Raw genomic sequence first — 54898 nt, forward strand, 5'->3', positions numbered from 1 at the left:
TGCGGTTCTGCTCCAGTAGCTGCTTGGCGGCATTGAACACTTGCAGGCACTGGCCGCAACGCACCACGCCACGGGCCACGCTCAACTGGTGGTGGGTGACACGAAAGCTGGTCTGGCAATGCGGGCACTGGGTGACGAAACTGTCGGTCATGCGGCAATCCGGAGGCTGTGCTGAGGGCTATTCTAGGTTCGACTAGCGGCGGCGACCACTGATTCGCACCCAGCCATCGCGAACGACGATAGGGTCCAGGTCGAAATCGGCAGCGTAGGCGGCGGCCACTTCTTCGCCTTGTTCAGCGAGAATGCCCGACAACGCCAGCAGACCGCCCGGGCGGACCAGGCCGCTGAGCTGCGGTGCCAGCGACACCAGTGGCCCGGCCAGGATGTTGGCCACCAGCACGTCGGCCTGCATGGCAGGCATGTGCTCGGGCAGGTACAGCGCGAACAGCTCGTCGGCAATGCCGTTGCGTTGGGCATTGTCGCGAGAGGCTTCGATCGCCTGCACGTCGATGTCCGTGCCTACCGCTTCGCGCGCGCCCAGCAACAGTGCAGCGATCGCCAGAATGCCCGAGCCACAGCCAAAGTCCAGCACCTGGGTGCCCTGCAACTGCTGACCGTCGAGCCACTCAAGGCACAGCGCCGTGGTGGGGTGCGTGCCCGTGCCGAACGCCAGCCCAGGATCGAGCAACAGGTTCACGGCGTCCTTTTCCGGAGCATCGTGCCAGCTCGGCACGATCCACAGCCGGCGGCCGAAACGCATCGGCTGGAAATTGTCCATCCAGCTGCGTTCCCAGTCCTGGTCTTCGATCACTTCGGCCTGGTGCTGGGGCAGCTCGACGCCCGTCAGCAGGCGCAGGTGCGCGAACACCTGTTCAGGGTTGGTGTCAGCCTCGAACAGGGCCAGCAGGTGGGTGTGCGACCACAGCGGCGTGGTATTGAGGTCTGGCTCGAAGATGGGTTGATCTTCGGCGTCCATGAAGGTGACCGATACCGCGCCGACTTCCAGCAGCGCGTCTTCGTAGGTTTCGGCTTGTTCCGGGCTGATGGCCAGACGTACTTGCAGCCAGGGCATGGCGTGTACCTTTGATAGATCCAGAAGGGCAGCCCAAGGCTGCGCGGAGCCTGGCAGTTTACGCGAGTGCGTAGGGTTTGTAGAGACGCCTGCGCCTGTCAGGTGCCGGTGCCTAGACAAAGCACAGGGACAGGGATTCAGCCCGGTAGGCGGGCTTGTCCTCGTCTTTTATCTCCAGCGTGGCGATGGCCTTGAGCAACCATTGGCCGGGGCGCTTCTGCTGCACATCGGCCAGCTCGACATGCAGGCGCACCTGGCTGTCGACCTTCACCGGCTGAATGAAGCGCACGCTGTCCAGGCCGTAGTTGACGACCATCTTCAGCCCCTGCGGCAAGACCAGGATGTCCTCGATCAGCGTAGGAATCAGGGACAGGGTCAGAAAGCCATGGGCGATGGTGCCGCCGAACGCGGTTTGCGCAGCTCGCTGCGGGTCAACGTGGATGAACTGATGATCGCCAGTCGCCTCGGCGAAACGATCGATACGCTGCTGGTCGATGGTCAGCCAGGCCGAGTGGCCGAGGGACTTGCCGACGTATTGGGTAAGCGCGGTGGCCGGCACTAGCGGCATGGTAATCCTCCTGGGTATGAAATGGCACGCGCGTGCAAGATCAGCATGCTTGGCCAGGCCGGTCAAGTTGCGCTCGGCGCGGGCAGCCTGCGCATGCTTATAATGAGCCGCACGCCTGAAGGAGAACGTTATGCTGTTGCGGGGTTTGACCTGGCTGGTGCTGTTCCAGCTGTTGGGGACGGCAGTCAATCATCTGTTGGTTCCCGTCCTGCCGGGGCCGATCATCGGCCTGTTGCTATTGCTGGGTTTTCTGATGGTGCGCGGCGAGGTGGGTGCGCCCCTCAACGAAGCTGCCGGCAGCCTGCTGCGCTACTTGCCGCTGTTGCTGGTGCCTCCGGCCGTGGGGGTGATGGTGTATGCCCGTGACATCGCCGCCGACTTCTGGGCCATCGTCGGTGCGCTGTTGATTTCCTGCCTGCTGACGCTGGTGGTGGTGGGCGTGCTGATGCAGAAACTCATTCATCGTCAGGCCCGGCGCGAGGACCAGCCATGATGCTCGACTGGCAAGGCGCATTGGATGCAGTGGTCCATCACCCGTTGTTCGGCATTGGCGTGACCCTGGGGGCCTACCAGCTGGTGCTGGCCGGGTATGAGAAGACCCGCTGGATCTTCCTGCAGCCGGTGCTGGTGTCGATGGCCCTGGTGATCGGCGTGCTGCTGCTGTGCGGCATCGACTACGCCGAATACCGCAAGAGCACCGAAATCATGAACATCCTGCTGGGCCCTGCCACCGTGGCCTTGGCGGTGCCGCTGTTCCTGAACCTGCGGCGCATTCGCCAGTTGTTCTGGCCGACCTTGACTACGCTGGTACTCGGAGGCCTGTTCGCCACGGTGTGCTGCCTGTTGCTAGGGTGGTGGTTTGGCGCCGAGCACATGATCCTGATGACCATGGCGCCCAAGTCCGTCACCTCGCCCATCGCGATGCTGGTAGCCGAGCAGATCGGTGGCGTGGCGGCGCTGGCTGCGGTCTTCGTGCTGATTACCGGGGTGATCGGGGCCATTTTCGGGCCTGCCTTGTTGAGCCGCTGCGGTGTGCTCAGCCCCGAAGCGCGGGGCATGTCCCTGGGCATCACGGCCCACGCGGTCGGCACCTCGGTGGCCTTGCAGGAAAGTGACGAATGCGGCGCCTTCGCCGCGCTGGCGATGAGCCTGATGGGCGTGGCAACGGCAGTGTTCCTGCCGCTGGCCGTCAGCCTGGTGGCTTGAGGAGTGATGATGATGCTACCGCTGTTTCCCCTCGACACCGTGCTGTTCCCAGGGTGTTTTCTCGACCTGCAGATTTTCGAAGCCCGCTACCTGGACATGATCGGGCGTTGCATGAAACAAGGCGAAGGCTTTGGCGTGGTCTGCATCGTGGAGGGCGAGCAGGTCGGCAAGGCGCCGCCTGTGGTGGCGTCCATTGGCTGCGAAGCGGTGATCCGCGATTTCGTCCAGCAGGACAATGGCCTGTTGGGTATTCGCGTCGAAGGGGTGCGGCGTTTCGATCTGCAGGCCACCGAAGTGCAAAAGGATCAACTGCTGGTGGGGCAGGTACAGTGGCTGCCTGAGCTTGACGACAGCCCCTTGGAGGAAGCGGACGACGACTTGCTGGCCCTGCTGCTGGCCTTGGGCGAGCACCCGATGGTCGAGGCGCTCGACATGCCCCGGCCTGTGGACGGGCGTCAGGCGCTGGCCAACCAACTGGCCTACCTGCTGCCCTTCACCGAGCAAGACAAGCTGGACTTGCTGGCCCAGGACTCGCCTGAGCAGCGGCTGGGCGAGATCCACAGGTTGCTCGAGCGCATCCAGGGTGAGCTGTTTGCCTGAATAGCGCCTGGCGTCAGTACTGGTACCTGAGCAGGGCGTGGGGCAGGGCGTGGGTGGCAAAGAAGGCCAGCAAGGCGATGCAGGCCGGCAATACCAGCCACCAGACCTTCAGGGGCAGGGCCGGCAGGGTCTGACGGTACTGGGACAACGTCAGGCTGATCGCGCAGACGCAGCAGGCCAGCAGGGCGCCGGCCAGGATGTCGGTGGGCCAGTGTGCACCCAGGTATACCCGCGACAGGGCAATGGCCAATGCCGGAATGCAACCCAGCATGATCCAGGTCAGGCGCATGCGCGGTGGCTGGCCGCGGCCGGCGAGCACCGCCAGCACCAGAAAGAACGCAAACGACGCCGAACTGTGGCCGCTGGGCATACTGTAGCTGGTCAGCGGGTCGGTCAGCACTTCCGGCCGAGCCCGGGCGAACAGCCACTTGAGCGTGCCATTGGCGATGGCGGTGCCCATCAGCGCCCCAGCTGCGAAGAAAGCGTGCCGCCACTGGCGTACCACCAGCAGCAAGCCTGTCAGCAGCCCGCCGAGGAAGAACTGGGTGCGAAAATCCCCGAGCCGCGTCACCACCACCACAGCGCCGTCGATGGCCTGGCTGCGATGCTCCTGGACCAGCGTCATCACCCCGTCGTCGAAGGCGTGCAGGTAGGGCCAGCCAAGAAATACCCCGGCCAAGGCCAGCAGGCACAGGGCACCAATCAGCCGTGTGCCGTGGCGACGGTCGCGGATGCTGGTGCTCAGGCTAAGACCGATGATCACCGCCAGCGTGCCGAAAATGATCCCGGCCTGGGGCCAGAAGCCTTCGGGCAGGGGCAGGCGCATGGCCGCACCGGTGGCCCAACCGGGCAGCAGGTAGGCGATCGACCACCCTGCGGCTGCCACCAGGCTCACTGCGATGAACCGCAGCAGCGGCATGTCGAACATGCCGGCGACCATTGGCAGCATGGGCCGCAACGGGCCGATGAAACGGCCTACGAGCAGGCTGGCGATGCCATAGCGCTTGAAGTAGGTTTCGGCGCTGCCGATCCATTCCGGGTGGTGCCGCAACACCGGCAGGCGGCGAATGTTCTGGTGGAAATGCTTGCCGATCATGTAGGACAGCGCGTCACCCAGTAACCCGCCCAAAAAGCCCAGCAGCAAGGTTTCGCCAAGGCCCAGCACACCGCTACCTGCCAGCACGGCTACCGCAAACAGCAGCACCGTGCCTGGAACGATGATGCCGGCGATGGCCAGGCATTCGATGCACGCGACCAGGAAGATTGCGACGCCAAGCCACTGTGGGTTGGCACCCAGCCAACCGGTCAGGCCGTCGAGCCATTGTTCCATGGTTCAGCTCTCTTGTTCGATGATGGAGAAGTCACGGCCTTCGACCTGGCCGCGCCGCAATGGGTTGCGTGTGCAGAACCGGGCGTATGCGGCGTCGACGAAGCGGTACGGCAGGTGCTCGTCACGCCCGTGGGGAATGCCCAGACGGGCTGCCTGGATCACCCGCGGCACCGGGTTGGCGCAGTCGTCCACATACAGCCGCTGCGGGTCGAAGCGCTGCGCATCCCAATGTGGCACCTTGAGGCCCAGCGCCCGGCACAACAGCGTCTGCCCCGCGCACAGGCGCTCGACGGAGCGCAGGTTGCCGCTGGCGTCGGGGTTGTTCAGGTGCATCTGCGCCAGGCTGTCGGGCCCTGAGAGGGCGTCCTGCCACGGGTAGGCGGACTTGATGAGCACCGCATTGCCGGGGCCCTGGGCGCTGAAGTTCAGGGAGTCGCCGCCGCGGGCGTAGTACATATAGATGTGTCCGCCATCGAGAAACAGCGCCTTGCGCTTCTCGGTGTAGCCCAGCGACGCATGGCTACCCTTGTCGGTGAGGTAATAGGCCTCGGTCTCGATGATGCGGGCGGCAAGCCACAAGTTGCCCTGGCGGTGGCGAATGACCTTGCCCAGCAGGGCTTTGGCCAAGGTTTGGGCGTCGCGGTCGAAAAAGCTGTCTGGCAGTGCTGGCATGCAAGGGCTTCGCAGGCTAAAGGCATGAGGGTAACAGGCGCCACCTTAACCGAATCTGAAACCTTCGAACATGTGACGGCGCAGGGCAGAGATTTCCACAGAGTTCTGCTTCCTTATGGATAAGACCGGTTACATCTTTCCTACAGATTTGCCACAGCTTTTTCTACCATCCGCCACCCACCGCTGGGCGTACACCTGCGCGACAGTTATAATCAGCCGTTTCCCCACCGCCAAGACACCGAGCCCATGACTGAGTCCGTTCTTGACTACATGACCCGCCTGGGTCGCGCAGCCCGTGAAGCCTCCCGGGTAATCGGCCGTGCCAGCACCGCGCAGAAGAACCGTGCCCTGCACGCTGCCGCCGACGCGCTGGATGCAGGCCGTGACGCGCTGATCGCAGCCAACGAGCAGGACTTGGCCCATGGCCGTGCCTCTGGGCTGGAAGCCGCGTTGCTCGACCGCCTGGCCCTGACCCCGGCGCGCATCGACGGCATGATCACCGGCCTGCGGCAGGTCGCCAGCCTGCCGGACCCGGTCGGCGCCATTCGCGACATGAGCTACCGCCCATCGGGTATCCAGGTCGGCAAGATGCGCACGCCGCTGGGCGTCATCGGCATCATTTACGAATCACGCCCGAACGTCACCATCGACGCAGCCAGCCTGTGCCTGAAGTCAGGCAATGCCACGATTCTGCGCGGCGGCTCCGAAGCCATCCACTCCAACCGCGCGATTGCCGCCTGTATCCAGCGCGGCCTGGCGGCGGCGGGCTTGCCCGCCGCCGTGGTTCAGGTGGTGGAAACCACCGACCGCGAGGCGGTGGGCGCGCTGATCAGCATGCCCGAGTTCGTCGATGTCATCGTACCGCGCGGTGGCCGGGGCCTGATCGAGCGCATCAGCCGCGACGCACGGGTACCGGTCATCAAGCACCTCGACGGTATCTGCCATGTCCATGTCAGCCAGCATGCCGACCTGGACAAGGCCTGGCGCGTGGCGTTCAACGCCAAGACCTACCGCTACGGTATCTGCGGGGCGATGGAAACGCTGCTGGTGGACCAGCTGGTCGCCGAGCGCTTCCTGCCCGAAATGGCGCGCCGTTTCCAGGAGAAAGGCGTTGAGCTGCGCGGTTGCGAGCGTACCTGTGCGCTGATCGACGCGCACGCGGCCAGCGAGGACGACTGGCACACCGAGTACCTCGATGCCGTACTGTCCATCCGTGTGGTGGACAGCCTGGATCAGGCCATCGAGCACATCAACCATTATGGTTCGCATCACACCGACTCGATCATCACCGAGCATCAGGGGGAGGCGCGCCAGTTCATGGCTGAAGTGGACTCGGCCTCCGTCATGCTCAACACCCCGACGTGCTTCGCCGACGGGTTCGAATATGGCCTGGGTGCCGAGATCGGCATTTCCACCGACAAGCTTCACGCCCGTGGCCCGGTCGGCCTCGAAGGCCTGACGTGCGAGAAATACGTGGTGATCGGCGACGGTCAACTGCGCGGCCAGGAGTCCTGCTGAGTTGAGTCAGGCCCAGGCAGTTCGCCGCGTCGGCATTCTTGGCGGCACCTTCGACCCGGTCCACATCGGCCACCTGCGCAGTGCGCTCGAAGTCGCCGAGTTCATGGCCCTGGACGAGCTGCGCCTGTTGCCCAATGCTCGCCCGCCGCACCGAGACACGCCGCAAGTGGCCGCGCACGATCGCCTGGCCATGGTGCAGGGCGCCGTCGCGGGCGTTGCAGGCCTGAGCGTGGACGCGCGTGAACTGGCACGGGACAAGCCGTCGTACACCATCGATACGCTGGAGTCGATCCGTGCCGAGCTTGCCGCTGACGACCAGTTGTTTCTGGTGCTGGGCTGGGACGCCTTCTGCGGACTGCCCGGCTGGCACCGCTGGGAAGAACTGCTGCAACACTGCCACATCCTGGTGCTGCAACGCCCGGATGCGGATGTAGACCCCCCCGACGAACTGCGCAACCTGCTGGCTGCCCGTTCGCAGAGCGATCCCACCGCCATGTCCGGCCCGGCGGGAAACATTTCGTTCGTCTGGCAGACACCGCTTGCGGTGTCAGCTACACAGATCCGACAGCTGCTGGCCAGCGGCAGGTCGGTGAGGTTCCTGGTGCCGGACGCCGTACTGGCCTACATCGAGGCGCACGAACTGTATCGTGCGCCCAACTGACGGTGCCCCTGGCACCTCATCCTACGAGTTGAACGAGTTTTATATGACCAAGCAGAAAATTTACGGCGACGAACTGGTCGCAGTGACCACGGCAGCGCTTGAAGACGTCAAGGCCCAGGATATCCAGGTCATCGACGTGCGTGACAAGCACAGCCTGACCGATTACATGATCATCGCCACCGGTACCTCCAACCGTCAGATCAACGCCATGGCCGAGAAGGTCCGCGAGGCAGTCAAGGCCAAGGGCGCCCAGCCTCTGGGTGAGGAAGGCAAGGGCGACAGCGACTGGGTGCTGCTGGACCTCAACGATGTCATCGTGCACATGATGACTGCGGCTGCACGCCAGTTCTACGACCTCGAACGCCTGTGGCAGGGCGCCGAGCAGAGCCGCGCCGCCGATGGCAAGCACCACAGCCCGGACCATGTCCACGAGTACTCCGACAAGCTCAAAGATCGCGAATAAGGAAAGCGCCGTGCGTCTGCGCCTGATCGCGGTTGGCTCGCGCATGCCGAAGTGGGTCGAGGAGGGCTGGCATGAGTATGTCAAGCGCCTGCCGGCCGAACTATCGCTCGAGCTGGTGGAAATACCGCTGAACACCCGCGGCAAGAATGCCGACGTCGCCCGCCTGATTCGCCAGGAGGGCGAAGCCATGCTCAGCAAGGTGCAACCCGGGGAGCGCGTCGTAACCCTGGAGGTCCATGGCAAGCCGTGGAGCACCGAACAGCTGGCAGGTGAACTGGACCGCTGGCGCCTGGATGCGCGCACGGTGAATCTGATGGTGGGTGGGCCCGAAGGGCTTGCGCCGCAAGTGTGCGCCCGCGCCGATCAGCGCTGGTCCCTGTCGCCGCTGACCTTGCCGCACCCGCTGGTCAGGATACTCATCGGCGAGCAGGTCTATCGGGCCTGGACGGTGTTGTCCGGGCATCCCTACCACAAATGAGCCTGTAAGCAGCCCGATGTCGCAGCCGATCCGCCTCAAGGACCACGAAAAAGACGCCCGTCTGGTGCGCAACCGCGTCGTGGTCGGCGCCGTGGCGGTCATGCTGCTCATCTGCGTGCTGATTGCGCGGCTGTATTACCTGCAGATCATCCAGTACGACTACCACTCCACGCTGTCTGAGAACAACCGGGTGCACGTGCAGCCGATTCCGCCGACACGCGGGCTGATCTTCGACCGCAACGGGGTAGTGATCGCCGACAACCGGCCCAGCTTCAGCCTGTCCATGACCCGTGAGCGTGCGGGAGACTGGCAGCAAGTGCTGGACAGCATCGTCGAGATACTGGAACTCACTCCAGACGACCGCGCACTGTTCGAAAAGCGCATGCGCCAGGGACGCAGGCCGTTCGAGCCGGTACCCATCCTGTTCGAACTCAACGAGGAACAGATCGCCCGTGTGGCGGTGAACCAGTTCCGCTTGCCAGGGGTGGAGGTGGTCGCCCAACTGGTGCGTCACTATCCACAAGGGGCGCATTTCGCGCATTCGGTGGGCTACGTCGGGCGTATCAACGAGAAAGAGCTCAAAACCCTGGACCCTGTGAACTACAGCGGCACGCACCACATCGGCAAGACTGGTATCGAGCGGTTCTACGAGGCCACACTACACGGCCAGGTCGGCTACGAAGAAGTCGAGACCAACGCCCGCGGCCGTGTGCTCAGGGTGCTCAAGCGTACCGACCCCAAGCCTGGCAAGGACATCGTGCTGAGCCTGGACATCAGGTTGCAGGAAGCGGCCGAAGCCGCCCTGGCCGGGCGCCGTGGTGCGGTGGTGGCGCTCGACCCACGTACCGGCGAAGTGCTCGCCATGGTGAGCCAGCCCAGCTTCGACCCCAACCTGTTCGTCACCGGCATCAGCTTCAAGGCCTATGCCGAACTGCGTGATTCGATCGACAGGCCGCTGTTCAACCGCATCTTGCGCGGCCTTTATCCGCCCGGTTCGACGATCAAGCCAGCCGTGGCCATCGCCGGCCTGGACAGCGGCGCGGTGACCCCGAGCAGCCGTGTGTTCGACCCTGGGTACTACCAGCTGCCCAACTACGATCACAAATACCGTAACTGGAACCGCTCGGGTGACGGCTGGGTGGACCTGGACACCGCCATCATGCGTTCCAACGACACCTACTTCTACGACCTGGCCCACAAGATGGGCATCGACCGGTTGTCCAGCTACATGAACAAGTTCGGCATCGGTCAGCGGGTGTCGCTGGACATGTTCGAAGAGTCCGCAGGGTTGATGCCGTCGCGGGAATGGAAGCGGGCTACGCGCCGGCAGGCCTGGTTCCCGGGCGAAACCCTGATCCTGGGTATCGGCCAGGGCTACATGCAGGCCACGCCTCTGCAATTGGCCCAGGCGACGGCGCTGATTGCCAACAAGGGTGTATGGAACCGGCCGCACCTGGCCAAGACCATCGAAGGGGAACCACCGGTGGATGAAAACCCGATGCCGGACATCGTGCTGCGCGACAAGGCCGATTGGGCGCGTGTGACCCACGGCATGGAGCAGGTGATGCACGGCGCGCGCGGTACCGCCCGCAAGGCTGCCATCGGTGCCCAGTACCGCATCGCCGGCAAAAGTGGTACCGCACAGGTGGTGGCCATCAAGCAGGGCGAGAAGTACGACCGCAACAAACTTCAGGAACGTCACCGCGACCACGCCTTGTTCGTGGCCTTCGCACCGGCAGAAGACCCCAAGATCGTGGTGTCGGTCATGGTCGAGAACGGCGAGTCGGGCTCTGGGGTGGCTGCGCCTGTGGTGCGCCAGATCATGGATGCCTGGCTGCTGGACGAAAACGGCCGGCTCAAGCCTGAGCTTGCGCCGGTTACCGCTACTCAGGAGTCGCCGCTGTGATGAACAATTTCGATCGCATGCTCTCCAGCGAGGATGTGATGCGTCGGCGCGCCAGCTTCCTGCAGCGCATCCACGTCGATGGTCCCCTGCTGATCATCCTCCTGACCCTGGCCGCGGGCAGCCTGTTCGTGCTGTATTCGGCCAGCGGCAAGAACTGGGACCTGTTGCTCAAGCAGGCCACCTCGTTTGGCATCGGCCTGGTATCGATGTTCGTCATCGCCCAGCTCGAGCCACGGTTCATGGCGCGCTGGGTGCCACTGGCGTACCTGACCGGGGTATTGCTGCTGGTGATGGTGGACGTCATGGGCCACAACGCCATGGGTGCAACGCGCTGGATCAACATACCCGGGGTGATACGCTTCCAGCCCTCCGAGTTCATGAAGATCATCATGCCGGCGACCATCGCCTGGTACCTGTCCAAGCGCACCCTGCCGCCGCACCTCAAGCATGTGGCCATCAGCCTGGTACTGATTGGCGTGCCTTTCATTCTGATCGTGCGCCAACCGGACCTGGGGACGGCGTTGCTGATTCTGGCCTCCGGTGCTTTCGTCCTGTTCATGGGCGGCCTGCGCTGGCGCTGGATTCTCAGCGTGCTGGCGGCAACGGTGCCGGTGGCGGTGGCCATGTGGTTTTTCGTGATGCACGACTACCAGAAGCAGCGGGTGCTGACCTTCCTCGACCCGGAGAGCGACCCGCTGGGCACGGGCTGGAACATCATCCAGTCCAAGGCGGCGATTGGGTCTGGCGGCGTATTTGGCAAGGGGTGGCTGCTGGGCACGCAGTCGCACCTGGACTTTCTGCCTGAAAGCCACACCGACTTCATCATCGCCGTGCTGGGCGAGGAGTTCGGTCTGGTGGGCATTTGCCTGTTGCTGATCGTGTACCTGCTGCTGATCGGGCGTGGCCTGATGATCACGGCGCAGGCACAGACATTGTTCGGCAAGCTGCTCGCTGGCAGCTTGACCATGACATTCTTCGTATACGTATTCGTCAATATCGGGATGGTAAGTGGCCTTCTGCCCGTCGTCGGCGTGCCCTTGCCCTTCATTAGCTATGGCGGAACTTCATTGGTGACGCTGCTGTCAGCGTTTGGCGTTCTGATGTCGATCCACACGCATCGAAAGTGGATCGCACAGGTTTGAATAAGGTGAACAATTACATGCAAGCAGTGCGTAACTGGGCTACCCGTTGTGCGCCGTGGTTTGGTGCGGTGAGCCTGTTTGGCGCTGTACAGCTGGCCGAGGCCGGCGACTACGACAACTCGCCCCAGGTGGCCGAATTCGTTGGCCAGATGAGCCGCGACCATGGTTTTGCCCCAGAACAACTGATGGGCGTGTTCCGTGAAGTGCAGCGCAAGCAGTCGATCCTCGATGCGATTTCGCGGCCAGCCGAACGGGTCAAACCCTGGAAGGAATACCGCCCGATGTTCCTCACCGACGCGCGCATTGCGCGGGGCGTGGACTTCTGGCGCCAGCACGAAGCCGTGCTGGCAAGGGCCGAGCAGGAATATGGGGTGCCGGCACAATACATCGTGTCGATCATTGGCGTTGAAACCTTCTTCGGGCGCAACACGGGCAACTTCCGAGTGCTCGACGCGTTGTCCACCCTGGGCTTCGATTATCCCCCACGCGCCGAATTCTTCCGCAAGGAACTGCGTGAGTTCCTGCTGCTGGCCCGTGAAGAACAACTCGATCCCCTGACCCTCAAGGGCTCCTATGCCGGGGCCATGGGGCTGCCGCAGTTCATGCCCAGCAGCTTTCGCAACTACGCCGTGGACTTCGACGGTGATGGGCACATCAACATCTGGACCAACCCCGATGATGCCATCGGCAGCGTGGCGAACTACTTCAACCGCCATGGCTGGATGGCCGGGCAGGGCGTCGTCAGCCGCGCCACCGTGCAGGGCGAGCGCGCCGATCAAGGCCTGACCACCGGTATCGAGCCGGCCAGCACGGTCGGGGAGTTGCGTGCCCTTGGCTGGTCGGTTCATGATTCGCTGCGCGATGATCTGCCCGTCACGGCCTTCCGCCTGGAGGGTGAGAACGGCCCCGAGTACTGGGTGGGCTTGAAGAATTTCTACGCGATCACTCGCTACAACCGCAGCGTGATGTATGCCATGGCGGTGCATCAGCTTGCGCAACAGCTGGTCCAAGCACGGGGCGTCAACTAATGCGCGCAATTTTCTCTACCACCTCCTTCAAGCTGGTCACCTGCGCCGCCATCGGCCTGGCGTTGGTCAGTTGCTCCTCCAGCCGCCCGGCGCCCAAGAGTTCCAGCGGCGCGAGCGTGGTGCGCAGCCAGCCCGGCCTGGACATCAACCGTGCCCACAAGGACGGTGCGCCGTGGTGGGATGTGGACGTCAACAAGATCCCCGATGCCACGCCCACCCTGCACACCGGCAACTACAAGGCCAACCCCTACACCGTCCTGGGCAAGACCTACTACCCGATGCAGGATGCGCGCAACTACCGCGCCGAGGGCACGGCGTCGTGGTATGGCACCAAGTTCCATGGTCAGAACACCGCCAACGGCGAGCTGTACGACCTGTACGGCATGAGTGCCGCGCACAAGACGCTGCCATTGCCCGCCTATGTAAAGGTGACCAACCTGGCCAACGGTCGCAGCGTCATCCTGCGGGTGAACGATCGCGGCCCGTTCTATTCCGATCGCATCATCGACCTGTCGTATGCGGCGGCGAAGAAGCTGGGCTACGCCGAGATCGGTACTGCCCATGTGCGCGTCGAAGGCATCGACCCCCAGCAATGGTGGGCTCAACGCGGCCAGACGCCGCCCATGGTGCTCAAGGAGCCCCAGGTGGCCCAGACCCAGGCGATCCCGGCCAGCTCCGGTCGGGTAGAGCAGTGGACGCCACCGCCGCAGCAGCATGCGGCGCCGGTGGTGCCGGTGCAGGTCGGTGGCAACAACGTGCCTGCCGGCACTGGCGGCAGCTTCCTGCAGGTCGGCGCATTCGCCAACCCCGATGCGGCCGAGCTGCTGCGCGCCAAGCTCAGCAGCATGGTCAGCGCACCGGTGTTCATCAGCTCGATCGTACGCAACCAGCAGACGCTGCATCGCGTACGCCTGGGGCCGATCAACAGCGAGGGTGAAGTCCAGCAGGCGCAGAACAGCATCCGCCTGGCGAACCTGGGGCAGGCCAAGTTGGTCACAGCTGACTGACCAGGCGTCCCGACAGGGTGACTGACCCCTCGCGCACGCTATGAACAGCCTGCGGGTGGGGTCCACCTAGGGACAAGAGCGGTGCAAAGTGGCGGTTTTGTCATGAATTGACAGGCCCAGCCATGTACAATGCCGGTTTTGCCCGCAGCGGCACCCTGTCGCACGTTGCCGGGCCAGGCCCCAGGCCAATAACTAGACTGACCGGTGCTGGGCCGTGTGCTTGCCCAGAAAACATCTCCAGACCATTAGCGATTTTCGAGAGACGGATGAACATCACCAACCTTGCCAAACGACTTTGCTTGCCCGTATTGCTCCTGCTCACCCCGGTGGCCTTCGCGGCCGAGCAGATGACGCCCGCGCCGCCTCAACTGGCAGCCAAGTCCTACGTACTCATGGACGCGTCCAGCGGCAACGTGCTGGTCGAGAACAACGGTGACGAGCGTCTTCCGCCAGCCAGCCTGACCAAGCTGATGACCGCCTACATCGCCACGCTGGACATCCGCCGTGGCCAGATCGGCGAAAACGACCCGGTGACCGTCAGCGAAAACGCCTGGCGCACCGGCGGTTCGCGCATGTTCATCAAGGTGGGCAGCCAGGTGACCGTCAGCGACCTGCTGCACGGCATCATCATCCAGTCCGGCAACGATGCTTCCGTCGCCCTGTCCGAGCACATCGCCGGCAGCGAAGACGCTTTCGCCGACATGATGAACAAGACCGCTGCCGACCTGGGCATGACCAACAGTCACTTCATGAACCCCACTGGCCTGCCGAACCCGGAGCATTATTCCTCTGCTCACGACATGGCGATCCTGGCCCGTGCGATCATCAACGTCGACCCGGCTCACTACGCCATCTATTCGCAGAAAGAGTTCTTCTGGAACAACATCAAGCAGCCTAACCGCAACCTGCTGCTGTGGCGTGACAAGACCGTGGACGGTCTGAAGACCGGCCACACCGAAGAGGCTGGCTACTGCATGGTGGCATCGGCGGTACGTGACGGCCAGCGCCTGATCGCCGTGGTGTTCGGTACCAACAGCGAGCAGTCCCGCGCTGCCGAAACCCAGAAGCTGCTGACCTACGGCTTCCGCTTCTTCGAAACCCAGACCTTCTATCAGAAGGGCACCGAGCTGACCAAGGCTCCTGTGTGGAAAGGCGCCACCAGCGAAGTCAAGGCCGGCCTTGCCGAAGACCTGACCATGACCATGCCCAAGGGCCAGCTCAAGCGCCTGCAGGCTTCGATGACCATGAACCCGCAACTGACCGCCCCCATCGCCAAGGGTGACGTGATCGGCAAGGTTGAAGTCAAACTGGACGACAAAGTGGTTCACAGCGCCGACCTGATCGCCCTCGATGGCGTCGAGGAAGGTGGTTTCTTCCGCCGTATGTGGGATAGCATCCGTCTATTCTTCTACGGGTTGTTCAACTGACACGTGACCTGCACGCCCCCGCGTGATCGCGGGGGTGTTGTTGTTGCCACGGCTTGCGAGGCCGTTTCCGCCATGAGCGAACCAGACGTCAAGTCTCACAAAATCGAATTTCCCTGTGCCGATTATCCGATCAAGGTCATCGGTGACACCGGTGTCGGCTTCAAGGACACCGTGATCGAAGTGCTCAGCAAACACGCCAAGGTCGATCTTTCCACGCTGGCCGAACGCCAGAGCAAGGAAGGCAAGTACACCACTGTGCAATTGCACATCGTGGCCGAAAGCGAAAATCAGCTCCACGATATCAACAGCGCCCTGCGTGCCACCGGCATCGTGAAAATGGTGCTCTGATGCCCGGCTGCCTCGGTGTCCGCGAACTTGGCCTGCAGCCCTATGAACCGGTGCTCGAGGCCATGCGGCGTTTCACTGAGCAGCGCACTGCCGATACCCAGGATGAAGTCTGGCTGGTCGAACACCCGCCGGTCTTCACGCAAGGGCAGGCTGGCAAGGCCGAGCACCTGCTGGTGACGGGCGATATTCCCGTGGTGCAGACCGACCGGGGTGGCCAGGTGACCTATCATGGGCCAGGCCAGCTGGTGGCCTATCTGCTGCTGGATGTACGCCGCCTGGGCTTCGGCGTACGCGACCTGGTCAGCCGCATCGAGCGCAGCCTGATCGCCCTGCTCGATGGCTACGCGGTGCAGGCCGCTGCCAAGCCCGATGCACCGGGTGTGTATGTAGACGGCGCGAAGATCGCTTCGCTCGGCCTGCGTATCCGCAACGGCCGCTCCTTTCATGGCCTAGCCTTGAACGTGGACATGGACCTGGCGCCCTTTTGCCGAATCAACCCCTGCGGTTATGCGGGGCTGGCGATGACCCAGCTGCGTGACCTGGCAGGCCCGATCGAACTCGACGAGGTCAGGACAAGGCTGCGCGAACAGCTGGTCAAGCACCTCGACTACGCAGAGCAGACGACCCTCACGGGCGGAATCGACTGAATATGACTACTGTGCAAGAAGCCGTGCCGAACCTGATCCCAACCCAGGACGCTACTGCGCGTTCCGCCCCCAAAAAGGTCGAAGCCGGGGTCAAGCTGCGAGGCGCCGACAAGGTCGCGCGCATCCCGGTCAAGATCATCCCCACCGACGAGCTGCCCAAGAAGCCTGACTGGATCCGCGTGCGTATCCCGGTCTCGCCCGAGGTAGACCGCATCAAGCAACTGCTGCGCAAGCACAAGCTGCACAGCGTCTGCGAAGAAGCCTCCTGCCCGAACCTGGGCGAGTGCTTCTCGGGCGGCACCGCCACCTTCATGATCATGGGCGACATCTGCACCCGCCGCTGCCCGTTCTGCGACGTGGGGCATGGCCGTCCCAAGCCGTTGGACCTGGACGAGCCGAAGAACCTTGCGGTGGCCATTGCCGACCTGCGCCTGAAGTACGTGGTCATCACCTCGGTTGACCGTGATGATCTGCGCGATGGCGGCGCCCAGCACTTTGCCGACTGCATCCGCGAAATCCGCGCCTTGTCCCCAGGCGTGCAGCTCGAAACCCTGGTTCCGGACTACCGGGGCCGTATGGACGTGGCGCTGGCGATCACGGCCCAGGAGCCGCCGGATGTGTTCAACCACAACCTTGAAACCGTGCCGCGCCTGTACAAGGCCGCTCGCCCGGGTTCGGACTACGACTGGTCGTTGGACCTGCTGCAGAAGTTCAAGCAGCTGGTACCGCATGTGCCCACCAAGTCCGGCCTGATGCTCGGGTTGGGCGAAACCGACGAAGAAGTGATCGAGGTCATGCACCGCATGCGCGAACACGACATCGACATGCTCACCCTGGGTCAATACTTGCAGCCATCGCGCAGCCACTTGCCAGTGCAGCGCTTCGTGCACCCCGACACCTTTGCCTGGTTCGCCGAGGAAGGCTATCGCATGGGCTTCAAGAACGTCGCTTCCGGCCCGCTGGTGCGCTCGTCCTACCACGCCGACCAGCAAGCGCACGAAGCCAAGATCAAGCTCTGATCTGACCGTGAATAGAGAAATGCCGATGCGCCGCAAGGCCGCATCGGCATTTTTTTTTCTGCCAGCCAACCCGTAAGCTGTCCGGGACAAGCCGTATGGAGTTGCCCGATGAAGTGCGTTGAACCTTCTGCCTTGCCACTGCGCAAGGCCATTGCGCCCGATGCCTGTTTTGCCGTGGTTGCCCCGGCAGGCCCCGCGCGTCTGGATGTGCACAAGGCGACCCGGTGGTTCGCCGAGCGCGGCTACCGCTGCCGGGTCTATCCGGGTGCGACCCAGGCCGAGGGCTACCTGGCAGGCGCCGATGCGCAGCGACTACAGGACCTGCACGACGCCTTCCGGGACCCGTCCATCGACGCGGTCCTTTGCATGCGTGGCGGCTACGGCAGTATGCGCCTGCTGGACAGGCTCGATTTCGAGCTGTTGCAAAACCACCCCAAGCCCTTGATCGGCTACAGCGATATCACCGCCTTGCATGCGGCGCTCTACCGCCATACAGGGATGATCAGCTTCCACGGGGCCATGCTCAACGCCGACCTGTTGGGTGGCAAGCAGGCACCGACCGAATCGTCGCTGTTGGCGCAGCTGAGCGGGCACCTGGCAGCCGGTGACCCGATCACACACCCGGCGCAGTTCCCCTTGAACACCGTCATCCCCGGCCTTGCCAGTGGCCCGCTGCTGGGGGGGAACCTGTCGATGCTGGGTGCGACCCTGGGGACCTTGGCAGAGCTGGATACCCAGGGCTGCATCCTGTTCATCGAAGATGTGAACGAGCCGTTGTACCGGGTCGATCGTCTGCTGACGCAGTTACGGCTGGCCGGCAAGCTGGAAGGTATCAAGGGTGTGCTGGTAGGGGACTTCGCTGGCATTACCGCGGCGGCGCTGGCACCGCTGCTGCGCGACACGTTCGGCCCCTTGGGCGTACCAGTACTGGCCGGGTGGCGCAGTGGACACTGTGAGCCCAATATCTGCCTGCCGCTGGGTGCCCGAGTGACGCTGGACAGCGAACGGCAGCGCCTGGTGCTTGAGCAGGCGCTGTTCCAGGCGTGAGCCTGGCGCCAAGGCCACCCCAGGCAGACGATTACCGTTGCTGGGGTAGCTGACCCGTACCATCGCCAGTAAGCGTAAGCCTACGGCTACCGTAGGCTCTCCAGGAGCTTGTGCGTCGGATAACCATCGGCTGGCCAGCCCAGGCCCTGTTGGGCGTTACGGATGGCCTTGCGGGTGTTGGCGCCAATGATCCCGTCGGCGTTACCCGCATCAAAACCCTTGGCATTGAGCAAGTTCTGCAACTCCATGCGCTCGCTGCGGCTCAGGGGCGTGTCGTCCTTGGGCCAGCTGCCAGCGATGAAGCCCCAGCCGGTGAAGCGATCGCTCAGGAGGCTGACGGCCAGCGCGTAGGCCGATGAGTTGTTGTACTTGAGAATGGCGCGGAAGTTGTCGAGAACCAGAAATGCTGGGCCTCGCGCACCAGCGGGCAGCAACAGGGCGGCTGGCAGCTCATTGCTACCGGCTGGCAACTGCGTACCGGCAGGCAGTGTCAGGCCCATGGCCAACCATTCGGCGATAGGCTTGCGCGAGGTCCCGTCAGCTTGCCAATAATCGAAGCCTGCCGGTACCTGCACCTCGAACCCCCAGGGTTGGCCACGCTTCCAGCCTGAGCTTTGCAGGTAATGTGCGGTGGAGGCCAAGGCATCGGGCGTGCTGTTCCAGATATCGCGGCGGCCATCGCCGTCGAAATCCACGGCATGGGTGTTGTAGGTGGTCGGGATGAATTGGGTCTGGCCCATGGCGCCGGCCCAGGAGCCGCGCATCGCGTCGGCTTGGATATCGCCGTGCTGGATGATCTGCAGGGCGGCAATCAGCTGGTCCTGCGCAAACTGTGGACGTCGCCCTTCATAGGCCAGGGTGGCCAGGGAGCGGATCACTGACTTGCTGCCCTGGAACTGGCCGAAGTTGCTTTCCATGCCCCATACCGCGACCAGGATCTGGCGATCGACGCCATAGCGCTGTTCCAGACGGGTCAGCAGCTCGGCGTTCTGCTCCAGCAGCCTTTTGCCGTTGCGTACGCGCAGGGGCGACAAGGCACCTTCCAGGTATTCCCAGACTGGCCGGGTGAATTCTGGCTGGCTTCGGTCAGCCTTGATCACGTCCATGTCGGGGGTAACGTCGAGAAACGCCTTGTCGAAGACGTCGGGGGCAATGCCCGCTTGCAGGGCCTGCTGGCGGAAACCTGCTTGCCACTGGGCGAAGGTTTGGGACGGCTGGATATCTGGGTTGCTGTCTGGCGCCTTGCCAGGTGCATTTACGACGGGGGCCGGCTGCGCCTGGGCGAGGGGCAATGCATCGGCTGCCGTGGGTTTTTCCGCACAGGCAACGAGCAGGATGAAGCTGGAGGCCGCAACGAGCTGGCGGGTTTCCCAGCGAGGAAAAAGACGGTAGAGCATGCACAGGTCCAGGTCTGCAGGTCAGGTGATGACCATATCATGCCTGCGCTACGGATGCCTTCATGCCGCCAAAAAGTAAGAAGCCTCCCAATCTCTCGATTGGAAGGCTTCGCGGCGGTAGCTGCCCTTGCCTTTCTCCGGTCGTTCCTGACGGCAACGGAACAGGGGCTGGGCGACGATGGACTTGGCCTTGTTGTGGCCTTGCTTGTTCGGCTTTTTGCTCATGAAGGCGGTTCCTGTGTTCGGACATTGCAGGCTGCATTGTGCAGGGTTGGCCGGGGTCAGGCCAATTGATTGTTTATAGGGTGAGCGTGATCTGGCCGTTTCATGAGGTGGCGTGCCGGCGGTGGCCAACAAGCGCGTGCGCTACAGGCAGGGCACCGGCTATTGGGCAGGCAGTGCCAGGCGCTGGCCGGCCATCAGCAGCGCCAGGCGCGCCAGGCCCGTCCAGGGTGAACCCTGTGCCTGGCCCTTGATCTGGGCGTCGATACGCTGAGCGTCCTGCAGCAGCTGTGGCCAGCGTTGCGCAGGTAACCGCTGCAGGGCCTTGCTGACCAGGGGGCGGCGTTTGTCCCAGATCGGCGGGCGTGCCTGGCTGAAGGCCTTGTCCAGGGGAACGCCTTGACTGAACAGTTGGGCCAGGCCCGCCAGTTGCCGCAGTTCACGGGCCAGGGCCCACAGAATCACCGGCGGCTCCACCCCTTCGCCGCGCAGGCCTTCGAGCATGCGCAAGGCATGGGCGGCTTCACCCTTGAGAATGGCGTCGACCAGCCCGAAGACGTCAAAGCGCGCGCTGTCCGCCACCGCAGCCTGGACGGTTTCCAGGGTGATGACGTTGCCCTCGGCCAGCAGCTTGAGCTTTTCGATTTCCTGCGCGGCAGCGAGCAAGTTGCCCTCAACGCGCGCAGCAATCAGGTCCACGGCATCACGCTGGGCGCTCAGGCCTGCCTGTTGCAGCCGCTGATTGATCCACTGAGGCAGCTGATGCGCGTCCACGGGCCATATCTGGATGAACTGGCAGTGATCACCCTCGACCAGTGCCTTGCCCCATTTGGTCTTCTGCGCGCTGGCATCGAGCTTTGGCAAGCTGATCAGCAGCAGCGTGTCTTCGGCAGGGTGGGCGCAGTATTCCAGCAATGCAGCCGCACCCTTGTCACCCGGCTTGCCCGAGGGCAGGCGCAGTTCCAGCAGGCGTCGCTGGGCGAAGAGCGACAGGCTCGCACCCGCTTGCAGCAGGGTGCCCCAATCGAAGTTGGCATCGGCACTGAACACCTGGCGCTCGTCGAAGCCTTGCTGGCGGGCGGCGCTGCGGATCGCGTCGGCCGCTTCCTGGCACAGCAACGGATCATCGCCGCTGACCACGTAGACGGGCGCGAGCGAGCCTTGCAGGTGTTTGGTGAGTTGAGCGGGGGCGAGTTTCATGGCATTGGGGGGCAGGGCGCCTGGCGGCGCCCTGCACGGGCTCAGTTGCCCGGCACTTCCAGTGGCGACTGCTGAGGTGTCTCGGCCTGCTGGCGACGCGCAGCTTCAAGCGCATCCGCTTCGGCCTTGGCACGCTCATCGGCCTTGCGCTGCAGCTCATCGAGCTGGGCAGGGGTGAGGTTCTGCAGGCGCACGATCATGGCATTGACCAGGTCGCGGCGCATCTCGTCACGGGCGCGCTTGGCATCCTGCTCGGAGCCGGTGATATTCGAGGCGTCGCGCACATAGATCTTGCGCACTTCGACCTTGTCGCTGGTCAGCTCCAGGTTGTTCAGGCCCTGAATGCTATAGTCCAGCTCGGTGGTCAGCTCGAATTCTGCCGTGCGGTTGCCGCTGTTGTAGGTAACGGCGCGCTGGCGCTCCTGTTCGTTGGTCAGCACCAGGCGGTACGGTGCGCCTGCGTGAACGTTCACGCCGCTGCGCTCGAGCACTTCGCGCAGTTGAACCACGGTCGGGCCGTAGGCATTGCGTGCGCTGACGTCCATCTCCTTGACGCTCAGTTCGCTGGTGCCCGTGCCGCGCAGCTGGAACCCGCAGGCGCTGAGCATGACCGCCAGGCCGACTACCAGCAGATTGCGTTTGATCATGTTGTTGCTCCCTCGTGAGCCTGTTCCGCCCGTGCGCAGAGCCTGCGAACGGGCGTTGCCATCAGTTGGCGACGATATTGACCAGTTTGCCCGGCACCACGATGACCTTGCGGATGGCCAGGCCATCGATGAAGCGCAGGACATTCTCGTTGCTGCGCGCGGCGGCTTCGACTTCTTCACGGCTGGCTGCGGCCGGCATCTCGATCTGGCCACGCAGCTTGCCATTGACTTGCACCACCAGGGTCACGGTGTCCTGTACCAGCGCAGTTTTATCCACTGCAGGCCAGGCGGCATCAATGACGGCCTGGTCATGGCCCAGTTGCTTCCACAGCTCGTGGGAGATGTGCGGCGTGATCGGAGCCAGCAGCAGGGTGACGGCTTCGAGGCCTTCGTGCAGCAGGGCACGGTCTTGCGCAGTGGCCTGCGGCGCTTTTTCCAGCACGTTCATCACGGTCATCACCTGGGCGATGGCGGTGTTGAACTTGTGGTACTGGCCTACATCGGTACTGGCTTGCTTGATGGCAGTGTGGATGGCGCGGCGGATCACTTTCTGCGCGTCATCCAGGGTCGCAACCTCCAGCTTGCCAGGCAGGCCTTGGGCGACGTGGGCCTGGGCCAGGCGCCAGACGCGGCGCAGGAAGCGGCTGGCGCCCTCTACGCCGGAGTCGGACCACTCCAGGCTCATGTCGGGCGGCGAGGCGAACATCATGAACAGGCGGCAGGTATCGGCGCCGTACTGCTCGATCATCGACTGGGGATCGACGCCGTTGTTCTTGGACTTGGACATCTTCTCGGTGCCGCCGATTTCAACCGGCAGGCCATCGGTCTTCAGGCGTGCGCCGACGATCTTGGCCTTGGCGTCGCGCTCGACTTCGACATCGGCGGGGTTGAACCAGTCCTTGCCGCCGTTGCTGGCGACCCGGTAGTAGGTTTCGGCCACGACCATGCCCTGGGTCAGCAGGTTCTTGAACGGTTCGTTCGAAGTGACCAGGCCTTCGTCACGCATCAGCTTGTGGAAGAAACGCGCATACAGCAGGTGCAGGATGGCGTGTTCGATGCCGCCGATGTACTGGTCGACCGGCAGCCAGTGGTTGGCCGCTTTGGGGTCTACCATGCCGCCTTCGTAGTTGGGCGAGGCATAGCGCGCGAAGTACCACGAGGACTCGACGAAGGTGTCCATCGTGTCGGTTTCGCGTTTGGCCGCAGTGCCGCACTTGGGGCAGCTGCATTCGTAGAATTCGGGCATGCGTGCCAGCGGCGAGCCTGCACCGTCCGGCACCACGTTTTCAGGCAGGGTAACCGGCAGTTGGTCTTCCGGCACCGGCACATCGCCGCAGGACGGGCAGTGGATGATCGGAATCGGGCAGCCCCAGTAACGCTGACGGCTGATGCCCCAGTCGCGCAGGCGGAACTGGGTGCGGGACTTGCCCAGGTCTTTGCGCACCAGCGCCGCTTCGATGGCGTCGAAGGCGCCGGCGAAATCCAGGCCGTCGAACTCGCCGGAGTTGATCAGCTGGCCATGCTCGCCATAGGCGGCCTGCCACTCTGCGCCCACTTCGTCACCTGCACTGGTACGCACCACGGCCTTGATCGGCAGGTCGTACTTGCGGGCGAACTCGAAATCGCGTTCGTCGTGGGCTGGCACGGCCATGACGGCACCGTCGCCGTAGTGCATCAGCACGTAGTTGGCGACCCAGACCGGCAGTTTCTCACCGGTGAGCGGGTGCTCGACCAGCAAGGACGTGGCCATGCCTTTCTTTTCCTGGGTGGCCATGTCCGCTTCGGCCACGCTGCCGCCCTTGCACTCGTCGATGAAGGCCTGCAGCGCCGGGTTGCCCTGGGCCGCCTGGGTGGCCAGCGGGTGCTCGGCGGCGACCGCCACGTAGGTGGCGCCCATCAACGTGTCCGGGCGAGTGGTGAAGACTTTCAGCGTGCCGGTGTGGCCAATGCTGGCCTGATCGTACGGGAACTGCACTTCCATGCCGCGGGACTTGCCGATCCAGTTGCGCTGCATGGTCTTGACCTGTTCAGGCCAGCCCGGCAGCTCGTCGAGGCTTTCCAGCAGCTCATCGGCATAGTCGGTGATGCGGAAGTAGTACATCGGGATTTCGCGCTTTTCAATCAGCGCGCCGGAGCGCCAGCCGCGCCCGTCGATGACCTGTTCGTTGGCCAGCACGGTCTGGTCAGCCGGGTCCCAGTTAACGGTGCCGTTCTTGCGATAGATGATGCCCTTCTCGAACAGGCGGGTGAACAGCCACTGCTCCCAACGGTAGTAGTCGGGCTTGCAGGTGGTGACCTCGCGGGCCCAGTCGATGGCAAGGCCCAGGCTCTTGAGCTGGGTCTTCATGTAGTCGATGTTTTCGTAGGTCCACTTGGCCGGGGCGACGTTGTTCTTCATCGCCGCGTTTTCGGCGGGCATGCCGAAGGCATCCCAGCCCATCGGCTGCAGGACGTTCTTGCCCAGCATGCGCTGATAGCGGGCAATCACGTCGCCGATGGTGTAGTTGCGCACGTGGCCCATGTGTAGCTTGCCGCTCGGGTACGGGAACATCGACAGGCAGTAGTACGTGTCCTTGCCTGGCTGTTCGGTAACAGCGAACGATTGTTGCTCGTCCCAGAACGTCTGGGCGGCGGCTTCGATATCACGGGGCGTGTATTGTTCGTGCATGGCTACTTTTGGCTGAGAGAGAGGAGACCTTTCCAGGCAGCGAACCTCGCTGCGTCCGGCACTCCGGTGTCATCGGGAGTGAACGCCGTAGCATACAGCAGCGCCGCGCATCGTGGGAAACGTTCGTTGCGAATGGCCGCTGGTCGCAGCGCCGGGCTGCTTTTCGCAACGACGCTAAGCTCTGGGGTGGGGGAGATAATCGTTATCTTCAATGAGGTGAACGAATGGGAGAGTCGCAGCTACCCGCAGTAAAACCAGAACTCTATGAGCGCCTGATCGATAGGCTGGGCCTTGCCCTGGATACGGCCAGAACGTCCATGCGGCTTCGGGACGAGGCGCTGACCGAGTTGGAATTGCGTGGCTTGAGCCGCGCCGAGTTCGATGTGATCAAGGCGTATCTGGATACTTTCCAGAAGCGCGCTAACGAGGCGGCATGCCCTAGGCCGCAGGCTGAGCCTGCGTCGGCCAGGATCATCTGGCTCAAGGACATCAAGCGCACCGTGCGCACGCCACGCACACGCAAGGCCTCCCGCCGCTAGGGGTTGCGCGGCGCATGTCCAGGGTTTGCACATTTATCCGACCTTGATCGACGCCGGCCATGTTGTTGGCCGGCGCCGATGCTTTTAGTCTGCACACCTTCGAAGGAGGTGTGCATGCCCATCCGCTATTTCATCAAGCAATGGTTGTTACCCCCCGGTGTGCTGTTTCTGCTGCTGCTTGCAGCCTGGTGGTTGCGAAGGCGTCGCCCCCGGCTGGCCGCTGTGTGCTTTGTGGCAGGGCTGGGCGGGCTGTGGATGACCAGCTTGCCCGTGGCCGTGCAGTACCTGGCAGAAGCGCTGGAAACCGAGCCTGCGTTAGCCGGGCAGGACTGGGCTGGCCTCAAGCGTCGGGCCGATGCCATCGTCGTGCTGGGCGCAGGGCGTGAACGGGGCGACCCTGCCTGGGCGGGTGTCGACCAGCCGACGCCCACGGCCCTGGAACGGCTGCGCCTTGCCGCTCGCCTGGCCAAGGCGTCCGGGCTACCGGTGCTGACCAGCGGCGGGCTGCACTACGGCACACCGCCCAGCGAGGCGCAGCTGATGGCTGACAGCCTGCATGAGGACTTCGACGTTGAGGTGACGTGGTTGGAGCAGGCCAGCCGCACCACTTGGGAAAATGCCCAGTACTCGGCGAGCGTGCTTCAGCCGTTGGGGATACGCCGCGTCGTGGTAGTGACCCAGGCCTGGCACATGCAGCGCTCGCGCTGGAGCTTCGAGCAGGCAGGTTTCGAGGTGGTACCCGCGCCGGTCGGTTTCCTCGGCCGTGATCCCGCGCGGCCATTCGGAGGTTGGCTGCCGGAAAGCCGGGCGATGTGGCAGAGCGGGCAGTTGCTCAACGAGGTGGCAGGGCTGGTGGGGTATCGGTTGTTCTACTGAAGGGGGGCTGCGAAGCAGCCCCTTGCAACGTCAACTGCAAGGCCGCATCACACGGCCCTGGCCACACGCCCGGCCATCAACGCCCAGGCCAGCAGCAACCCACACAGGATCGCAAGCGGCCACGAACGCCATTGCAGATAAGGCGTCAGCTGCTGCATCGGCACGACCTCGCCGTACATCACCGCCTGCTGGAACTGAGGTACCTGGGTCGTGATGCGCCCGAACGGGTCGATCAAGGCCGTCACGCCATTGTTGGTGGCGCGGATCATCCAGCGACCGGCTTCAAGCGCACGCATCTGAGCCATCTGCAAGTGCTGCAGCGGGCCTATGGAAGTGCCGAACCAGGTATCGTTGCTGATGGTCAGCAGCAAGTCGCTGCGTGCTGCCAGGCCGGCGGCAAACTCGGGGTAGACCACCTCGTAGCAGATGTAAGGCGCGATCTGATAACCCTTGGCCTGGAGCAGCGGTTGGTCCTCAGGGCCCCGGGCGAAATCCGACATGGGCAGGTTGAAGAACTCGATCAGCCCTCGCAGCATGTCTTGCAGCGGGACATATTCGCCAAAGGGCACCAGCTTCTGCTTGAGGTAGGTGCCGTCCCCTTCGCCCGTGACGGTGATGCCGTTGAAGTAACGACGCTGACGGTGCACCACCTCGCGAACCGGCACGCCAGTGATCAGGGCTGAATGCCGCTCTGCGGCGAAGCGGCCCATGACGTCGATGTAGCCTTGGGCCTGGTCCTTGAGCACAGGTACCGCGGTTTCCGGCCAGATCAGCAAGTCGGCAGGCTTTGAACTGAAACTCAGGTCGCGGTACAGGGCCAGCTGGGCGTCGATATGCGCCGGGTCCCACTTCACGTCCTGTTCGACGTTGCCCTGAATGGCAGCGACCTTGAGCGGCTCGCCTGCGGGGGTGGTCCAGGCATGCCCTTTGAGCGCCAACCCCACTGCCCAGGGGGTGAGCAGCAGCACGCAGGCGATGGCAAGAAAGCCCGGGCGGGCACGCAAACGGTTGAGGTTGCACAGCAGCGCAGCCGTCAGGGCCAACGCAAACGACACCAGCCACACCCCACCCAGAGGCGCCAGGCCGGCCAGCGGGCCGTCCAGTTGGCTGTAGCCTGCGTACAACCACGGGAAGCCGGTGAGGAACCAGCCGCGGAACGCCTCTTGCGCCACCCATAGGGCAGCAAAGCCCAGCGCATCGGCCAGGGGCGCCTCGCTGCGCCGCAACCAGCGCGCCCACAACCAGGTGGGCAGCGCGAAGAACCAGGCCAGGGCCGCAAAGAACGCGACCAGCAGCGCAATGGCCAACAGCGGCGAGGCGCCGCCGTAGTTGGTCATGCTGACGTAGATCCACCAGGTGCCGGCGCCGTAAAGGCCAAAGCCGAACCACCAGCCACGCCACAGGGCCTGGCGCGGGCCAAGCTCGCGCAGGCCCAGGTAGAGCATGGCGATGGACAGCAGCGCCAGTGGCCACAGATCGAATGGCGCCAGGGCCAGGAGGGTAGAAGCGCCGGCTGCCAAGGCCAGCAGGTTACCGGGCCAGCCGGGGCGGGTGATCCAGCGCATGTCGTTCCTTAACGGTTGATCGGGGTCAGGCGCAGCAGGTGTATCCGGCGGCTGTCGGCGTTGAGCACGCGGAACTTGTACGCACCGATTTCGGTGGTTTCGTTGCGCTTGGGCAAATGGCCGAACGCACTCATCACCAAACCGCCGACGGTGTCGAACTCATCGTCGGAGAACGCGCTGTCGAAGGACTCGTTGAAGTGCTCGATCGGCGTCAGTGCCTTGACCAGGAAGTCGCCGTTAGGCAGCGGCTTGATATAGCTGTCCTCTTCGACGTCATGTTCGTCTTCGATATCGCCGACGATCTGTTCGAGCACATCCTCGATGGTCACCAGGCCAGCCACGCCGCCGTATTCATCGATGACGATGGCCATGTGGTTGTGGTTGGCGCGAAACTCGCGCAGCAGCACGTTCAGGCGCTTGGACTCGGGCACGAACGTGGCCGGGCGCAGCAGCGTCTTGATGTCGAAGTTGTCGCCGTTCTCCTTGAGAATCAGCGGCAGCAGGTCCTTGGCGAGCAGGACACCGAGCACATCGTCATGGCTTTCGCCGATTACCGGGTAGCGCGAGTGCGCTGCGTCGATCACCGCCGGCAGGAACTCGCGTGGTGACTGGCCGGCCTTGATGCTGTTCATCTGCGAGCGTGGCACCATGATGTCACGCACCTGAAGGTCCGCCACCTGGATGGCCCCTTCGACGATGGTCAGCGCCTCGCTGTCGAGCAGCTTGTTCTGATGTGCTTCGCGCAGCAGCTCCAGGAGCTCCTGGCGGTTTTTCGGCTCATGGGCAAAAGCCTGGGTCAGTTTACCCAGCCAGGACTTCTGCCCGTTGCTCGATCGATCTTCGCTCATGGCGGTTCTCGTGATCCTTGGTCTATCAGTGTGGGGTTGATTCGGTTTCGTCATCGGCGTATGGGTCCGGGTGACCCAGTTGCGCCAGCAATTCTCGTTCCAGGCTTTCCATTTCCTCGGCTTCCTCATCCTCGATGTGGTCGTAGCCAAGCAGATGCAGGCAGCCATGAATGACCAGATGTGCCCAGTGCGCCTCCAGCGACTTGCCTTGCTCGGCCGCCTCGCGTTCAACCACCGCGACGCAGATCACCAGGTCGCCCAGCAAGGGAATATCGAGCAGCTCATCTGGCACGTCGGCCGGGAAGGACAACACGTTGGTCGCGTAGTCCTTGTGCCGATACGTGTGATTGAGCTCGCGTGCTTCCGCTTCGTCGACAAGACGAATGGTCATCTCCGAGTCGGCCTTGCGTTGCTGCAAGGCCAGCTCGCACCAGCGGCGAAAGTCGGCATCAATCGGGGCGAGCGCCTGGGTCGCCCGTTGTATGTCCAGTTCAAGCATTTTTGCCGGGTGCCTCGGGGGTGGCTTGGCGGGCTTCGAAGCGGTCATAGGCCTCGACGATACGCTGCACCAAGGGGTGACGTACCACGTCCTTGGGCTGGAAGTGGGTGAAACTGATACCCGGCACGTCCCGTAGCACCTCGATCACATGCGCCAGACCCGACTTGGTGCCCCGGGGCAGGTCGACCTGGGTGATGTCGCCGGTGATCACCGCCGTGGAGCCAAAGCCGATGCGGGTGAGGAACATCTTCATCTGCTCGAGCGTGGTGTTCTGGCTTTCGTCGAGAATGATGAAGCTGTTGTTCAGGGTGCGACCGCGCATGTAGGCAAGCGGCGCAATTTCGATGACCTGGCGTTCGATCAGCTTGGCCACGTGCTCGAAACCCAGCATTTCATAAAGGGCGTCGTAAAGCGGGCGCAGATAAGGGTCGATCTTCTGAGCAAGGTCGCCCGGCAGGAACCCGAGCTTCTCGCCAGCTTCAACGGCCGGGCGCACCAGCAGGATACGGCGAACCTGTTCACGTTCCAGCGCGTCGACGGCACAGGCCACGGCCAGGTATGTCTTGCCGGTACCGGCCGGGCCGATGCCGAAGTTGATGTCGTTGGCCAGGATCTCCTTGACGTAGCGCTGCTGGTTGGCGCCCCGTGGTCGGATATTGCCCTTGCGCGTGCGCAGCGAGACGCTGACCTCGTTTACCGCCGGGTTGTCGATGTGCTCGACGGCCGATTCCTGAAGGTACAGGTGCACGGTTTCCGGCGACAGCTCGGTGGCCTGGGTCTCACGGTAGAGACGGCGCAGCAGTTGCTCGGCAGCATGGGTGGTCTTGGATTCGCCGATCAGTTCGAACTGATTGCCGCGGTTGCGGATCTCGATGGCCAGGCGCTGTTCGATCAAGCGCAGGTGCTCGTCGAATTGGCCACACAAGTTGGCGAAACGGTGGGCCTCGAAAGGTTCGAGGATGAAACGATGGGGTTCGATGGGTGCGTTCAAGGTCGTTTATAGCCGCCCGACGGCAATGAGTGTGAACTCAAGAATAACCCTTGAATGGCAGTGGCGAAAGTCCTGATGGGTTCAACGGCGTTATGCCCAGCAACGCCCAGGCTCTGCGTGAAAAGCCTTGATACTCGGTGATTGAAAACAGCCTGGAGCGCCAGCCCGGTCGGAATGCTCATTTACAACCCGTAAACACCGCTTCCTCGGCCGTTTTCGCCTTGTCTGACCTTCGTCTCAAGACTTTTCACACAGAGCCTAGGGCAGCGGGGAGAACGGCGAGCGTCCCTCGGCGTTCTGCAGCTCCAGCAGGTACTTGCGGAAGATCTGGCCGAGCACCTGCGTCGCATGCTCCAGGTCGTCCCTGGGCATCTGCTCTGTCACTTCATCTGCCATGTCCAGAGCATCTTCAGCGCCGTTGACTGCCGCCATCTTCAAGAGAATGTAGGCCTGCACGTTGTTGGCCTTGACCCCTTCGCCGCGGAAAAACATCGACCCTAGGCGGTACTGGGCCTCGGCGTGGCCTTGCAGGGACGCTTTCTGGTACCAGTCCAGTGCCTTGTTGAGGTTCTTTGGCGCTTGCGCATAGAAGTACTCGCCCAGCTCGAACTGTGCCTGGGCATCGCCGGCATCGGCCACCTGTTCACAGCTCTTGAGTGCGCTTGCCAGGTCCTGCGGCTGCACGTTCAAGGTGCAGCGACCCGTCGTCGGGATGAGCAACGAGTTACCGCCCTCCGCCAGGGCCAGCAGGGGCTGGAGAAGCAACAGGCAGCCCAGGGTGAGGGCGCGGCCGGTGCGGTTCATGGGGATCGACTTACCTCTGCAAAGCTGCGGCCAATGTCTCTGGTGGCACATTATGGGATAAGCAGCGCCAACCTTACAAAGTTTTACTCGAATTTATGTCGGCGTGGCGAAACAGGCTGATGGCAAGAGTCCTTCGTTAGCCGTATGGCCTCATCGAACGTGCGCCCGTTCACACGGCGTACGCCCCTGGCGATGGCCGGTACAACCACCGTGATAGCGGGTTCTACCGGCGATCACGGTGGGTAAGCGCCGGGTTACTTCAGGGCTGCGAAGGCCTTTTCAGCGGCATCCAGGGTGATCTGCAGCTCGTTGTCGCCATGAGCGATCGAGGTGAAGCCAGCTTCGAACGCGCTCGGCGCCAGGTACACGCCACCGTCGAGCATCAGGTGGAAGAACTGCTTGAAGCGACTGGCGTCACTGGCCATTACGTCATCGAAGGTGACGATGTCGTCGGCCCCGCTGAAGTACAGGCCGAACATACCGCCAGCCTGCGTGGTCACGAACGGCACGCCGGCAGCGTCGGCGCGCTGTTGCAGGCCGTCGAGCATGCGGCTGGTGTAGTCGGTCAGCTCGGCGTGGAAGCCTGGACGACTGATCAGCTTGAGCGTGGTCAGGCCGGCGGCCATGGCCAGCGGGTTGCCCGACAGCGTACCCGCCTGGTAGACCGGACCCAGCGGGGCGATGCAGCCCATGATTTCGCGCTTGCCGCCAAAGCAGCCGACCGGCATGCCGCCGCCGACGATCTTGCCGAAGGTGGACAAGTCGGGGATGATGCCGTAGTGCGCCTGCGCGCCGCCCAGCGAAACCCGGAAACCGGTCATCACCTCATCGAAGATCAACACCACGCCATGCTTGTCGCACTGCTCGCGCAGGCCTTCAAGGAAGCCCGGCGCCGGCGGTACGCAGTTCATGTTGCCGGCAACCGGCTCGACGATGATGCAGGCCACGGTCTGGCCCACTTCGGCCAGCGTCTTCTCGACGGCGGCGATGTCGTTGAAGGGCAGGGTCAGGGTGTGCTTGGCGAAGTCGGCCGGCACGCCGGCCGAGCTGGGCACGCCTTGGGTCAGCAGGCCGGAGCCGGCCTTGACCAACAGGCTGTCGGAGTGGCCGTGATAGCAGCCCTCGAACTTGATGATCGCGTCACGGCCGGTGTAGCCACGGGCCAGGCGGATGGCGCTCATGGTCGCCTCGGTACCCGAGCTGACCATGCGCACCATTTCCATGGAAGGCACCAGCGAGCACACCAGGTCTGCCATTTCGGTTTCCATGGCGGTCGGGGCACCATAGGACAGCCCGTGTTCCAGCTGGCGACGTACCGAGTCCAGCACGTCAGGGTGCCCATGGCCCAGGATCATCGGGCCCCAGGAACCCACGTAGTCGACGTAGCGCTTGTCATCTTCGTCGACGACGTAGGCACCCTCGGCATGCTTGAAGAACAAAGGCGTGCCGCCCACGCTCTTGAACGCGCGCACGGGCGAGTTGACACCACCGGGGATGTGCTTCTGGGCTTGGGCGAAAAGTGCTTCGGAACGGGACATGGAAATTCTCTCGAATCAGGATGCGAACAAGGCGTTGAAGGCGCGGGCGCGGCGGGTGACTTCCTGCGCGCTGTCGGCACCGAACAAGCCGTGGATCACCGCCAGCAGGTCGGCACCGTGGTGCACCAGTGCTGCGGCATTGTCGAGGGTGACCCCGCCGATGGCGGCGATCGGCAGGTTCACCTGGGCGCGCGCCTGCGCCAGAAGACGGACGTCGGCAGCCGGGGCGCCGGGTTTGGTGCTGGAGGTGAAAAAGCGGCCGAAGGCGACGTAGCTGGCGCCTTCGCGGGCTGCCTGGGCGGCCAGGTCCAGGCTGGCATGGCAGGTCGAGCCAATGATCGCCGCGCTGCCCAGCAGGGCGCGTGCAGGGGTCAGCGGCCCGTCGGTTTGCCCCAGGTGGACGCCCACGCCCAGGTGCCTGGCCAGTTCGGCATCGTCGTTGATGATCAGCTGGGTGCCGTAGCGCTCGCACAATTGCTGGAGCGCCTGGGCTTCTCTCAAGCGCCGCGCGGCGTCGTCGTTTTTGTCACGGTACTGCAGAAGGCATACGCCCCCTTCGAGCGCTGCCTCCACATGAGACAGGAATCGGCCGGCCAGCAATTGGCTGTCGGTGATGGCATACAGGCCGCGTAGCGTCATGAGCACCTCGAGTCAGGAGCAGAAATCCAGGGGCAGGCGCCGAGGCACGAACTGGCCTCGTCCCAACTGCTCCGCATCGCGCAGGGTGCGCCAGGTGTAGTCCAGGGCCGTGCGCACGGCGCTTTCCAGGTGCTCGCCCAGGGCCAGTCGGCCCGCCAGGGCGCTGGCCAGGGTGCAGCCCGATCCGTGGTAGCTGCCCGGCAGGCGTTGGCAGGTCGAGGTGCTGCGGTGACCGTCGCGGCTGTACAGACGGTTGTGGATTTCCACCTCGTCGCCGTGTCCCCCCGTGATCAGCACGTGCTCGCAGAACTCCAGCAGCCTGGCAGCGCACTCGTCGGCGCTGCCGTCGGGCAGCTCGGCGAGAATGCGGGCTTCGGGCAGGTTCGGCGTGGTGATGGTCGCCAGCGGCAACAGGCGTTCACGCAGGGCGTAGCCTACTTCGTCCTTGCCCAGCCGGCCGCCGCCGCCTGCGCGCAGCACCGGGTCGCACACCAACGGCAGGTGCGGGTGCGCAGCCAGCAGCTCGGCCACGGTATCGACCATGTCGATCGAGCCGAGCATGCCCAGCTTGACCGCGGCCACCGTGGAGTCGGTGAGCACGGCATTGGCCTGGGCCAGCACCCACTCACGGTCGAGCACGCGGAAGTCGGAGACATTGACGGTATCCTGCACGGTCAGGGCGGTCACCGCGGGCGCGGCATGACAGCCTTGTGCAAGCAGGGCTTCGATATCTGCCTGCAAGCCGGCGCCGCCACTGGGGTCGTGGCCGGAGAGACAGAGGACAACGGGGCGGGAGGCGTAGGTATTCATGGTCGGCGAGCTTACCACCAAACCTGTTTGTGCGGACCTTGCGCGTGCAGGTCGGTGCGTTTTCCGAAGAACGGTATGCGCACCTGAATGCCGCTAAGGCCCGTTCCAGAGCGGTCCTGTGGGTTTTGTGCCGCCGCTCGACGCAGTTTGAGGCTGTGCTAGAGTGCGCAGATAAATCGATAAACAGGTTCTGCAGGATTTCGTCGTCTCAAACGGAAAGGGGGCAACCGCGACGCGACCGGACAGGCCTTGCTGGGGCTGTATGCGCTATTTGCTGATTGTGCTCATGGGTTTGCTGCCCACATTCGCCGAAGCGGTGGACATCACCGCGGCCACCCGTCACCTGCCTCTGGGCAAGGTCATGCAGGTTTATGAAGACCCGGACGGTAGCGCCAGCATCACGGATGTCAGTGCGCCCGACTTCGCACAGCGTTTTCGCCCCCACCCTGAAGACGTCCTCAATGCCGGGTTTTCCACGTCGGTGTTCTGGCTCAAGCTCGAACTTCACCCTGACCCGGCGCCGGGCATGCCCCTGCACTGGTTGCTGGAGCTGGCCTACCCACCCCTCGATCACCTCGACCTTTACCTGACGGGCCCGGACGGGCGCTTTCGCCTGGCCCAGCGCACGGGTGATGCGTTGCCTTATTCAAGCCGGGAGATCCGCCAGGACAACTACCTGTTCAACCTGCAATTGCCACCTGGCCAGGTCACCACCGTCTTTATGCGGCTGCACAGCCAGGGCTCGGTGCAGGCGCCGCTGGCCCTCTGGTCGCCCCAGGCTTACCTCGAAGCCCAGGCCACGCGCCTGTACGTGCTGGGGATGATCTACGGGGTACTGTTGGTGATGCTGGTGTACAACCTGTTCCTGTACCTGAGCGTGCGGGACGTCAGCTACCTGTACTACATCCTCTATATTGCCTCCTTTGGCCTTTACCAGGTCTCGGTCAACGGCGCCGGCATCGCTTACCTGTGGCCTGACAGCCCCTGGTGGGCCAATGCCTGCACACCGTTGTTCGTCGGCGCAGCTGCGCTGTTCGGCTCTCAGTTCGCCCGGCATTTTCTGCAGCTTCGCCATAACAGCCGTGGCTTTGACCGGTTGCTGCAGGCGCTGATGCTGGGCGGTGCCGTGGTGATGGTGCTGTCTGTGAGCGTGCCCTATGGCCTCTCCATGCGCCTTGCCACCGCCTTGGCGCTCGTGTTCAGCCTGGGCGTTTTCTGCGCAGGGCTCGACGCCTGGCGGCGCGGCCTGCGCGTGGCGCGCTGGTTCATCATCGCCTGGACCGCGTTTCTGGTCGGGGGGCTGGTCAATACGCTGATGGTGCTGGGCTACCTGCCGAACATGTTCCTGACCATGTATGCCAGCCAATTGGGCGCTGCGCTGGAGGTGGCGTTGCTATCGCTGGCCTTGGCAGACCGCATCAAGACGCTGCGCGACGAGCAGGCCCGCACCCTGCGTGAGACCGGGCAGCAACTGGAGGCGCTCAACCAGCAACTGGCCAACAGCAACCGGCTTAAGGACGAGTTTCTGGCCTGCGTCACCCATGAACTGCGCACCCCGATGAATGGCGTGATCGGGTCCCTGGAGCTGATGCATACCCTGCCGATGGACGCGGAAATGGCCCGCTTCCACCAGACGGCGGTGGGCTCGGCTCAGGGCATGATGCACATGGTCGACGACATCCTGACCTTGTCCGAATTGCAAGCAGGGCGGCTGCGAGCGCAGCCAGCGCCCTTCGACCTTCGGACATTGCTGCAAGGCTTGCGCGCTACGTATGCCGGCCAGGCGCTGGGCAAGGGCCTGTACTTGAGTGTGGACATGCCGGCGGACCTGCCCGACCGGCTGGTGGGGGATGGGCCGAAGCTGGCCCGGTGCCTGGGGTGCCTGGTGGACAACGGCCTGAAATTCACCCACCAGGGCGGTGTGATGATCCAGGTCCGGGGGCAGCACAGGGGCCCTAATCAACTGGCCTTGACGTTTACCGTGAGCGACACGGGTATCGGTTTCGAAGACCTCGACCAGTCGATTCTTTATCAACGGTTCTTTCAGGTGGATGGCTCCATGACCCGGCGCTATGGCGGGTTGGGCATTGGCCTTGCCATCTGCAGGCAGATGAGCGAATTACTGGGGGCACGGCTATCGCATCAATCGGCGCCTGGCGTGGGCAGTCGGTTCGAGATGAGTCTGGAGTTGGCGATTTCGCAGGGGCAGGTGGCTGTGCAGGGGCATGCGGGGCGGCGTTGGCGGTAAGCATCGGTAGGTTAGGACGATGTGCTGTTAGCTATGTGCGCAGCGAGATACCGTGGACGTGGGATTCACGGCATCAAAGAAAGTAAGAGCCTATGATCAACCAGCTGAACGCGACAGTGTTTAGCCATGAGGAAATTACTATCCGCTTTTTCATGGATGATGGAAATTGCTCATAATCCTGTGCATCAAGCATGCCTCGTCGAATACTTGATTTTGGATACTTTATGATCCCGGCGACCACGAATGTCACCAACATTCTCGCACGCAGAGTCTTTTCACCCCAAGGGGTGACAATAAAGGGTAAGCACGCACTGCGCTGCAGGGCCCCGATCATGACTTTGTATTCTTTGGAGCCTGCGATACGCAGATCCATGGCGAGGCCGGTCAGTCCGAGGGCAAAGGGAGTGGCAAGAAAAAGTAATTGAAACGTAATGTCAAAATTCTTGATCACTCTCAAGGCCTCGAAAATTTTCGCTTAATTGCATGCACGAAGGCTTCCCGTCAGAGGCGCTGTTGCAGGGGTCGAGATGCCATATGCAGCGCCGTCAAGGCAGTTCTTCGGGAAGGAATAAGTATCACTTCATTAGCTACTTTGGCCCCCGACCATTTTGGGCAAGCCAAAATCGTCAGGCTCAGTAAATAGTGTTCTTCAACATGGCTTTGTATTCCCGTCCGCCGTGCGAGCTTCGAGTACCTGGCCTACTTGCCAGCTCGCCCAGATGCGTCGAATACCCAATCATCAGCGTGGATCCATGGTGCTTGTAATGAGTAAACAGTTTCACCTTGGTAGTAGGAAAAAGTAACCGACTGTTAGCCAAGTGAACGCTATTGTGTTCAGCCAGGATGCGGTGTTGATCTTCTTTTTAAGGGAGGCTGGAAAATTCTGATAATCGAGTGGATCAAGCGCACCTTTGCGAATGTGGTAGGTTGGAAATGCTATGAGCCCACCCACCATTGAGATCACCAATAACCGTGCGCGTATGCTTTGTTCTCCCCAGAGTGTTGTAATAAACTCTAAGCAAGCACTGCGCTGGAGCGCTGCGATCATGACGTCGTATTCTTTTGAACATGCAATGCGCAGGTCCATGGCCAGTGAGATAAAGCCTATGATGAAAGGGGAAGTGAGCAAAAACAACTTCAGCTTTATGTCAAGGTGGTCAATCATTCTGCAAAGCCTCGGAGATTACCTCTCCTGCGTGTTCGTCGATGTCCATTCCAATTCATTCAGACCAGTCGCAGCTCCAATGCCAGTAAGCACTTCTGCGTCAACTCATACCTGAGGCCGTCCCGTCACCAAGATTAGCGGCATGCAGCAAGTATGGGTCGGTAACGTTGTTATCCGTAGATCAAACAAATTACAAAAAGCCAGAAGCCGGCTATGGTATTAAGCCAGGACGCTGTGATGATCTGTATTTTCAAACGAGATGGAAATTGATCATAGTCTCGGGGATCAAGCGCGCCTTTACGGATGCTGTATTTTGGAGAGGTTATGGCGCCCGCTACCAAAAAAATCACGAGCATTCTTGCACGCACGCTTTTATCGCCCCATGTTGCGACAAAAACAGCTAAGCATGGACTGCGCTGAAGAGCTGTGGTCATGGTTGCATATCCTTTGGAACATGCGATGTGCAGGTCCATTGCGAGCGCGGTGAAGCCCAGGACAAATGGGGAGGCCACCCAAAATAATTTCAGCGTATTGTCGAGATCATTCATCAATTAGCATCTCGAAGATGACTTCGCCTACGGTTTCGCCGCCTATCATGCCTCCTTGGCTCCCTGCCCAAGCGCCTGCTCCTGCAAACACCACATTACAAATGAGCGTTCCTGGCCCCGTCCGCCAGCAAACCCTGAGCGCTGCCCTACTGCCAAGCTTTGCACCTATCCACCCACCTCCCAAGCCACCCGAAAAATTACCAGCCTCAGTAAAACGCATTTTTCTACATGCTTTGGTATTCCCCACCCGACACGCATCGGCAATATTCATCGCTGATCCAATGCCCCCGAGCGTAATGCCCACTGCCCCTCCAGCCTTCAAGTACTTGGCCATCTTCGCCAGTCTATCCAAGTGAGTCGAATACCCCGGTATGCCCGTGGGCCCGCCTGCTTTGCTCCAATGGTGCACCAGGCTTTTCGAGGAGATACCCAAGTCTCGGCGCAGTCGTGAGTAATCCCCAAGATTGAGCCTCTTGTTGAGAAGGGTGGCCTTTAAACCGGCACTCAACTGATTGAACAGGTGCTGGCGCTGGGCGAAGAAGTCTGGGTGGCGAAGGTGCCCGTGCTTGGTAAATTGCGCTTTGTACAGGTCTTCGATTTTGCGCAAGAGGCGGGTGATTTCATCCAGTGACTTACCCGCCACCGTCTCGGCTACGCCCATGGCCAGACTGGTATCACCAAACAGCGCGGCGATCTCGGCCTGGTACTGCATCATGAAGCCGGCTTCCTCCTCGGTGAGGTCCGCCAATGCAGCACGCGCCTGCTCCGCCGCACCCATGACCGACATTTCTTGGCGGGTACACATGGAGTACCCCGATTCTTCACCCACTACGAACAGTTCGCCCGGTTTGAATCCGTTTCGCGAGGTGGGGTTAAGCCGTTCCAATGCTGATCGGGACAAGTGAGCGTGTGGGGCACCGAGTTCTATCAGCACCTCGTCATACGACATGCTGCGCGGCACGATGTAGAAACCCGGTTCATTAACGGGCTGAGCCACTGAAGGCGCAGCGTCCCGGAACCGCTCCGGATCGATCGTCCTAGCGCGGGCGTCGGGGTTTCGCACGGCGTCATTGACCGGTTCAGGTGCAGATGCCCTGGACGTTGCAAGGGCCGCAGATCCGCCCGCAATCACGCGGTTGCTGCCTATAGGACACCCACACGCCACCAATGCGCCGTCCAGGACCGTGGGTATGCCGTCCTGACTCCAATAGGGCTCGCCCTCCACCAGCGTGCCGGGTTGCCCGCAGCCGGGGCAGGGCGTGGTCTTGTCGCCTTGCAGCAGCCAGTTACGGCCATGGACGCGCCCCCTGGCTTGCCCGGCAATGCAAATGGCGCCGGTGGTGGTTTCATCGCTGTCCAGGCCTTGGTACCGACCCAGGATGCTGATTCGCATGCTCATGGCTTGCCTGCTGATCAAGAACGAACTCGCAACCTAGCAGGCGGCATCCGCTTTATAGGCGCTTGATTCAGCTTCTAGGAAGACTCCCACGGACGATTGGGAACTGGATTACAAGTTCCTGAAGGCCTCACCGGTTCGGGCGTCGAACGAACACGCCGCTGGCGATCCTGATGAAGCCGGCCGCCTAAGCGCCGCTCATCACGCACCCCTGCGTTTAGTCAGGAATGCCCCTTTGTCCATCGACCAGACAGTGCTTCACTGGGAACCTCACGCCTGCCCGGATTCAGGAGTACCTCCATGAACCTGCACCAGTTCGCTGAAACCCACGAGGTCACCAGCCAGCCGCCACCGCTGGACGGGGCCAACCTGTACCGCCTGGACCTGCCGCTACAGGAGTGGTCCAGGCGCTTTGGTGCCGACTGGGCGCAGTCGCGGATCGATGCGTACGGCGCGCTGGCCGGTGGGCCGTTGATGCAGGCAGGCTTTCTGGCCAATGCGCACAAGCCTGTGTTCAGCAGCCATGATCGCTATGGCCATCGCATCGACCTGGTCGAGTTTCACCCCGCCTATCACCAGTTGATGCGCACCGCCGTCGAGCATGGGCTGCCGTCGCTGCCCTGGGCCGAGCCGCGCCCGGGCGCCCACGTGGCCCGCGCGGCGATGACCTACCTGCACAGCCAGGCCGAGGCCGGCACGGGCTGCCCGCTGACCATGACCTTCGCTGCGGTGCCGGCCCTGCGCCTGCAACCCGAGATCGCCCACTACTGGCTGCCCAAGGCGCTGTCGCGTGAGTATGACCCGCGCAACGTCGGCGACCGGCACAAGGCCGGCGTCACGTTGGGCATGGCCATGACGGAGAAGCAGGGTGGCACGGACGTGCGCGCCAATACCACCCGTGCCTACCCAGTCGGCGCGCCGGGGCCCGGCCAGGCCTACGAGCTGGTGGGTCACAAGTGGTTCTGTTCGGCGCCCATGTGCGATGCCTTCCTGGTCCTTGCCCAGACCGAGCACGGCCTGAGCTGCTTCCTGCTGCCCCGCCACCGCCCGGACGACACCCGTAACCAGTTCTATATCCAGCGCCTGAAGGACAAGTTGGGCAATGTCTCCAACGCCTCCAGCGAAGTGGAGTTTCGCGGTGCGCTGGCCTGGATGATCGGTGAGGAGGGCCGGGGCGTACCGACCATCATCGAGATGGTGGCCATGACCCGTTTCGACTGCATGGTCGGCTCCAGTGCCCTGATGCGCCAGGCGCTGACCCAGGCCCTGCACCACTGCGCGCATCGGCAGGTGGCGGGCCGCCTGTTGACCGAACAGCCGCTGATGCAGAACGTGCTCGCCGACCTGTCGTTGGAAAGCGAAGCGGCATTGGCCCTGAGCCTGCGCATGGGCCACGCCCTCGAGCAGCTCGACGACCCCCAGCAGGCGCACTTCGCGCGCCTGGTCACGGCGGTAGGCAAGTACTGGATCTGCAAGCGTGCCCCGGCCATGATCAACGAAGCGGCCGAGTGCCTGGGCGGGGCGGGGTATGTGGAGGACAGCATCCTGCCGCGGCTTTACCGCGAGGCGCCCGTCAACTCGTCCTGGGAAGGTTCGGGTAATGTGCAGTGCCTGGATGTGCTGCGCGCCTTGTCCAAGGAGCCGGGTGTGCTGGAGGCGTTGTTCGCCGAACTGGGGGACGGACACGGCGACAAGCGCCTGGCCACCTGCATCGTCAACCTGAAGGATGCGTTCCTCGACACGGGCGACATCCAGTACCGGGCGCGGCAACTGACCGAGACCATCGCCCTGGCATTGCAGGCCAAGTTGCTGCTGGAGGCCGGCCATTGTGCGGTCAGCGATGCGTTCATCGCCAGCCGCCTCACAGGGACAGGGCGCGCTTATGGCACGCTGCCGCGCGGTGTGGACGTACAGGCCCTGATGGCGCGGGCCATGGCCAGCTGACCGGCTCGGCCCAGCTGCGCCGCCTTGCATCATCAAGGGGATGAATTTACCCGAGAAGGCAGGCAAGATGGTTCGCATGCATGTCCAGACAGGAAGCACAGTGTGAGCCACGCGTTTGAAGTCGTTGATACTCCCGAACAGGCCGTCGATCGTCTGGCGGCCTTGCATGAGCAGGCCACCGGTGCCCTGAGCCAGGCCCTCAAGCGTTACCTCAAGGACCGCACCGAGCCCGATGCCCAGCAGCGAGACCTGTTCCGCTACCCGGCGCTGCGCCTGACCTACCACAGCAATGGCGAAGTCGCTGCCACCACGCGGGCCTACGCCAAGGTCCAGGTGGCGGGCACCTACAGCGTCACCATCACCCAGCCGGCTGCTTTTCGCAGCTACCTGCTGGAGCAATTGCGCCCGTTGATGCACGACTACACCGTCACGGTCGAAGTGGGGGTGAGCGAGCAGCCCATTCCGTATCCGTACGTGGTCGACCAGGGCGACGAGCTGGCCGGCAGCGGCATCACCGCCGCGCAGCTGGCGCGGGTATTCCCCAGCACCGACCTGTCCTCGGCCACCGACAACATCGCCGATGGGCTCTACGACTGGGACAGCACCGATACCTTGCCCCTGGCGCTGTTCGATGCCGCGCGCGTGGACTTCTCGCTGCGGCGCCTGGTGCACTACACCGGCAGTGACTGGCGCCACGTGCAGCCCTGGATCCTGCTGACCAACTACCACCGTTACGTGGACCAGTTCATCAGCCATGGCCTTGAGCAGTTGCGCGATGATCCGCGCTTCGTGCGCATGGTGTTGCCGGGCAACGTCGTGATCGAGAAGAGCATGGACCATGGTGAGGCCCAGGCGCTGGTCGCCGGTGTGGTCTGGCACCGCTACCAGATGCCGGCCTACCACCTGATTGCAGGGGACGGCGACGGCATCACGCTGGTCAACATCGGCGTCGGCCCGTCCAACGCCAAGAACATCACTGACCACCTGGCAGTGCTGCGCCCGCATTGCTGGCTGATGATCGGGCACTGCGGCGGGCTGCGCCAGTCGCAGACCATTGGCGACTACGTGCTGGCCCACGCCTACATGCGCCGTGACGGCATCCTTGACCGCGTGGTGCCGCCGAATATTCCGATCCCGGCATTGGCAGAGGTGCAACTGGCCTTGCAGGAAGCCGCTGCGCAGGTGACCGGCGAGCGGGGCGAGCAGCTCAAGAAGCGCCTGCGCACCGGTACCGTGCTGACGTACGACGACCGCAACTGGGAGCTGCGCTGGGCCCAGGAACGGCCGCTGATCAACTTGTCCCGCGCCGTTGCCGTGGACATGGAAAGCGGCACCATCGCAGCCCAGGGCTATCGCCTGCGGGTGCCGTACGGCACCTTGCTGTGCGTGTCCGACAAACCGCTGCACAGCGAAATCAAGCTGCCAGGCTCGGCCAACGCGTTCTACAACCGCGCGGTCAGCCAGCACCTGAAGATCGGGATCGCGGCGCTGGACCTGTTGCGCACCGAGCTCAATTCGCTGCACTCGCGTAAACTGCGCAGCTTCGACGAGCCGCCGTTCCGCTGAGGACCCATGTCACTGCCACCCCGTTCCAAGCCGCGCCGTCCTCAGGGGCGGCCTATGCCTGGCGCTCACCGCCAGCCCAAGGCGCCACCCGCCGAGCCGCGGTTGATCCTGTTCAACAAACCCTTCGACGTGCTGACGCAGTTCAGCGACGGCGAGGGGCGGGCCACGCTCAAGGATTTCATCGATATCCCGGGCGTCTACCCCGCCGGCCGGCTGGACCGGGACAGCGAAGGCCTGTTGCTGTTGACCAATGACGGCGCGCTGCAGGCGCGTATTGCCGACCCCAAGCACAAGCTGCCCAAGACCTATTGGGTGCAGGTCGAGGGCGAGCCCACCGAGGAGCAGCTGCGCCAACTGCGCGAAGGCGTGCAGCTCAATGACGGACCAACGTTGCCCGCCGAGGCCCGCAGCCTCGAAGCCCCCGCTCTGTGGCCGCGCAACCCACCAGTACGCTTTCGCAAAAGCGTACCGACCTGTTGGCTGGAGCTGGTGATTCGCGAGGGTCGCAATCGCCAGGTACGGCGAATGACCGCCGCCGTGGGCCTGCCCACCTTGCGCCTGGTGCGCGTGCGTATCGGCGATTGGACACTCGGTGGGCTTGAGCAAGGCTGCTGGCGCGAGGTGGCGCCGACCCTGCGGCGCTAGGCGGCATGGCCAGCGGGCACGTGGCGACCGCGCTGGCTACACCCCCTCGATGAACCCCACCACCACGCTCTTGATGATGAACGCCAGCACACCCAGGCCGAGCACGAAGAACAGGATCAGGGTGCCGAACCGCCCCGCCTGGGATTTTTTCGCCAGGTCCCAGACGATGAAGCCCATGAAGCCGATCAAGGCAGTCACCAGGATGATCATCATCCACTCTTCGAATACGGCAGGATCCATTGCAGTGCTCCAGGCGGGTTGAGGGGGCAAGTATACCCGTGAGGTGGCAACTGATCAGCGAAGGTGGGTCAATGGAAGCTCGGTGCTGGCCAACACCTGGTTGAGCACGAAGCTTGAACGCACGCTGGTGACGCCCTCGATGCGCGTGAGGCTACCGAGCAGCAGCTTCTGGTAATGGTCCATGTCGGGCACGACGACCTTGAGCTGGTAGTCGGCGTCCATCCCGGTCACCAGGCTGCACTCCAGCACCTGCGGCAGGTTGCGGATGGTGGCCTCGAAGGTTTCGAAACGCTCGGGGGTGTGCCGGTCCATGCCGATGAGTACGTAGGCAGTCAGGCTCAAACCCAGCTTCTTGCGATCAAGCAAGGCCACCTGACGGGAAATGTAGCCGTCGTCTTCGAGTTGCTTGACGCGGCGCGAGCAGGGCGAGGGTGAAAGGCCGATGCGTTCGGCCAGCTCCTGGTTGGAGATGCGCGCGTCACGCTGCAATTCAGCCAGAATGCTCAGGTCGTATCGGTCCAGCTTGCTCATGAATCATGCCTTTTCTGTTCGGATTGCGGCGAATTATCAATCCAGGGTTAAAAATTGCGCAAGTGCTATTTATCTGAGCAATCTTCGCAATCCTGTGCCGGGGCGCGCCCGGTATCGTTATCACCAGAATCACTGCCCGGACATCAGTCCACGGCGATGCGCCCCAGACGGGCGCTCGCGGCCAAGCCATCCAACAGGATGGGCCAGGCCCCCGGGCTACGCACCTTCCAGAAGACGGTGTGAGGTGAGCCGGCGCCACAAGCGCCGAGCACGGACGACAATTGCTGAAGGGAGGCCCAGGTGGCCTCCCTTTTTTCATGGCTGAAATTTAATGGGCGGCGTGATGGGGCGCGGTAGACTGGCGCAGTCAGCCGTTTTACCGTCGAGAGGACTACCATGAAGTCGCACATCTGGCAGTGGGCAGGTGTTGGATTGCTGGGCATGGGCATCAGCGTTGCAGCCCTGGCGGCCGGGCCCAACGACGGCCCAGGTGCTTTGCCCCCCGCCGCTACAGGGCCAGGTGTGGAGGCAGGGCCCGCGCCTGGGCGTGCGCTCAATTCGCGTGACGAAGTCGGTCAGACGCAGCCCCCACGGCCGGGGTTCTACCAGGACATTCCCCGCCGCCCCGATGACGGCCCGCGTTGGCATGGCCCAGGCCCTGGCTACGCGCCTCACGAGGGCTGGCAGGGCCGCCCTGGGGGCCACGGTGAAGGCTGGGGCCCCGGGCCGCACTACCGGCCTGGCCAGACCGTGGAGCGGTTTGCTGACCGTTTCTGGAAGGTGCCCTACCAGGGGCAGGACTATTTCTACTCCGGCGGGTACTGGTACCGCCCCTGGGAAAGGGGTTACCAGGTCGTGGTGCCGCCCCCGGGTGCGCGAGTCAGCTACCTGCCGCCCTATGCGCACAAGTTTCGCGTGGACGGCGCGATGATCTACCTGGTCGCCGACACCTACTATCGCTACCTGGAAAACAGCCGCGAGTACGTGGTGGTCAATCCCCCAGCACCTGCGCCTACAGCGGCGTCGGGGTATGACGTGGTGGCTTATCCGCGCTATGGACAGGGGCAGGAGCAGCAGGATCAGGACCGTTACCAGTGCCATCGCTGGGCGGTCAGCCAGTCGGGGTTCGATCCTGCCATGGCGGCCTACGCGCCGGCGCCTGCGGTTGCAAGTACCTACCAACGGGCGCTTGGCGCGTGCTTGTCCGGGCGAGGCTACAGCGTCAACTAGAGGGCTACACCGGGTCGGCGTGGACCATCACGTCGGCCTTGGGGTACTGCTGGCGGATCACCTGCGACGCCTGCACGCACAGCCCATGTGCGTGATGCAGCGGCAGTTGCCCAGGCAGCTCGATGTGCAATTGCACGAACCACTGGTTGCCCGATACCCGGGTGCGCAGGTCGTGCACGCCCAGCACGCCCTCGATGGCCAGCACGCGGCTGGCCATGTCTTCGCTCACATCCACGGGCAGCTCCTTGTCCATGAGAATCGCCGTGCTTTCGCGCGCGATCTGCAGGGCGCTCCACAGGATGTACAGTGCGATGCCCAACCCGAACAGCGCATCGAGTTGCGGCCAGCCGAAGCGCGCCAGCAGCAACGCCAGCAAGATGCTGCCGTTGAGCAGCAGGTCGGAGCGGTAGTGCAGGGAATCGGCGCGTACCGCCGTTGAACCTGTGGCGCGGATGACCTTGCGTTGCACGGCCAGCAGCGCGACGGTCAGCACCAACGACAACAGCATCACCCCGATGCCGATGGCGGTATCGCCTAACGGCTGCGGGTTGCGCAGGCGCTCCAACGCCTGCAAGGCAATCAGCACGGCACTGCCGCCGATGAACAGCGCCTGGGCGATGCCAGCCAGGGCTTCTGCCTTGCCGTGCCCGAAGCGGTGGTCGTCATCGGCCGGGCGCAGGGCGTAGTGCACAGCCAGCAGGTTGAGGAAGGACGCCACGGCGTCGAGGGCCGAATCGGTCAACCCGGCCAGCAGGCTAACCGAGCCGCTCAACCACCAGGCCAGCGCCTTGCTGACCACCAGGATGCTGGCCACCGCCAGGGAGGCGCGCGTGGCCAGGCGGAGCAACCGTTTGTGTTCGGCCGAAGTGGTCATCTCAGGCGGTCGTCCTTGACGTCAGGCGGCAGGTACCAGCCCAAGGCTGGCCAATTGTTCAGCACTGCCGCGGTGCTGGATCAAGCGTGGGTCGTCCAGCGGCAGGCGCTGCCCCAGTTCGCTTTCCAGAATGGCCTGCAGTTTGAGATTGTCCACGCTGCCATCGGCATTGACGGCGTCCTTCAGTTTGGCCGGGTCCACCTGCGCGGTTTGCCCTGGTGGGTAGTAGATGGCGCCGGTGGCGAAGTCGATGCCGAAGGCGATCAGCCCTGGGATGACGTAGAACAGCAGGCCAACGGCATCCAGCACGGCGATCGCAGGGTCGACCTTGCCGTCGATCTGGCCGCGACGGTCTGGGTAGAAGATGGAGCCGCAAGCCGTCAGTTGCGTCAGCAAGGTGCCCACGAGGGCAGCACCGATCAGGCGGGAAGCAATGCGCATGTAAATCTCCGGGCGTGGCGTTCGGCAGGCCAGGCAAGGCGCCTGAACCCGCGCAGTTAAGACCATGATAGGACAACGTCGGTTCGCCGTTATACTCGCCTGCTTGTTCGAGGGCCACCATGATTTCATTACCTATAGACCGTGTATTGCCAGATCTACGACAGGCCCTGGCCAGTCGCAATGAAGTGATACTCGAAGCGCCCCCGGGTGCTGGCAAGACCACTCGGGTGCCCCTGGCGTTGTTGCATGAGCCCTGGCTAGCCGGGCAAAAGATCCTGATGCTCGAACCTCGCCGACTGGCTGCGCGGGCAGCGGCGGAGCGTTTGGCCAGTGAGCTGGATGAGCAGGTGGGCGAGACGGTCGGCTACCGCATTCGCCTTGAAAGCAAGGTAGGGCCGCGAACGCAGATCGAAGTGGTCACCGAAGGCATTCTGGCTCGCAGGCTTCAGGAGGACCCGGCGCTGGAGGGTGTGGGCGTGGTCATCTTCGATGAGTACCACCTGCGCAACCTCGATTCCGACCTGGCACTGGCGCTGTGCCTGAGCGCCCGTGAACTGCTGCGCGATGAGCCCCCGCTCAAGCTGCTGTTGATGTCTGCCACGCTGGAGGGTGCCCGCCTCTCAAAGGTGCTCGACGATGCGCCCGTGGTCACCAGTGAAGGGCGGATGTATCCCGTCTCGACGGTATGGGGCAGCCCCTATCAGCCGGGCGAGCGAATCGATGCGCGCATCACGGACACGTGCCTGGCCGCCCTCGATGAACAACCTGGCAGCATCCTGGTGTTCCTGCCTGGGCAGGCGGAAATTCGGCGGGTGGCAGAGGACCTCAAGGCATATCTCGGCAGCCGTCCAGAGGTGATGGTGTGCCCGCTGTACGGTGACCTCGACCTGCAGGCGCAGCGTGCGGCGATAGACCCGGCCCCCAAGGGCTCGCGCAAGGTCGTATTGGCCACGAACATCGCCGAGACCAGCTTGACCATCGAAGGGGTCAGGGTGGTGGTGGACAGTGGCCTTGAACGAGTACCCAGGTTCGACCCCCGCAGCGGCATGACCCGACTCGACACACAGCGCATTTCCAAGGCCAGCGCTACCCAGCGGGCGGGACGGGCGGGGCGCCTGGAGCCTGGTGTCTGCTATCGGCTGTGGTCGCAGTCCCAGCACGAGCAGATGGCCAGCTACAGCACCCCTGAAATCCTCCAGGCAGATCTGGCAGCCTTGGCGCTCCAGCTGGCTCGATGGGGCATGAAGCCGGAAGAGATGACCTGGCTCGATCAACCACCAGCGGCGCCCTTCGCTCAAGCCACAGACCTGCTCAAGCGTCTGGGCGCGCTCGACGATGCTGGACAGCTCATGCCACACGGTGCGGCCATGAGCGTGTTGCCAGCCCACCCCCGGATCGCCCACATGCTCATCAAGGGCAATGCGATGGGCCTTGATGACCTGGCATGCAACATCGCGGCTCTGCTGGGCGAAAAAGATATCCTGCGTGGGGCCGGTGCCGACCTGCACTCCCGGCTCAGCGCACTGTCGGGCGAGCAGCATGCCCGTCGCAGTGGCGGTTCCCTGCAACGCGTGAAACAGTCTGCTCGGCAGTACCGGTCGCTGCTGCGTGGCAAGGCCTCGAGCCCTGTAGACGCGCTCGATCACCCACGGTGGGTAGGATGCCTGCTGGCGTTCGCATACCCTGATCGAATCGGCCTGCAGAGGCGGGCGACTGCATCTGAATACCGTCTTTCCAACGGTCGTGCTGCGGTGTTCTCAGAGCCCGATGCTCTCACCAAACATGAGTGGCTGGTGGTGGCCGATCTGGGTAGCCGGCAAGGACAGCGCGAGGAGCGGATCTACCTGGCGAGTGACCTCGATCCGGCCTTGTTCGATAACCAGCTGGCTGACCTGGTGAGGTCGGTCGATGAGGTCGATTGGGACGAGCGCGAAGGCGTGCTCAAGGCGCAGCGGCAGTGGCGGGTAGGCCAGCTCGTGCTGTCGACGAAAGCGCTGGCGAACCTTGACGAGCAAACCCGTTCGCTGGCCTTGGTCAGCCTGGTGAGGCGCAAGGGCATCGAGCTTCTGCCCTGGAACCCCGAGCTGCGGCAGTGGCAGGCCCGGGTGGGTCTGCTGCGCCAGCTGGATATCGAGCGTGGGCAGGCACAAAGCAAGTGGCCTGACCTGAGCGATGCCAATCTGCTGGACACGCTCGACCAATGGCTCACGCCCTACCTGGGTAAAGTCACGAGGCTCAGCCACTTCAGCCAGCTGGACCTGCCCTCGATCATCAGAAACCTTCTGCCCTGGCCGCTTCCACAGGAGCTGGACACCCAGGCACCCCAGGCGATCCAGGTGCCATCCGGCTCGAATATCCGTATCGACTATTCGCAGCATCCGCCAATTTTGGCCGTGCGGCTTCAGGAGCTGTTTGGCCTGGCAGAAACCCCACGCATCGCTCAGGGCAGGCAGCCGCTGGTTCTGCACCTCCTGTCGCCGGCTCGCAGGCCTGTGCAGGTCACCCAGGATCTGGCGAACTTCTGGCGCAGCACTTACGTGGAGGTGAAGAAGGATCTGAAGGGGCGATACCCGAAGCACTATTGGCCTGAAGACCCGCTGGTGGCCGAAGCGACTGCCAGGGCTAAGCCTAGGAAGTAGCGATGCGCATACGTAACTGAACGTCACCCGCCGTGTGCAGAACGGCTTGGTGAGCGAGCACAACGCACTGGAAATCCTCGCCGGCAAGCTGGGCGACGACCAGACCGGGGTGCCGGTGGTCGGCATCGACATCGTCCTCAGCAAACAGCCCTCTACGCCAGCGCCGCCACCTGATGGACAGTGCCCTGGCCAGCCAGGATGTCATCAATCTGAGCCTGTGCGTGCCCCTGACCGGCGCGCAGGTCGGAGCACTGACCCATGACATCGTGTGGCTGAAAAACAGTGTCATAGGCGGGCAGACCATACGGGTGCCGACTTCGTACTTGATCCAATCGGACGCCCACAAAGTTCGTAGCCGCCGTAGTATTCCTTTCCGTCGATAGCGGAAGGTTCAAGAACCTTAGCGCTTGAGGGCAGCGGTTGGGTATCTCGGAGTTTTGTACAGCCTTAGTGACGCATTTTGACAGTTCTAAAATCATGGACACTGGGGATAATAACGGGCATGCCGTTCCGCATCAATGTCGCCAGTTCTGCATTAGACTCCACCGGCATGCTTGGTTTGTAGAGTCCTTCTTCCAACAACGACTCAATAACGTGTACGAGGCGTCCTGTAATCTTTGAATTTAATGCTTCAGTCAATACATGGTGGCGGTTCTCAGTGTTAACATATTTCTCGATGGCCTCTGAAGCATCATTTGGGCTGCGCAGTATATTGCGTTTCGCTTCTTTTAACTCCCCTTTGGAAATCTTGAACCAGTGTTGAATCTCTTTATAGGACATTTCCTTCAGTTTCATATTGCTGAAATCCCTTTTCGCTAACTCCGAGGGATGTGTCGGCCACTTGCCTGCTTCGCCGCGACTCGGCAGCGTAATAGCTGGTCTTCGCACATTTTTGTTGGGGTATAGGAAAGAGTGCCCAGTGGGATCGCTGCGGTTCACGGGGTCGTTTGAACAGTAGGCGTAGGTATTCATGCCACCCGCGTCGAACGGGCTTAGGCTATCAGGTGAAAGAAAACGCATTAAGCGCGTGTTGTAGACTCTGTATCCGGAGCCAAGCAGGTAGAGCGGTGTCAGCGCTTGCGCATGCTCACCATTGAAGCCAAGTAACGTGTGTGCAGATCGAATCTCTGCGGCAAAGCCGTAAGGCGAGTACGCCGATCTCTCGAGTCTGTTCATGCGATTGTGCTCGCGGTTGGAGAACTGTCGTTTCGCCCGTTAGCAGGGCGGGCGTCTTGAGTATCCGGGTGATGTACGCACCCGGCCACTGGCAAAACTGACAGGTGTTAGAGAACGGCCTTGGGCCCCGCACGAAATCGCGAGCAACCCAATCGCCGAACCACGAATGCCAACGGTTATAAAGATCCATGCCATTACGCATTTGTTATCCGTCGACGGCCGGAAGCCTCATAGAATTCCAGCTGCGAAGAACGCCACCGAGTTTTTCCAGATTTCGCACTGGCCGCAATCATCCGATCCCCACCCTGACCCAAGCCCTGCGGGGCATATCTCCAAGCCCCGCAAATCATACTGCCCACTCGACCTCAAGCCTCCTCGAAATGCATCTCTGGCGGCTGTTGGCGCAACCCACGGGTGATGACCAGCAGGTACAGGCACCCCATGCCCAGCCAAGCCACGCCAAGGTAGATGGCCATGGGGTCCAGGCTTGCCATCAGCCACAGATCCGCCATCAGCCCGACCAAGGGGAAGGCCAGGTACACCGCTGCCGCCTTGAGCCCGCGCTCGCCCTGGGCGATCCAGTAGTGAAAGATCACCGACAGGTTGACCAGGCTGAACGCCAGGAAAGCGCCGAAGTTGATGAACGAGGTGGAGGTCGTCACGTCCATGCGCAAGGCCAGCAGCGCGACTACGCCACACAGGACGATGCTGATGACCGGTGTGCCGAACCGCGTACTCAGTCGCCCGAACCAACGCTTGGGCAGCACACCGTCGCGGCCCATGGCGAACAGCAGGCGCGAGGCACTGGCTTGGGCGGAAAGCCCCGAGGTGAACTGGCCCACGATCAGGCCGATCAGGAAGAAACTCACGAAAATGTCCCCGCCAATGGCCTTCGCGATTTCGTAGGCGGCCGAGTCCGGGTTGCTGAAGGTCGCGCTTGGGTGCGCGAGTTGGACGAAGTAGCTGGCCACGATGAAGATGAAACCGCCCAGCAGGGTGATGAGCAGGATGGCGCGAGGGATGGTCTTGCGCGGTTCATGGGTCTCCTCGGTCAAGGTGCTGACCGCATCGAAGCCCAGGAACGAATAACAGGCGATGGCGGCGCCACTCATGATCAGGGGCAGCTGGAAACCGTCCTGATGAAAGGGTGCCAGCGACCACAACGGCTGGTTCAGCTCGCCGGTGGCGTAATGCACGGCCAGGCCCACGAAGGCTGCCAGTACGAGGAACTGAAGCAGCATAAGCACGCCATTGACGGTCTTGGCCAGCTGCAGGCCGATGATGTTGATGGCCGTGGTGACGGCAATGAAGGCCAGCACCCACACCGGGTGCGGCACCGCCGGAAAGGCCGAATGCAGGTAGGCCGCGCCGATCAGCCAGATCGCCATGGGCAGGAACAGGTAGTCCAGCAGCACCGCCCAACCGGCCAGAAAACCCAGCTTGGGGCTGATGGACTTGCGCACGTAGGTGTAGGCCGAGCCGGCGACGGGGAAGGCCTTGGCCATCTTGCCGTAGCTCAGGGCGGTGAACAGCATGGCGATGGAGGCGGCCAGATAAGCCGAGGGCACGGCGCCCTGGGTGGTGTCGGCGAGGATGCCGAAGGTGCCCAGCACAATGATGGGGGTCATGTAGGCGATGCCGAACAGCGTCACCGCACCCAGCGACAGGGTGCGTTTCAAGTGGGCCATGGTGTTACTCCGGATTGTGTTTTTTATGGAGTTCAATGTCAGGGCCCGGCCTGGGCCCTGGGCGCCAGCCGTGGCGCAAAGGTTCAGACGGTGGTCAGGATCAGTTCTCGCAAGCCGTCAGGGTGCTCGACCTGCTGGCCTGGCAGTTCGAAGCGGCGCTCGGCCAGGTAGCTGTAGTCCTGGCGCGCTTGCCCGATCAGCGCCAAGTCGAGGTCCAGTTGCAGCCGGCAGGCGGTGCGCCCTGCCTCGCATAACAGTTGGCCGTAAGGGTCGACCACCGCGCTGCCGCCTGCAAAGACCAGGTTGCCATCGCCCTGGCCGACGCGATTGACCATGACCGCATAGGCCTGGTTTTCCATGGCGCGGGCGCTGATGGCGGTGCGGTGCGTGGGGCCATAGGGGTCCATGTTGCCGTTGGTCACCAAGATCAGCTCGGCGCCCAGCTGGCCCAGGGCGCGGGCGCTTTCGGGGAATTCGATGTCGAAGCAGATCAACAGCCCTACGCGCACCCCTTTGTACAACGCCGTGGCGTAGCGATCGCCCGCCGTGAAGATGCCCTTGTCGGAGGCCCACAGGTGGGTTTTGCGGTACTTCAACGCGACACCGTCCGGGGTGATCAACACGGTGGTGTTGTAGAAGTGCCCGTCTTCGCCCGCTTCGGCAAGGCCAACCACGGCTGCCACGCCCTTGTCGGTCACCGCTTGGGCGACGGCAGCAAGCGTCGGGCCGGTCAGGGGCTCGGCGATAGCCGCGATGTTGTCATGGGTTGGAAAGCCCATCAGTTGGGTTTCCGGGAACACGATCAGGTCCACATCCGCTGCTGCGCGGTGGATCGCCTCGAGGGTGCGTTCCAGGTTGTAGGCGGTGTCGCCGTCGCGACCGTCCAGCTGGACGAGTTCTACTTTCATTGCAACTCCTGAATGCGCAGCCCAACGGCTGCCAGGTGATCGACGCGGCGTGAAACCAGCTGCTGTGGCGCACGGTGAGTGCCCGAGTATGCCGCTGCCATCGGCGGCGGGGTAATTACGCCCTTGAGGTAACCCATAGGGGTTAGCCCCATGCAAATCCGTCGGTACTGGTCAACGCTGCGCTGAAAACAGCGCCGCAATGCCGATGCACTCCAGTACACTTTGCCTGCTCGGTTGTATTCACCCTGACCTGCGTCTCACCTTTTGGTACAGAGCCCGGACATGAACCTTACACTTCAGGACATTGCCTGGCATCGCTCGGTCGGCCAGGTGATCGATGCGTTGGACCACCCCGGCTTCTGGCTGCGCCTGGTGCGTTTGCTGGAGCAATACGTGGCGTTCGACAGCTGGGTCGCGTTTCTTTTCAGTGAGCACCGCCCATTGGTGTATGCCGAATCCCCGGGCAGCGACGGCGGGCTGGACCCGTTATTCCAGGATTACCTCAAGGGCCTCTACCTGCTGGACCCGTTCTACATCGCCAGCCGGGAAGCACCGGCAAGCGGCCTGGTCCAACTGGCCGACGTGGCCCCTGAATGCTTCGAGCGCACCGACTACTACCAGCGTTATTTCCGCCTTAACGTGGTGGCCGACGAGGTGCAGTACAACGTGGCCCTGGATGCAGGGCGCACGCTTTGCCTGTCGCTCGGTAGCCGCTCACGCTTTGCAGGTGAGCAGATTGCGTTGCTGCACCTTTTGCAACCCTGGGTGCTGGCCACCATGCGCCAGCGCTTTCGGTTCGAGCACGATGTCGACGAAGTCACCCCGGCGCCTGCGTGGCAGAACCACTTGGCCGAGGGCTTTGGCCACCTTGAAACGCCGCTCACCGCCCGCGAACTGGAAGTGGGCCGCATGCTGCTCAGCGGCTGTTCCAGCAAGGAGATCGGCCGCAAACTCGCCATTTCATCGGAAACCGTGCGGGTCCATCGCAAGCACATCTACCGCAAGCTGGGCATCAAGTCCCAGTCGGAGCTGTTCGCGCTGTTCCTCAAGGCCCAGCGCTAGCAGCCAACGGCTGCGTTCAGGTGCGCTGCTCGACTTCGAGCAGCATGAACAGCCGGTACATGACCACCGTGCCGAACAATTGCAGGAAGCCTGCCAGGCTATCCACCAGCAGTTGCACGCCAGGGGAAGGATCGGGGATGGCCATCAGGATCAGGCCTTCGATCAGCCAGATCGACGCCAGCACCCCCAGCAGGCACACCAGAATGCGCATGAAATGGCCAGTAGTCATGCGGGCGCTTTCGCGCATCGCCTGCACCACGGGCAAGCCGCGCAGCACCAGCAGGTATTCGCCGAACACCAGGTTGACCATGATCCACACCCCTGGGAACACGAACAAGGCCATGCCGGCCATGATCAGCAACGAGCTGATTAGCACCAGCAGCGTCAGCGCCGGCCAGAGCTGCACCGCACGGGCAAACAGGTCGCGCTTGGCGATGGCCTGGCCATTGCTGCGGGTATCGAGGTAGAGGATCAGTGCAGCGCTGTACAACGGGTAGCACAGCACGTAGATCAGCATGCCGTAGGCCGGCGAGGCCTGCTCGCCCAGCTGGCGATACAGCACCTGGGTCAGCACGGCTTCGAGCACCACCAGCGGCAGGCACAGTTGGGCAATACCGGCCAGGTGGCGGGTGAAGAAGTGGAGGGAGTCGCGCAAAACGCTCAGCGGATTCATGGGTCAACATCGCATGGCAGTTGAAACAGGGGGTCTAACTCTAGCCCAAAGCGACCCCTGATCCGTCACTTGCTGAAAAAAGTTTCACCCCGCCAGTGATTGAATCAGCCGCGTTAACGCCCCATCTTTGAGCCTGTCCGTTGTCCCGCTACCCACGAGGTCGCCCCATGAATACCGAAGAACAATCCCTGATCGATGGCCTGTTCAGCCGCATCAAGCAGGCCGAAGACCCAAGCCAGCCCCGTGATGCGCAGGCACAGGCCTGTATCGAGGCGCACGTGCGCCAGCAGCCGGCGGCCCCTTACTACATGGCCCAGGCGATCCTGGTGCAGGAAGCGGCCATCAAGCGCCTGGACGAACAGAACAAACAGCTCGAAGCCGAACTCAAGCAGGCACGTGCCCAGGCCGAGGCTGCGCAGGCCGGAGCCTCGCAGAACACAGGCGGCGGCGGTTTTCTGTCCAGCATCTTCGGCGCTGGTGGGCGCAGCTCGGCGCCGGCACCTGCCCCTCAACCCCAGCGCTCGGTCGCGCCGTCCGCACCC

The 54898-nt window shown here is 63.0% G+C and carries 58 protein-coding genes; 26 read left to right on the top strand and 32 right to left on the bottom strand.

The window, feature by feature from the left end:
• The 3 genes from B2S33_RS19270 to B2S33_RS19280 form a co-directional block, all read right to left on the bottom strand.
• The coding region (locus tag B2S33_RS19270) for an MJ0042-type zinc finger domain-containing protein (protein ID WP_288650887.1) at window positions 1-151 on the bottom strand (151 nt) is incomplete at its 3' end.
• 42 nt (window positions 152-193) lie between these two features.
• Window positions 194-1072 (bottom strand): 50S ribosomal protein L11 methyltransferase, encoded by an 879-nt coding sequence (gene prmA / locus B2S33_RS19275; protein ID WP_027915271.1) that lies wholly within the window; start codon window positions 1070-1072, stop codon window positions 194-196.
• 112 nt (window positions 1073-1184) lie between these two features.
• A complete protein-coding gene (locus B2S33_RS19280; RefSeq protein ID WP_059183423.1) occupies window positions 1185-1640 on the bottom strand; it encodes a MaoC family dehydratase in 456 nt (151 codons plus the stop codon).
• Between the two features lie 130 nt (window positions 1641-1770).
• On the opposite strand from B2S33_RS19280, the gene B2S33_RS19285 reads away from it, so the two are divergent.
• Genes B2S33_RS19285 through B2S33_RS19295 form a run of 3 tightly spaced genes read left to right on the top strand, consistent with a single transcriptional unit; the run spans window position 1771 to window position 3446 of the window.
• A complete protein-coding gene (locus B2S33_RS19285; RefSeq protein WP_023534554.1) occupies window positions 1771-2133 on the top strand; it encodes a CidA/LrgA family protein in 363 nt (120 codons plus the stop codon).
• The gene (locus B2S33_RS19290; protein ID WP_027915269.1) at window positions 2130-2846 is read left to right on the top strand and encodes an LrgB family protein; all 717 of its coding nucleotides are present in this window, start codon (window positions 2130-2132) and stop codon (window positions 2844-2846) included. Before B2S33_RS19285 ends, B2S33_RS19290 begins: the two co-directional genes overlap by 4 nt.
• A gap of 9 nt (window positions 2847-2855) precedes the next feature.
• Complete coding sequence (locus B2S33_RS19295) at window positions 2856-3446, top strand: LON peptidase substrate-binding domain-containing protein (RefSeq protein WP_145280398.1); 591 nt, start codon at window positions 2856-2858, stop codon at window positions 3444-3446.
• 13 nt (window positions 3447-3459) lie between these two features.
• Here B2S33_RS19295 and B2S33_RS19300 read toward each other — a convergent pair whose 3' ends face one another.
• Together B2S33_RS19300 and B2S33_RS19305 are read right to left on the bottom strand one after the other, a co-directional pair.
• Window positions 3460-4776, bottom strand: coding sequence for a bifunctional DedA family/phosphatase PAP2 family protein (locus B2S33_RS19300; RefSeq protein ID WP_027915267.1), 1317 nt, complete (start codon window positions 4774-4776; stop codon window positions 3460-3462).
• 3 nt (window positions 4777-4779) lie between these two features.
• Window positions 4780-5448, bottom strand: a complete 669-nt coding sequence (locus B2S33_RS19305) for a DNA-3-methyladenine glycosylase (RefSeq protein WP_028687160.1) — start codon at window positions 5446-5448, stop codon at window positions 4780-4782.
• A 246-nt stretch (window positions 5449-5694) separates the two neighbouring features.
• On the opposite strand from B2S33_RS19305, the gene B2S33_RS19310 reads away from it, so the two are divergent.
• The 13 genes from B2S33_RS19310 to B2S33_RS19370 all read left to right on the top strand — a co-directional run bounded on the left by B2S33_RS19310 (window position 5695) and on the right by B2S33_RS19370 (window position 18139).
• Window positions 5695-6966 carry a glutamate-5-semialdehyde dehydrogenase gene (locus tag B2S33_RS19310; protein WP_027915265.1) on the top strand — a complete coding sequence of 424 codons (1272 nt, stop codon included), beginning with the start codon at window positions 5695-5697 and terminating at the stop codon, window positions 6964-6966.
• A 1-nt stretch (window position 6967) separates the two neighbouring features.
• Entirely contained in the window at window positions 6968-7627 is a 660-nt protein-coding gene (nadD, locus tag B2S33_RS19315) for a nicotinate-nucleotide adenylyltransferase (protein ID WP_027915264.1), read from the top strand.
• A 43-nt stretch (window positions 7628-7670) separates the two neighbouring features.
• The gene (gene rsfS / locus B2S33_RS19320; RefSeq protein ID WP_027915263.1) at window positions 7671-8090 is read left to right on the top strand and encodes a ribosome silencing factor; all 420 of its coding nucleotides are present in this window, start codon (window positions 7671-7673) and stop codon (window positions 8088-8090) included.
• Window positions 8091-8100: 10 nt separating this feature from the next.
• Window positions 8101-8568 (top strand): 23S rRNA (pseudouridine(1915)-N(3))-methyltransferase RlmH, encoded by a 468-nt coding sequence (rlmH, locus tag B2S33_RS19325; protein ID WP_027915262.1) that lies wholly within the window; start codon window positions 8101-8103, stop codon window positions 8566-8568.
• 16 nt (window positions 8569-8584) lie between these two features.
• The gene (gene mrdA, locus B2S33_RS19330) at window positions 8585-10474 is read left to right on the top strand and encodes a penicillin-binding protein 2 (RefSeq protein ID WP_027915261.1); all 1890 of its coding nucleotides are present in this window, start codon (window positions 8585-8587) and stop codon (window positions 10472-10474) included.
• Window positions 10475-10512: 38 nt separating this feature from the next.
• Window positions 10513-11616, top strand: a complete 1104-nt coding sequence (gene rodA / locus B2S33_RS19335) for a rod shape-determining protein RodA (protein ID WP_288650888.1) — start codon at window positions 10513-10515, stop codon at window positions 11614-11616.
• Between the two features lie 17 nt (window positions 11617-11633).
• Window positions 11634-12644: a lytic murein transglycosylase B gene (gene mltB / locus B2S33_RS19340; protein WP_280076328.1), complete on the top strand. Its 1011-nt coding sequence runs from the start codon at window positions 11634-11636 to the stop codon at window positions 12642-12644.
• On the top strand, window positions 12644-13651 hold the full coding sequence (locus B2S33_RS19345) for a septal ring lytic transglycosylase RlpA family protein (protein ID WP_027915258.1): 1008 nt from the start codon (window positions 12644-12646) through the stop codon (window positions 13649-13651). The genes mltB and B2S33_RS19345 overlap by 1 nt, the downstream gene beginning before the upstream one ends.
• A gap of 266 nt (window positions 13652-13917) precedes the next feature.
• Entirely contained in the window at window positions 13918-15078 is a 1161-nt protein-coding gene (locus B2S33_RS19350) for a D-alanyl-D-alanine carboxypeptidase family protein (RefSeq protein WP_023534573.1), read from the top strand.
• 72 nt (window positions 15079-15150) lie between these two features.
• Window positions 15151-15426, top strand: coding sequence for a DUF493 domain-containing protein (locus tag B2S33_RS19355; RefSeq protein ID WP_027915257.1), 276 nt, complete (start codon window positions 15151-15153; stop codon window positions 15424-15426).
• The gene (lipB, locus tag B2S33_RS19360) at window positions 15426-16073 is read left to right on the top strand and encodes a lipoyl(octanoyl) transferase LipB (protein ID WP_288650873.1); all 648 of its coding nucleotides are present in this window, start codon (window positions 15426-15428) and stop codon (window positions 16071-16073) included. Before B2S33_RS19355 ends, lipB begins: the two co-directional genes overlap by 1 nt.
• Before the next feature lie 2 nt (window positions 16074-16075).
• Window positions 16076-17092 carry a lipoyl synthase gene (lipA, locus tag B2S33_RS19365; RefSeq protein ID WP_027915255.1) on the top strand — a complete coding sequence of 339 codons (1017 nt, stop codon included), beginning with the start codon at window positions 16076-16078 and terminating at the stop codon, window positions 17090-17092.
• 108 nt (window positions 17093-17200) lie between these two features.
• A complete protein-coding gene (locus B2S33_RS19370; RefSeq protein ID WP_110607092.1) occupies window positions 17201-18139 on the top strand; it encodes a S66 peptidase family protein in 939 nt (312 codons plus the stop codon).
• A gap of 86 nt (window positions 18140-18225) precedes the next feature.
• Here the strand turns inward: B2S33_RS19370 and B2S33_RS19375 are convergent, their stop codons facing one another.
• The 5 genes from B2S33_RS19375 to leuS all read right to left on the bottom strand — a co-directional run bounded on the left by B2S33_RS19375 (window position 18226) and on the right by leuS (window position 24273).
• Window positions 18226-19536 carry a lytic murein transglycosylase gene (locus B2S33_RS19375; protein ID WP_028687156.1) on the bottom strand — a complete coding sequence of 437 codons (1311 nt, stop codon included), beginning with the start codon at window positions 19534-19536 and terminating at the stop codon, window positions 18226-18228.
• A 60-nt stretch (window positions 19537-19596) separates the two neighbouring features.
• Window positions 19597-19761, bottom strand: coding sequence for an alternative ribosome rescue factor ArfA (gene arfA / locus B2S33_RS19380; protein ID WP_027915252.1), 165 nt, complete (start codon window positions 19759-19761; stop codon window positions 19597-19599).
• A gap of 159 nt (window positions 19762-19920) precedes the next feature.
• Window positions 19921-20958, bottom strand: coding sequence for a DNA polymerase III subunit delta (gene holA, locus B2S33_RS19385; RefSeq protein ID WP_110607091.1), 1038 nt, complete (start codon window positions 20956-20958; stop codon window positions 19921-19923).
• Between the two features lie 41 nt (window positions 20959-20999).
• Window positions 21000-21605: an LPS assembly lipoprotein LptE gene (gene lptE, locus B2S33_RS19390; RefSeq protein ID WP_027915251.1), complete on the bottom strand. Its 606-nt coding sequence runs from the start codon at window positions 21603-21605 to the stop codon at window positions 21000-21002.
• Between the two features lie 61 nt (window positions 21606-21666).
• Window positions 21667-24273, bottom strand: coding sequence for a leucine--tRNA ligase (leuS, locus tag B2S33_RS19395; RefSeq protein WP_288650874.1), 2607 nt, complete (start codon window positions 24271-24273; stop codon window positions 21667-21669).
• 224 nt (window positions 24274-24497) lie between these two features.
• Here leuS and B2S33_RS19400 point away from each other — a divergent pair, with 224 nt between their 5' ends.
• Entirely contained in the window at window positions 24498-24812 is a 315-nt protein-coding gene (locus B2S33_RS19400; RefSeq protein ID WP_028687153.1) for a hypothetical protein, read from the top strand.
• A gap of 114 nt (window positions 24813-24926) precedes the next feature.
• Window positions 24927-25688: a YdcF family protein gene (locus B2S33_RS19405; protein WP_088523397.1), complete on the top strand. Its 762-nt coding sequence runs from the start codon at window positions 24927-24929 to the stop codon at window positions 25686-25688.
• 47 nt (window positions 25689-25735) lie between these two features.
• Here B2S33_RS19405 and lnt read toward each other — a convergent pair whose 3' ends face one another.
• From lnt to B2S33_RS19445, 8 genes are all read right to left on the bottom strand, one after another.
• On the bottom strand, window positions 25736-27253 hold the full coding sequence (gene lnt / locus B2S33_RS19410; RefSeq protein ID WP_027915247.1) for an apolipoprotein N-acyltransferase: 1518 nt from the start codon (window positions 27251-27253) through the stop codon (window positions 25736-25738).
• 8 nt (window positions 27254-27261) lie between these two features.
• On the bottom strand, window positions 27262-28101 hold the full coding sequence (locus B2S33_RS19415) for an HlyC/CorC family transporter (RefSeq protein ID WP_023534628.1): 840 nt from the start codon (window positions 28099-28101) through the stop codon (window positions 27262-27264).
• A 25-nt stretch (window positions 28102-28126) separates the two neighbouring features.
• Window positions 28127-28600 carry an rRNA maturation RNase YbeY gene (ybeY, locus tag B2S33_RS19420; protein ID WP_027915246.1) on the bottom strand — a complete coding sequence of 158 codons (474 nt, stop codon included), beginning with the start codon at window positions 28598-28600 and terminating at the stop codon, window positions 28127-28129.
• On the bottom strand, window positions 28593-29591 hold the full coding sequence (locus B2S33_RS19425) for a PhoH family protein (RefSeq protein WP_028687151.1): 999 nt from the start codon (window positions 29589-29591) through the stop codon (window positions 28593-28595). Before B2S33_RS19425 ends, ybeY begins: the two co-directional genes overlap by 8 nt.
• Window positions 29592-29849: 258 nt before the next feature.
• A complete protein-coding gene (locus B2S33_RS19430) occupies window positions 29850-30395 on the bottom strand; it encodes a tetratricopeptide repeat protein (RefSeq protein WP_027915244.1) in 546 nt (181 codons plus the stop codon).
• 254 nt (window positions 30396-30649) lie between these two features.
• Complete coding sequence (gene hemL, locus B2S33_RS19435; RefSeq protein ID WP_288650875.1) at window positions 30650-31933, bottom strand: glutamate-1-semialdehyde 2,1-aminomutase; 1284 nt, start codon at window positions 31931-31933, stop codon at window positions 30650-30652.
• 15 nt (window positions 31934-31948) lie between these two features.
• Window positions 31949-32572, bottom strand: a complete 624-nt coding sequence (gene thiE / locus B2S33_RS19440) for a thiamine phosphate synthase (protein WP_288650876.1) — start codon at window positions 32570-32572, stop codon at window positions 31949-31951.
• 12 nt (window positions 32573-32584) lie between these two features.
• Window positions 32585-33382 (bottom strand): hydroxymethylpyrimidine/phosphomethylpyrimidine kinase, encoded by a 798-nt coding sequence (locus B2S33_RS19445; protein WP_027915241.1) that lies wholly within the window; start codon window positions 33380-33382, stop codon window positions 32585-32587.
• A 262-nt stretch (window positions 33383-33644) separates the two neighbouring features.
• Between B2S33_RS19445 and B2S33_RS19450 the strand changes: the two genes are divergently transcribed.
• The gene (locus B2S33_RS19450; protein WP_288650877.1) at window positions 33645-35630 is read left to right on the top strand and encodes a sensor histidine kinase; all 1986 of its coding nucleotides are present in this window, start codon (window positions 33645-33647) and stop codon (window positions 35628-35630) included.
• 73 nt (window positions 35631-35703) lie between these two features.
• Here B2S33_RS19450 and B2S33_RS19455 read toward each other — a convergent pair whose 3' ends face one another.
• The 4 genes from B2S33_RS19455 to B2S33_RS19470 all read right to left on the bottom strand — a co-directional run bounded on the left by B2S33_RS19455 (window position 35704) and on the right by B2S33_RS19470 (window position 38742).
• Window positions 35704-36081: a hypothetical protein gene (locus B2S33_RS19455; protein ID WP_288650878.1), complete on the bottom strand. Its 378-nt coding sequence runs from the start codon at window positions 36079-36081 to the stop codon at window positions 35704-35706.
• A gap of 327 nt (window positions 36082-36408) precedes the next feature.
• Entirely contained in the window at window positions 36409-36795 is a 387-nt protein-coding gene (locus B2S33_RS19460; protein ID WP_128610960.1) for a hypothetical protein, read from the bottom strand.
• A 170-nt stretch (window positions 36796-36965) separates the two neighbouring features.
• Window positions 36966-37343 carry a hypothetical protein gene (locus B2S33_RS19465; protein ID WP_176417782.1) on the bottom strand — a complete coding sequence of 126 codons (378 nt, stop codon included), beginning with the start codon at window positions 37341-37343 and terminating at the stop codon, window positions 36966-36968.
• On the bottom strand, window positions 37336-38742 hold the full coding sequence (locus B2S33_RS19470) for a PAAR domain-containing protein (protein ID WP_288650879.1): 1407 nt from the start codon (window positions 38740-38742) through the stop codon (window positions 37336-37338). The genes B2S33_RS19465 and B2S33_RS19470 overlap by 8 nt, the downstream gene beginning before the upstream one ends.
• Window positions 38743-39039: 297 nt before the next feature.
• Here B2S33_RS19470 and B2S33_RS19475 point away from each other — a divergent pair, with 297 nt between their 5' ends.
• From B2S33_RS19475 to B2S33_RS19485, 3 genes are all read left to right on the top strand, one after another.
• Window positions 39040-40683: an acyl-CoA dehydrogenase family protein gene (locus B2S33_RS19475; protein WP_288650881.1), complete on the top strand. Its 1644-nt coding sequence runs from the start codon at window positions 39040-39042 to the stop codon at window positions 40681-40683.
• Window positions 40684-40785: 102 nt separating this feature from the next.
• On the top strand, window positions 40786-42249 hold the full coding sequence (amn, locus tag B2S33_RS19480) for an AMP nucleosidase (protein ID WP_028687146.1): 1464 nt from the start codon (window positions 40786-40788) through the stop codon (window positions 42247-42249).
• A gap of 54 nt (window positions 42250-42303) precedes the next feature.
• Window positions 42304-42894 carry a pseudouridine synthase gene (locus B2S33_RS19485; protein WP_288650883.1) on the top strand — a complete coding sequence of 197 codons (591 nt, stop codon included), beginning with the start codon at window positions 42304-42306 and terminating at the stop codon, window positions 42892-42894.
• Window positions 42895-42930: 36 nt separating this feature from the next.
• Here B2S33_RS19485 and B2S33_RS19490 read toward each other — a convergent pair whose 3' ends face one another.
• Both B2S33_RS19490 and B2S33_RS19495 read right to left on the bottom strand, forming a co-directional pair.
• Complete coding sequence (locus tag B2S33_RS19490) at window positions 42931-43134, bottom strand: DUF2788 domain-containing protein (RefSeq protein ID WP_023534618.1); 204 nt, start codon at window positions 43132-43134, stop codon at window positions 42931-42933.
• Between the two features lie 54 nt (window positions 43135-43188).
• Window positions 43189-43665, bottom strand: a complete 477-nt coding sequence (locus tag B2S33_RS19495; protein ID WP_023534579.1) for an Lrp/AsnC family transcriptional regulator — start codon at window positions 43663-43665, stop codon at window positions 43189-43191.
• A gap of 396 nt (window positions 43666-44061) precedes the next feature.
• Here B2S33_RS19495 and B2S33_RS19500 point away from each other — a divergent pair, with 396 nt between their 5' ends.
• The gene (locus tag B2S33_RS19500; RefSeq protein WP_027915233.1) at window positions 44062-44895 is read left to right on the top strand and encodes a DUF6515 family protein; all 834 of its coding nucleotides are present in this window, start codon (window positions 44062-44064) and stop codon (window positions 44893-44895) included.
• Window positions 44896-44899: 4 nt separating this feature from the next.
• On the opposite strand, the gene B2S33_RS19505 is transcribed toward B2S33_RS19500, so the two are convergent.
• Together B2S33_RS19505 and B2S33_RS19510 are read right to left on the bottom strand one after the other, a co-directional pair.
• The gene (locus tag B2S33_RS19505; RefSeq protein ID WP_145280390.1) at window positions 44900-45769 is read right to left on the bottom strand and encodes a cation diffusion facilitator family transporter; all 870 of its coding nucleotides are present in this window, start codon (window positions 45767-45769) and stop codon (window positions 44900-44902) included.
• A gap of 21 nt (window positions 45770-45790) precedes the next feature.
• Complete coding sequence (locus B2S33_RS19510) at window positions 45791-46210, bottom strand: hypothetical protein (RefSeq protein WP_027915231.1); 420 nt, start codon at window positions 46208-46210, stop codon at window positions 45791-45793.
• Window positions 46211-46329: 119 nt separating this feature from the next.
• On the opposite strand from B2S33_RS19510, the gene hrpB reads away from it, so the two are divergent.
• Window positions 46330-48849, top strand: a complete 2520-nt coding sequence (hrpB, locus tag B2S33_RS19515; protein ID WP_145280388.1) for an ATP-dependent helicase HrpB — start codon at window positions 46330-46332, stop codon at window positions 48847-48849.
• On the opposite strand, the gene B2S33_RS19520 is transcribed toward hrpB, so the two are convergent.
• From B2S33_RS19520 to B2S33_RS19540, 5 genes are all read right to left on the bottom strand, one after another.
• Complete coding sequence (locus tag B2S33_RS19520; protein WP_206405552.1) at window positions 48839-49054, bottom strand: hypothetical protein; 216 nt, start codon at window positions 49052-49054, stop codon at window positions 48839-48841. The two genes, hrpB and B2S33_RS19520, sit on opposite strands and share 11 nt — an antisense overlap.
• Before the next feature lie 242 nt (window positions 49055-49296).
• On the bottom strand, window positions 49297-50025 hold the full coding sequence (locus tag B2S33_RS19525; protein ID WP_145280384.1) for an RHS repeat-associated core domain-containing protein: 729 nt from the start codon (window positions 50023-50025) through the stop codon (window positions 49297-49299).
• Between the two features lie 365 nt (window positions 50026-50390).
• Entirely contained in the window at window positions 50391-51713 is a 1323-nt protein-coding gene (locus B2S33_RS19530) for an APC family permease (RefSeq protein ID WP_027915227.1), read from the bottom strand.
• A gap of 83 nt (window positions 51714-51796) precedes the next feature.
• Window positions 51797-52621 (bottom strand): carbon-nitrogen hydrolase family protein, encoded by an 825-nt coding sequence (locus tag B2S33_RS19535; RefSeq protein WP_027915226.1) that lies wholly within the window; start codon window positions 52619-52621, stop codon window positions 51797-51799.
• Entirely contained in the window at window positions 52618-52773 is a 156-nt protein-coding gene (locus B2S33_RS19540; protein WP_154665194.1) for a hypothetical protein, read from the bottom strand. Before B2S33_RS19540 ends, B2S33_RS19535 begins: the two co-directional genes overlap by 4 nt.
• Window positions 52774-52903: 130 nt before the next feature.
• Between B2S33_RS19540 and B2S33_RS19545 the strand changes: the two genes are divergently transcribed.
• Window positions 52904-53683: a helix-turn-helix transcriptional regulator gene (locus B2S33_RS19545; RefSeq protein WP_028687140.1), complete on the top strand. Its 780-nt coding sequence runs from the start codon at window positions 52904-52906 to the stop codon at window positions 53681-53683.
• 16 nt (window positions 53684-53699) lie between these two features.
• Here B2S33_RS19545 and B2S33_RS19550 read toward each other — a convergent pair whose 3' ends face one another.
• Window positions 53700-54356 (bottom strand): membrane protein, encoded by a 657-nt coding sequence (locus B2S33_RS19550; RefSeq protein ID WP_027915224.1) that lies wholly within the window; start codon window positions 54354-54356, stop codon window positions 53700-53702.
• A 167-nt stretch (window positions 54357-54523) separates the two neighbouring features.
• Between B2S33_RS19550 and B2S33_RS19555 the strand changes: the two genes are divergently transcribed.
• On the top strand, window positions 54524-54898 hold a 375-nt coding region (locus tag B2S33_RS19555; RefSeq protein ID WP_206407271.1), incomplete at its 3' end, for a DUF2076 domain-containing protein.

The organism is Pseudomonas sp. UBA5568 (assembly GCF_002425525.1).
In the GTDB taxonomy this organism is placed as follows: domain Bacteria; phylum Pseudomonadota; class Gammaproteobacteria; order Pseudomonadales; family Pseudomonadaceae; genus Aquipseudomonas; species Aquipseudomonas fulva.

What these genes read in the sequence shown, in the direction of transcription:
- prmA (WP_027915271.1), bottom strand. Translation starts at nt 1,072, where the DNA reads ATGCCCTGGCTGCAAGTACGTCTGGCCATCAGCCCGGAACAAGCCGAA.
- B2S33_RS19280 (WP_059183423.1), bottom strand. Translation starts at nt 1,640, where the DNA reads ATGCCGCTAGTGCCGGCCACCGCGCTTACCCAATACGTCGGCAAGTCC.
- B2S33_RS19285 (WP_023534554.1), top strand. Translation starts at nt 1,771, where the DNA reads ATGCTGTTGCGGGGTTTGACCTGGCTGGTGCTGTTCCAGCTGTTGGGG.
- B2S33_RS19290 (WP_027915269.1), top strand. Translation starts at nt 2,130, where the DNA reads ATGATGCTCGACTGGCAAGGCGCATTGGATGCAGTGGTCCATCACCCG.
- B2S33_RS19295 (WP_145280398.1), top strand. Translation starts at nt 2,856, where the DNA reads ATGATGCTACCGCTGTTTCCCCTCGACACCGTGCTGTTCCCAGGGTGT.
- B2S33_RS19300 (WP_027915267.1), bottom strand. Translation starts at nt 4,776, where the DNA reads ATGGAACAATGGCTCGACGGCCTGACCGGTTGGCTGGGTGCCAACCCA.
- B2S33_RS19305 (WP_028687160.1), bottom strand. Translation starts at nt 5,448, where the DNA reads ATGCCAGCACTGCCAGACAGCTTTTTCGACCGCGACGCCCAAACCTTG.
- B2S33_RS19310 (WP_027915265.1), top strand. Translation starts at nt 5,695, where the DNA reads ATGACTGAGTCCGTTCTTGACTACATGACCCGCCTGGGTCGCGCAGCC.
- rsfS (WP_027915263.1), top strand. Translation starts at nt 7,671, where the DNA reads ATGACCAAGCAGAAAATTTACGGCGACGAACTGGTCGCAGTGACCACG.
- mrdA (WP_027915261.1), top strand. Translation starts at nt 8,585, where the DNA reads ATGTCGCAGCCGATCCGCCTCAAGGACCACGAAAAAGACGCCCGTCTG.
- rodA (WP_288650888.1), top strand. Translation starts at nt 10,513, where the DNA reads ATGCGTCGGCGCGCCAGCTTCCTGCAGCGCATCCACGTCGATGGTCCC.
- mltB (WP_280076328.1), top strand. Translation starts at nt 11,634, where the DNA reads ATGCAAGCAGTGCGTAACTGGGCTACCCGTTGTGCGCCGTGGTTTGGT.
- B2S33_RS19345 (WP_027915258.1), top strand. Translation starts at nt 12,644, where the DNA reads ATGCGCGCAATTTTCTCTACCACCTCCTTCAAGCTGGTCACCTGCGCC.
- B2S33_RS19350 (WP_023534573.1), top strand. Translation starts at nt 13,918, where the DNA reads ATGAACATCACCAACCTTGCCAAACGACTTTGCTTGCCCGTATTGCTC.
- B2S33_RS19355 (WP_027915257.1), top strand. Translation starts at nt 15,151, where the DNA reads ATGAGCGAACCAGACGTCAAGTCTCACAAAATCGAATTTCCCTGTGCC.
- lipB (WP_288650873.1), top strand. Translation starts at nt 15,426, where the DNA reads ATGCCCGGCTGCCTCGGTGTCCGCGAACTTGGCCTGCAGCCCTATGAA.
- lipA (WP_027915255.1), top strand. Translation starts at nt 16,076, where the DNA reads ATGACTACTGTGCAAGAAGCCGTGCCGAACCTGATCCCAACCCAGGAC.
- B2S33_RS19370 (WP_110607092.1), top strand. Translation starts at nt 17,201, where the DNA reads ATGAAGTGCGTTGAACCTTCTGCCTTGCCACTGCGCAAGGCCATTGCG.
- B2S33_RS19375 (WP_028687156.1), bottom strand. Translation starts at nt 19,536, where the DNA reads ATGCTCTACCGTCTTTTTCCTCGCTGGGAAACCCGCCAGCTCGTTGCG.
- arfA (WP_027915252.1), bottom strand. Translation starts at nt 19,761, where the DNA reads ATGAGCAAAAAGCCGAACAAGCAAGGCCACAACAAGGCCAAGTCCATC.
- holA (WP_110607091.1), bottom strand. Translation starts at nt 20,958, where the DNA reads ATGAAACTCGCCCCCGCTCAACTCACCAAACACCTGCAAGGCTCGCTC.
- lptE (WP_027915251.1), bottom strand. Translation starts at nt 21,605, where the DNA reads ATGATCAAACGCAATCTGCTGGTAGTCGGCCTGGCGGTCATGCTCAGC.
- leuS (WP_288650874.1), bottom strand. Translation starts at nt 24,273, where the DNA reads ATGCACGAACAATACACGCCCCGTGATATCGAAGCCGCCGCCCAGACG.
- B2S33_RS19400 (WP_028687153.1), top strand. Translation starts at nt 24,498, where the DNA reads ATGGGAGAGTCGCAGCTACCCGCAGTAAAACCAGAACTCTATGAGCGC.
- B2S33_RS19405 (WP_088523397.1), top strand. Translation starts at nt 24,927, where the DNA reads ATGCCCATCCGCTATTTCATCAAGCAATGGTTGTTACCCCCCGGTGTG.
- lnt (WP_027915247.1), bottom strand. Translation starts at nt 27,253, where the DNA reads ATGCGCTGGATCACCCGCCCCGGCTGGCCCGGTAACCTGCTGGCCTTG.
- B2S33_RS19415 (WP_023534628.1), bottom strand. Translation starts at nt 28,101, where the DNA reads ATGAGCGAAGATCGATCGAGCAACGGGCAGAAGTCCTGGCTGGGTAAA.
- ybeY (WP_027915246.1), bottom strand. Translation starts at nt 28,600, where the DNA reads ATGCTTGAACTGGACATACAACGGGCGACCCAGGCGCTCGCCCCGATT.
- B2S33_RS19430 (WP_027915244.1), bottom strand. Translation starts at nt 30,395, where the DNA reads ATGAACCGCACCGGCCGCGCCCTCACCCTGGGCTGCCTGTTGCTTCTC.
- hemL (WP_288650875.1), bottom strand. Translation starts at nt 31,933, where the DNA reads ATGTCCCGTTCCGAAGCACTTTTCGCCCAAGCCCAGAAGCACATCCCC.
- thiE (WP_288650876.1), bottom strand. Translation starts at nt 32,572, where the DNA reads ATGACGCTACGCGGCCTGTATGCCATCACCGACAGCCAATTGCTGGCC.
- B2S33_RS19445 (WP_027915241.1), bottom strand. Translation starts at nt 33,382, where the DNA reads ATGAATACCTACGCCTCCCGCCCCGTTGTCCTCTGTCTCTCCGGCCAC.
- B2S33_RS19450 (WP_288650877.1), top strand. Translation starts at nt 33,645, where the DNA reads ATGCGCTATTTGCTGATTGTGCTCATGGGTTTGCTGCCCACATTCGCC.
- B2S33_RS19460 (WP_128610960.1), bottom strand. Translation starts at nt 36,795, where the DNA reads ATGATTGACCACCTTGACATAAAGCTGAAGTTGTTTTTGCTCACTTCC.
- B2S33_RS19465 (WP_176417782.1), bottom strand. Translation starts at nt 37,343, where the DNA reads ATGAATGATCTCGACAATACGCTGAAATTATTTTGGGTGGCCTCCCCA.
- B2S33_RS19470 (WP_288650879.1), bottom strand. Translation starts at nt 38,742, where the DNA reads ATGAGCATGCGAATCAGCATCCTGGGTCGGTACCAAGGCCTGGACAGC.
- B2S33_RS19475 (WP_288650881.1), top strand. Translation starts at nt 39,040, where the DNA reads ATGAACCTGCACCAGTTCGCTGAAACCCACGAGGTCACCAGCCAGCCG.
- B2S33_RS19485 (WP_288650883.1), top strand. Translation starts at nt 42,304, where the DNA reads ATGCCTGGCGCTCACCGCCAGCCCAAGGCGCCACCCGCCGAGCCGCGG.
- B2S33_RS19490 (WP_023534618.1), bottom strand. Translation starts at nt 43,134, where the DNA reads ATGGATCCTGCCGTATTCGAAGAGTGGATGATGATCATCCTGGTGACT.
- B2S33_RS19495 (WP_023534579.1), bottom strand. Translation starts at nt 43,665, where the DNA reads ATGAGCAAGCTGGACCGATACGACCTGAGCATTCTGGCTGAATTGCAG.
- B2S33_RS19500 (WP_027915233.1), top strand. Translation starts at nt 44,062, where the DNA reads ATGAAGTCGCACATCTGGCAGTGGGCAGGTGTTGGATTGCTGGGCATG.
- B2S33_RS19505 (WP_145280390.1), bottom strand. Translation starts at nt 45,769, where the DNA reads ATGACCACTTCGGCCGAACACAAACGGTTGCTCCGCCTGGCCACGCGC.
- B2S33_RS19510 (WP_027915231.1), bottom strand. Translation starts at nt 46,210, where the DNA reads ATGCGCATTGCTTCCCGCCTGATCGGTGCTGCCCTCGTGGGCACCTTG.
- hrpB (WP_145280388.1), top strand. Translation starts at nt 46,330, where the DNA reads ATGATTTCATTACCTATAGACCGTGTATTGCCAGATCTACGACAGGCC.
- B2S33_RS19520 (WP_206405552.1), bottom strand. Translation starts at nt 49,054, where the DNA reads ATGACATCCTGGCTGGCCAGGGCACTGTCCATCAGGTGGCGGCGCTGG.
- B2S33_RS19525 (WP_145280384.1), bottom strand. Translation starts at nt 50,025, where the DNA reads ATGAACAGACTCGAGAGATCGGCGTACTCGCCTTACGGCTTTGCCGCA.
- B2S33_RS19530 (WP_027915227.1), bottom strand. Translation starts at nt 51,713, where the DNA reads ATGGCCCACTTGAAACGCACCCTGTCGCTGGGTGCGGTGACGCTGTTC.
- B2S33_RS19535 (WP_027915226.1), bottom strand. Translation starts at nt 52,621, where the DNA reads ATGAAAGTAGAACTCGTCCAGCTGGACGGTCGCGACGGCGACACCGCC.
- B2S33_RS19540 (WP_154665194.1), bottom strand. Translation starts at nt 52,773, where the DNA reads ATGGGGCTAACCCCTATGGGTTACCTCAAGGGCGTAATTACCCCGCCG.
- B2S33_RS19545 (WP_028687140.1), top strand. Translation starts at nt 52,904, where the DNA reads ATGAACCTTACACTTCAGGACATTGCCTGGCATCGCTCGGTCGGCCAG.
- B2S33_RS19550 (WP_027915224.1), bottom strand. Translation starts at nt 54,356, where the DNA reads ATGAATCCGCTGAGCGTTTTGCGCGACTCCCTCCACTTCTTCACCCGC.